The organism is Methylobacterium sp. J-026 (assembly GCF_022829585.1).
In the GTDB taxonomy this organism is placed as follows: domain Bacteria; phylum Pseudomonadota; class Alphaproteobacteria; order Rhizobiales; family Beijerinckiaceae; genus Methylobacterium.
Genome location: NZ_JAKSYC010000117.1, coordinates 56215 through 112941, shown reverse-complemented (window position 1 = coordinate 112941; position 56727 = coordinate 56215). Strand labels below are relative to the sequence as shown.

General features: G+C 71.5%; 48 protein-coding genes, 1 other RNA gene and 1 pseudogene (2 of these 50 cut by a window edge). 27 read left to right on the top strand and 23 right to left on the bottom strand.

Annotation, left to right across the window (positions count from 1 at the left end; all coding sequences use genetic code 11):
• The 5 genes from rfbA to MKK69_RS11775 all read left to right on the top strand — a co-directional run.
• A protein-coding gene (gene rfbA / locus MKK69_RS11795) for a glucose-1-phosphate thymidylyltransferase RfbA (protein ID WP_243968033.1) crosses the window boundary here: on the top strand, positions 1–763 show its 3' portion. 128 nt of this gene lie to the left of the window's left edge; the window shows 763 of its 891 coding nt (coding positions 129–891); its start codon lies off the left edge, out of view; it ends in the stop codon at positions 761–763.
• A gap of 290 nt (positions 764–1053) precedes the next feature.
• Positions 1054–2151, top strand: a complete 1098-nt coding sequence (locus MKK69_RS11790; protein WP_243968031.1) for an OpgC family protein — start codon at positions 1054–1056, stop codon at positions 2149–2151.
• Positions 2112–2996, top strand: coding sequence for an SGNH/GDSL hydrolase family protein (locus tag MKK69_RS11785; protein ID WP_243968030.1), 885 nt, complete (start codon positions 2112–2114; stop codon positions 2994–2996). The genes MKK69_RS11790 and MKK69_RS11785 overlap by 40 nt, the downstream gene beginning before the upstream one ends.
• Before the next feature lie 54 nt (positions 2997–3050).
• Complete coding sequence (locus MKK69_RS11780; RefSeq protein ID WP_243968029.1) at positions 3051–4391, top strand: lipopolysaccharide biosynthesis protein; 1341 nt, start codon at positions 3051–3053, stop codon at positions 4389–4391.
• On the top strand, positions 4388–5524 hold the full coding sequence (locus MKK69_RS11775; protein WP_243968028.1) for a GNAT family N-acetyltransferase: 1137 nt from the start codon (positions 4388–4390) through the stop codon (positions 5522–5524). The genes MKK69_RS11780 and MKK69_RS11775 overlap by 4 nt, the downstream gene beginning before the upstream one ends.
• A gap of 67 nt (positions 5525–5591) precedes the next feature.
• Here MKK69_RS11775 and MKK69_RS11770 read toward each other — a convergent pair whose 3' ends face one another.
• A complete protein-coding gene (locus MKK69_RS11770) occupies positions 5592–5870 on the bottom strand; it encodes a hypothetical protein (RefSeq protein ID WP_243968027.1) in 279 nt (92 codons plus the stop codon).
• A gap of 110 nt (positions 5871–5980) precedes the next feature.
• On the opposite strand from MKK69_RS11770, the gene MKK69_RS11765 reads away from it, so the two are divergent.
• The gene (locus MKK69_RS11765; protein ID WP_243968026.1) at positions 5981–6235 is read left to right on the top strand and encodes a hypothetical protein; all 255 of its coding nucleotides are present in this window, start codon (positions 5981–5983) and stop codon (positions 6233–6235) included.
• Positions 6236–6294: 59 nt separating this feature from the next.
• On the opposite strand, the gene MKK69_RS11760 is transcribed toward MKK69_RS11765, so the two are convergent.
• Positions 6295–8640, bottom strand: a complete 2346-nt coding sequence (locus tag MKK69_RS11760) for a PAS domain-containing sensor histidine kinase (protein WP_243968025.1) — start codon at positions 8638–8640, stop codon at positions 6295–6297.
• Positions 8641–8815: 175 nt separating this feature from the next.
• Positions 8816–11428, bottom strand: coding sequence for an aminopeptidase N (gene pepN, locus MKK69_RS11755; RefSeq protein WP_243968024.1), 2613 nt, complete (start codon positions 11426–11428; stop codon positions 8816–8818).
• A 240-nt stretch (positions 11429–11668) separates the two neighbouring features.
• Here pepN and MKK69_RS11750 point away from each other — a divergent pair, with 240 nt between their 5' ends.
• The 9 genes from MKK69_RS11750 (at position 11669) to murD (ending at position 21973) form a co-directional block, all read left to right on the top strand.
• On the top strand, positions 11669–12109 hold the full coding sequence (locus tag MKK69_RS11750; protein WP_243968021.1) for a VOC family protein: 441 nt from the start codon (positions 11669–11671) through the stop codon (positions 12107–12109).
• Positions 12110–12153: 44 nt separating this feature from the next.
• Positions 12154–12552: RNase P RNA component class A (rnpB, locus tag MKK69_RS11745), an RNA gene on the top strand.
• 431 nt (positions 12553–12983) lie between these two features.
• Positions 12984–14060, top strand: a complete 1077-nt coding sequence (rsmH, locus tag MKK69_RS11740) for a 16S rRNA (cytosine(1402)-N(4))-methyltransferase RsmH (RefSeq protein ID WP_243968020.1) — start codon at positions 12984–12986, stop codon at positions 14058–14060.
• Positions 14057–14470, top strand: coding sequence for a hypothetical protein (locus tag MKK69_RS11735; protein WP_243968019.1), 414 nt, complete (start codon positions 14057–14059; stop codon positions 14468–14470). The genes rsmH and MKK69_RS11735 overlap by 4 nt, the downstream gene beginning before the upstream one ends.
• Before the next feature lie 66 nt (positions 14471–14536).
• Positions 14537–16357, top strand: coding sequence for a penicillin-binding protein 2 (locus tag MKK69_RS11730; RefSeq protein ID WP_279598332.1), 1821 nt, complete (start codon positions 14537–14539; stop codon positions 16355–16357).
• A gap of 10 nt (positions 16358–16367) precedes the next feature.
• A complete protein-coding gene (locus MKK69_RS11725) occupies positions 16368–17828 on the top strand; it encodes a UDP-N-acetylmuramoyl-L-alanyl-D-glutamate--2,6-diaminopimelate ligase (RefSeq protein ID WP_243968018.1) in 1461 nt (486 codons plus the stop codon).
• A gap of 16 nt (positions 17829–17844) precedes the next feature.
• Positions 17845–19311: a UDP-N-acetylmuramoylalanyl-D-glutamyl-2,6-diaminopimelate--D-alanyl-D-alanine ligase gene (locus tag MKK69_RS11720; protein ID WP_243968017.1), complete on the top strand. Its 1467-nt coding sequence runs from the start codon at positions 17845–17847 to the stop codon at positions 19309–19311.
• Between the two features lie 77 nt (positions 19312–19388).
• Positions 19389–20474, top strand: a complete 1086-nt coding sequence (mraY, locus tag MKK69_RS11715) for a phospho-N-acetylmuramoyl-pentapeptide-transferase (protein ID WP_243968016.1) — start codon at positions 19389–19391, stop codon at positions 20472–20474.
• 134 nt (positions 20475–20608) lie between these two features.
• Complete coding sequence (gene murD / locus MKK69_RS11710) at positions 20609–21973, top strand: UDP-N-acetylmuramoyl-L-alanine--D-glutamate ligase (RefSeq protein ID WP_243968015.1); 1365 nt, start codon at positions 20609–20611, stop codon at positions 21971–21973.
• 22 nt (positions 21974–21995) lie between these two features.
• Here the strand turns inward: murD and MKK69_RS11705 are convergent, their stop codons facing one another.
• Positions 21996–23594, bottom strand: a complete 1599-nt coding sequence (locus tag MKK69_RS11705; protein ID WP_243968014.1) for a gamma-glutamyltransferase family protein — start codon at positions 23592–23594, stop codon at positions 21996–21998.
• Positions 23595–23764: 170 nt separating this feature from the next.
• Between MKK69_RS11705 and MKK69_RS11700 the strand changes: the two genes are divergently transcribed.
• Entirely contained in the window at positions 23765–25300 is a 1536-nt protein-coding gene (locus MKK69_RS11700; protein ID WP_243968013.1) for a cation:proton antiporter, read from the top strand.
• Positions 25301–25877: 577 nt separating this feature from the next.
• Here the strand turns inward: MKK69_RS11700 and gshB are convergent.
• Positions 25878–26834, bottom strand: coding sequence for a glutathione synthase (gene gshB / locus MKK69_RS11695; protein WP_243968012.1), 957 nt, complete (start codon positions 26832–26834; stop codon positions 25878–25880).
• Positions 26835–26880: 46 nt separating this feature from the next.
• Entirely contained in the window at positions 26881–27168 is a 288-nt protein-coding gene (locus MKK69_RS11690; RefSeq protein WP_243968011.1) for a hypothetical protein, read from the bottom strand.
• A 442-nt stretch (positions 27169–27610) separates the two neighbouring features.
• Here MKK69_RS11690 and MKK69_RS11685 point away from each other — a divergent pair, with 442 nt between their 5' ends.
• The 3 genes from MKK69_RS11685 (at position 27611) to MKK69_RS11675 (ending at position 30723) form a co-directional block, all read left to right on the top strand.
• The gene (locus tag MKK69_RS11685) at positions 27611–27820 is read left to right on the top strand and encodes a hypothetical protein (RefSeq protein ID WP_243968010.1); all 210 of its coding nucleotides are present in this window, start codon (positions 27611–27613) and stop codon (positions 27818–27820) included.
• 91 nt (positions 27821–27911) lie between these two features.
• Complete coding sequence (locus MKK69_RS11680) at positions 27912–28688, top strand: hypothetical protein (protein ID WP_243968009.1); 777 nt, start codon at positions 27912–27914, stop codon at positions 28686–28688.
• A 1075-nt stretch (positions 28689–29763) separates the two neighbouring features.
• Positions 29764–30723, top strand: coding sequence for a helix-turn-helix domain-containing protein (locus MKK69_RS11675; RefSeq protein WP_243968008.1), 960 nt, complete (start codon positions 29764–29766; stop codon positions 30721–30723).
• A gap of 243 nt (positions 30724–30966) precedes the next feature.
• Here MKK69_RS11675 and MKK69_RS11670 read toward each other — a convergent pair whose 3' ends face one another.
• The 3 genes from MKK69_RS11670 to MKK69_RS11660 are packed head-to-tail and all read right to left on the bottom strand — an operon-like array spanning position 30967 to position 34566.
• On the bottom strand, positions 30967–31593 hold the full coding sequence (locus MKK69_RS11670) for a hypothetical protein (protein WP_243968006.1): 627 nt from the start codon (positions 31591–31593) through the stop codon (positions 30967–30969).
• Positions 31581–32264, bottom strand: a complete 684-nt coding sequence (locus MKK69_RS11665; protein ID WP_243968004.1) for a DUF1214 domain-containing protein — start codon at positions 32262–32264, stop codon at positions 31581–31583. Before MKK69_RS11665 ends, MKK69_RS11670 begins: the two co-directional genes overlap by 13 nt.
• 4 nt (positions 32265–32268) lie before the next feature.
• Complete coding sequence (locus MKK69_RS11660) at positions 32269–34566, bottom strand: transglycosylase domain-containing protein (RefSeq protein WP_243968002.1); 2298 nt, start codon at positions 34564–34566, stop codon at positions 32269–32271.
• Positions 34567–34814: 248 nt separating this feature from the next.
• Between MKK69_RS11660 and MKK69_RS11655 the strand changes: the two genes are divergently transcribed.
• Entirely contained in the window at positions 34815–35306 is a 492-nt protein-coding gene (locus MKK69_RS11655; RefSeq protein WP_243968055.1) for a YcgN family cysteine cluster protein, read from the top strand.
• Between the two features lie 13 nt (positions 35307–35319).
• Here MKK69_RS11655 and MKK69_RS11650 read toward each other — a convergent pair whose 3' ends face one another.
• The 6 genes from MKK69_RS11650 to MKK69_RS11625 form a co-directional block, all read right to left on the bottom strand.
• Entirely contained in the window at positions 35320–35997 is a 678-nt protein-coding gene (locus MKK69_RS11650) for an NrsF family protein (protein ID WP_243968001.1), read from the bottom strand.
• Positions 35997–36554 (bottom strand): sigma-70 family RNA polymerase sigma factor, encoded by a 558-nt coding sequence (locus tag MKK69_RS11645; RefSeq protein WP_243968054.1) that lies wholly within the window; start codon positions 36552–36554, stop codon positions 35997–35999. The genes MKK69_RS11650 and MKK69_RS11645 overlap by 1 nt, the downstream gene beginning before the upstream one ends.
• Before the next feature lie 110 nt (positions 36555–36664).
• Positions 36665–37384, bottom strand: a complete 720-nt coding sequence (locus MKK69_RS11640) for a DUF1223 domain-containing protein (protein WP_243968000.1) — start codon at positions 37382–37384, stop codon at positions 36665–36667.
• Positions 37385–37452: 68 nt separating this feature from the next.
• Positions 37453–38247 (bottom strand): creatininase family protein, encoded by a 795-nt coding sequence (locus MKK69_RS11635; RefSeq protein WP_243967999.1) that lies wholly within the window; start codon positions 38245–38247, stop codon positions 37453–37455.
• Between the two features lie 105 nt (positions 38248–38352).
• The gene (locus MKK69_RS11630; protein ID WP_243967998.1) at positions 38353–38886 is read right to left on the bottom strand and encodes a protein phosphatase CheZ; all 534 of its coding nucleotides are present in this window, start codon (positions 38884–38886) and stop codon (positions 38353–38355) included.
• Positions 38887–38997: 111 nt separating this feature from the next.
• Positions 38998–39381: a response regulator gene (locus MKK69_RS11625; protein ID WP_091719055.1), complete on the bottom strand. Its 384-nt coding sequence runs from the start codon at positions 39379–39381 to the stop codon at positions 38998–39000.
• Positions 39382–39681: 300 nt separating this feature from the next.
• On the opposite strand from MKK69_RS11625, the gene MKK69_RS11620 reads away from it, so the two are divergent.
• The gene (locus MKK69_RS11620) at positions 39682–40668 is read left to right on the top strand and encodes a bifunctional riboflavin kinase/FAD synthetase (protein WP_243967997.1); all 987 of its coding nucleotides are present in this window, start codon (positions 39682–39684) and stop codon (positions 40666–40668) included.
• Positions 40669–40731: 63 nt separating this feature from the next.
• A complete protein-coding gene (locus MKK69_RS11615; protein WP_161393655.1) occupies positions 40732–40950 on the top strand; it encodes a DUF2093 domain-containing protein in 219 nt (72 codons plus the stop codon).
• A gap of 3 nt (positions 40951–40953) precedes the next feature.
• On the opposite strand, the gene lpxK is transcribed toward MKK69_RS11615, so the two are convergent.
• The 3 genes from lpxK to MKK69_RS11600 are packed head-to-tail and all read right to left on the bottom strand — an operon-like array spanning position 40954 to position 44050.
• Positions 40954–41937: a tetraacyldisaccharide 4'-kinase gene (gene lpxK, locus MKK69_RS11610; RefSeq protein WP_243967996.1), complete on the bottom strand. Its 984-nt coding sequence runs from the start codon at positions 41935–41937 to the stop codon at positions 40954–40956.
• Positions 41937–43268 carry a 3-deoxy-D-manno-octulosonic acid transferase gene (locus MKK69_RS11605; protein WP_243967994.1) on the bottom strand — a complete coding sequence of 444 codons (1332 nt, stop codon included), beginning with the start codon at positions 43266–43268 and terminating at the stop codon, positions 41937–41939. Before MKK69_RS11605 ends, lpxK begins: the two co-directional genes overlap by 1 nt.
• Entirely contained in the window at positions 43265–44050 is a 786-nt protein-coding gene (locus MKK69_RS11600; protein ID WP_243967993.1) for a lysophospholipid acyltransferase family protein, read from the bottom strand. The genes MKK69_RS11605 and MKK69_RS11600 overlap by 4 nt, the downstream gene beginning before the upstream one ends.
• A 292-nt stretch (positions 44051–44342) precedes the next feature.
• Between MKK69_RS11600 and MKK69_RS11595 the strand changes: the two are divergent.
• Positions 44343–44837: pseudogene (locus MKK69_RS11595) on the top strand (VIT family protein); the annotation flags it as partial.
• Positions 44838–44914: 77 nt separating this feature from the next.
• Positions 44915–45823 (top strand): metallophosphoesterase family protein, encoded by a 909-nt coding sequence (locus tag MKK69_RS11590; protein WP_243967992.1) that lies wholly within the window; start codon positions 44915–44917, stop codon positions 45821–45823.
• Positions 45824–45874: 51 nt separating this feature from the next.
• On the opposite strand, the gene MKK69_RS11585 is transcribed toward MKK69_RS11590, so the two are convergent.
• Positions 45875–46036 (bottom strand): hypothetical protein, encoded by a 162-nt coding sequence (locus MKK69_RS11585; protein WP_243967991.1) that lies wholly within the window; start codon positions 46034–46036, stop codon positions 45875–45877.
• Between the two features lie 308 nt (positions 46037–46344).
• Here MKK69_RS11585 and MKK69_RS11580 point away from each other — a divergent pair, with 308 nt between their 5' ends.
• Positions 46345–47739, top strand: a complete 1395-nt coding sequence (locus tag MKK69_RS11580) for an amidase family protein (RefSeq protein WP_243967990.1) — start codon at positions 46345–46347, stop codon at positions 47737–47739.
• Between the two features lie 22 nt (positions 47740–47761).
• Here MKK69_RS11580 and MKK69_RS11575 read toward each other — a convergent pair whose 3' ends face one another.
• From MKK69_RS11575 to MKK69_RS11560, 4 genes are read right to left on the bottom strand one after another with little or no spacing between them, the layout of a single operon-like run.
• Positions 47762–48904 (bottom strand): M20/M25/M40 family metallo-hydrolase, encoded by a 1143-nt coding sequence (locus MKK69_RS11575; RefSeq protein WP_243967989.1) that lies wholly within the window; start codon positions 48902–48904, stop codon positions 47762–47764.
• On the bottom strand, positions 48901–50373 hold the full coding sequence (locus MKK69_RS11570) for a M81 family metallopeptidase (RefSeq protein ID WP_243967988.1): 1473 nt from the start codon (positions 50371–50373) through the stop codon (positions 48901–48903). Before MKK69_RS11570 ends, MKK69_RS11575 begins: the two co-directional genes overlap by 4 nt.
• Positions 50374–50404: 31 nt before the next feature.
• Positions 50405–52996 (bottom strand): penicillin acylase family protein, encoded by a 2592-nt coding sequence (locus tag MKK69_RS11565; protein WP_243967987.1) that lies wholly within the window; start codon positions 52994–52996, stop codon positions 50405–50407.
• On the bottom strand, positions 52993–54537 hold the full coding sequence (locus MKK69_RS11560) for an acetolactate synthase large subunit (protein ID WP_243967986.1): 1545 nt from the start codon (positions 54535–54537) through the stop codon (positions 52993–52995). The genes MKK69_RS11565 and MKK69_RS11560 overlap by 4 nt, the downstream gene beginning before the upstream one ends.
• 207 nt (positions 54538–54744) lie before the next feature.
• Here MKK69_RS11560 and MKK69_RS11555 point away from each other — a divergent pair, with 207 nt between their 5' ends.
• Positions 54745–56346 carry an ABC transporter substrate-binding protein gene (locus MKK69_RS11555; RefSeq protein ID WP_243967985.1) on the top strand — a complete coding sequence of 534 codons (1602 nt, stop codon included), beginning with the start codon at positions 54745–54747 and terminating at the stop codon, positions 56344–56346.
• 5 nt (positions 56347–56351) lie between these two features.
• Positions 56352–56727: the start of an amidase gene (locus MKK69_RS11550; protein ID WP_243967984.1), read on the top strand. It continues 1016 nt past the right edge of the window; only the first 376 of its 1392 coding nucleotides appear in the window; it begins with the start codon at positions 56352–56354; its stop codon lies beyond the right edge, outside the window.

Sequence of the window (56727 nt, the reverse complement as noted above, 5' to 3'; positions counted from 1 at the left end):
CGCCGGCATCCGCGAGATCCTGATCATCTCGTCGCCGGAACACCTCGACAATTACAAGCGCCTGTTCGGCACCGGCGAGCAGTTCGGCCTGCGATTCTCCTATGCCCTGCAGCCCCGGCCGGAGGGCCTCGCCCAGGCCTTCGTGATCGGCCGCGAGTTCGTCGGCACCGACGACGTGGCGCTGATCCTCGGCGACAACCTGTTCTTCGGCGCCGGCATGGGCGCGTTGCTGGCGCGGGCCGCGGCGCGCAAGCAGGGGGCCACGGTCTTCGCCTACCACGTGGACAATCCCCAGGCCTACGGCGTGGTCAGCCTCGACAAGACCGGGCGCCCGACCCGGATCGTCGAGAAGCCGCAGAACCCGGATTCGACCTGGGCGGTGACCGGCCTGTATTTCTACGACAACCAGGTCCTCGACATTGCCGCCGACGTGAAGCCCTCGCCCCGCGGCGAGCTGGAGATCACCAGCGTCAACGAGGTCTATCTCGAGCGCGGGCAGCTGCACGTGGAGCGCATGTCCCGCGGCTATGCCTGGCTCGACACGGGGACCCACGACAGCCTCCTGGAGGCGAGCGAGTTCGTCCGCACCCTCCAGCACCGCCAGGGGCTCCAGGTCGCCTGCCTGGAGGAGATCGCCTATCTCCAGAACTTCATCACCCGCGAGCAGCTGGTGGCCCGCGGCGAGATGTTCGCCAAGACCAATTACGGCCAGAACCTGCTGCGCCTCGCCCGGGAGAGCGACGACGAGCGCGCCCTGCGCTGATCCCGCCCGTCCGGTCGGCACAACCCGCGGGCGCGCGTTGTGACATGGGGAAGGGACGTCTGACCCGGCGCCCGGCGAGCGGGCCTGTCGTGAGAGCGACCCCCGCACCGTGACCCGGCGGACCCTTTGTCCCCGATGGCGGCGCGTCACGCGGGTGTGACCGCCCCGCTTGGACCCGCCGCGCGGTCTCCCGCTTTGTTCGCCTTTGCAGACCCGACGCGGCGCCGTATCAGGGGCCGCGAACCCGCCGCCGCCGCGCGGACGCGTCGAACCCCGGAGCCGCCGCCCCGATGCGGGACCCCAACGCGATCGACTTCTGGCGCGGTTTCGCCCTGGTGACGATCTTCATCAACCACATCCCGGGCAACACCTTCGAGCGCTACACCTTCTCACAATACGGCATCTCGGACGCCGCCGAGCTGTTCGTGTTCCTGGCGGGCTGGTCGATCGGCATCGCCACCCGGGGCCGCGACGGGGTTCCGGAGCCCCCCGGCAAGAGCGTGGTGCGGCTGCTGGCCCGGACCGTCGAGGTCTACCGGGCGCAGCTCACCGTCATGCTCCTGGCGCTGGCCATCATCGCGGGGGCAGCCCTCCTGCTCGACAATCCGCTGATCCTCGAATGGCACAATGCCGGCGGCTTCTTCGCGGATCCGATCCAGTCGGTCTGCGGCATGGCGCTGCTGACCTACCAGCTCGGTTTTTTCAACATCCTGCCGCTCTACGTGCTGCTGATCGGCGTCGCGCCGGTCTTCGTGCTGGTCGGCCGCGTCAGCCTCGTCGCGGCCCTGGTCCTGTCCGGGGGACTCTACGCCGCCAGCCTCGTCTTCGAGTGGAACCTGCCCTCCTGGCCCGGGGAGGGGGACTGGTTCTTCGATCCCCTCTGCTGGCAGGTGCTTCTGGTGCTGGGCTTCGTGCTGCAGCGCTGGAACCTCCGCTCCGACGTGCTGCGCCGCTGGTCGCGCCGCTTGTTCCCGGCCGGCATCGCCATCGTCGTCGCGGGGATTGTGCTTTCCGTGGCGGAGATTCGGCCGGATCCGATGCTGGTGCCGTCGCCGCGCCTGCTGTTCACCTTCGAGAAAACCTACCTGACCCCGGCGCGGCTGGTGCATTTCCTGGGGGTATTGTTGGCGTTTGCCCCCCTGTACGCATTGCTCGCCCCCCGCCTTGGCCACATCGTGGGCTATCTCACGCAGCTGGGACGAAACTCCCTGGCTGTCTTCTCAATGGGCTCGATCCTGAGTCTGATCGGACAGCTCGTGCGTTTTCAGACCGGCGGCGGCCTGCTGATCGACATGCTGGTCGCCGGCACGGGCGTGATCGGGCTGGGTTTCACGGCATGGTTCGTCGAATGGCGTACCCGCAACAGGTCTCCGAGGCCGCGCCCGTGAGCCCGGCCGCGCGCGCCGGGCGCGCCGCCCGTCCGAGGCTGTCCCTGATCCTAAGCCTGCTCCTCGCCGGCCCGGTGCAGGCGGAGCAGGTCGCCGATCCCGGGGCGGGCGAGCCCGGACTGTCCCAGGAATGCCGGGTGCCGGGCGCGCAGCTCTACGCGGCGGCGCAACTGGGGGCCGTCAAGGCGGCCCTGGCCGAGAACCGGCCCCTGAAGCTGCTGGCGATCGGCGGCTCCGCGGCACCGGGAGCGTCGGCCTCCTATCCGGCCAAGCTGGAGGCTGCCCTGGAACGGGCGCTGCCGAAGGTCGACGTGGTGATCGATCATCGCGGCCTCCCGGGCGAGGTCGCCTCCGGGGCCGCCGAGCGCCTGCGCACCATGGTGGTCGAGGCCGAGCCCGATCTCGTGATCTGGCAGGTGGGCACCCACGACGCCATCGCCCGCGTCGATGCCGAGGCCTTCGAGGGGGCGCTCACCGAAGCCGTCGCCTGGATCCGGTCCCACGGGATCGACGTGGTCCTGGTCGACCCGATCTACACCGCCAGCATGGCCGCGGACGTGGATTACAACCGGATCGTCGAGGCGGTGCGGACTGTGGCGACCCAGCAGCAGGTGCCCCTGGTGCGGCGCTACGAGGCGCTGCACTACCTGTCGAGCCGCAGCGACCGGGGCGAGGGCCACATGCTCGGTCGCCAGTTCCGGCTCAACGATCTCGGCCTGCGCTGCATGGCCGAGCACGTGGCCCTGACCATCGTCACCTCGCTGGCGCGGACCGAGGCGCCCCCGGAGCCCAAGCCCGATCCGGCCGCACCGCCCTTAACCGGGCCGCAAGGCGCGCCGGGCTAGACCGACAACCAGAGGTCGGCCTCCCGCCGTCCGAGGCCCGGCGCGGAGCGCGTAGTGTCAGCCATGGCTCTCCCCGCCCGCGCGGTCCGGCGCCTGCGGGCCCTGCGCGGCGGCCCGCAGCGGATGGCGCTCACGGTTTTCGCGATCCGGGTCGGTTCGGCCGGCTTCGCCTACGTCTCCCAGGTCCTGGCGGCGCGGCTGATGGGCTGGGAAGCCTACGGCATCTTCGCCTCCGTGTGGGTCTGGACCGCGATGCTCGGCCACACCCTGACCCTCGGCCTGTCGCAGGGCGCCTGCCGATTCGTGCCGGCCGACCAGGCGCAGGGGGATCTCGACCTCGCCCGCGGCTACATCCGCGCCGGCGCGCTGGTGACCGGCGGGGCGGCGCTGGCCGTCGCCGGGCTGGGTGCGGCACTCCTCCTGCTCGAACCGGGCCTGTTCGCGCCGGCCTATCGCGCCCCGATCGCGGTCGCCGTCTGCGTGATGCCGCTCTTCGCGCTCCAGGATTATCTGGAGGGCGTGGCGCGCAGCCAGAACTGGATCGGCCTCGCCATCGCGCCCCCCTATCTCCTACGCCAAACCCTGATGATGGCCGGCATGATCGCGGCGATCCTCCTCGGAGCGCCGCCGCGCGCCGAGGTGGCGATGGCCTGCATGCTCGCCGCCGCCGCTGCCGCGACCGCCCTTCAGGCCGGCCTGCTCGCGGCGCGGCTGCGCCGGGACTTGTCGTCCGGACCGCACCGCTATCGCTGGCGCTCCTGGCTCGGCACGAGCCTGCCGATCGCCGCCATCGATCTGGCCAATGCCGGCTTCACCTTCGTCGACGTGATCGTGCTGGGCGCCCTAGTGAGCCCGGCCGAGGTCGGGATCTACTTCGCGGCGACGCGGATCCAGCAATTCGTGGTGTTCGTGCATTTCGCGGTCAGCGCCGCCACGCTCCAGCGCTACAGCGCGGCGCAGGCTGGGGCGAACCGCCCCCTCCTCGCCGAACTCGTGCGGCGGCAAGCGCGGGTGACCGCGGCCGCGACCGTGGCGGTCGGCGGCGCGATCCTGGCCGCCAGCCCGCTTCTGCTGGCGCTGTTCGGCGCGGGGCTCGGGGGCAGCGTCCCGATCCTGTGCGTCCTCGTGGCCGGCAGCGTCGCGGCGAGCCTGTTCGGGCCCGGCGAGGACCTGCTCACCATGCTGGGCGGCGAGCGGCTCTGTGCCGGGATCACCGCGGCGTCCCTCATCGCCGCCGCGGGCCTGTGCCTGATCCTGGTGCCGCCCCTCGGGGCGCTCGGCGCCGCCGTGGCGGTGGCGCTCGCCTCCGTCGTGCGGTCCGGCCTGCTGGCCCGCGCCGCCGGGCGGATCCACGGCCTTCCGACGCCGGTCTGGGTCGCGGGAGCCGTCCGATGAACCGGACCAGCGCCGTTCCCGCGACGTCCGACCTGTCGATCACCTGCTCGACGGCGCCCGAGGCCGAGGCCTGGGACGCGCTGTTCGAGGCCGCCGCCGCCCCACATCCGCATTTCTCGCGGCACGTCATGGCGGCCCACGCGGCCGCCGGCCTGCTGCCGGCTGCTCTGCGCTACGTCACCGTTCGGCGGGCAAACCGCCTCGTCGCGCTCCTGCCCTGCGTGCCGACCCGCGACCTCTCCGGTCTCGGCGGCCGGGTGCTGCGGCCGTTCCTCTCGCCCTTCGTCACCGCCACGGCACCCCTGGTGGCCGACGGGCCCGGGCGGGCCGCCGACGTCGATGCCCTGGTGACCGGCCTCGCGGCGGCCTCCGGCGGACGGGCCTGGCGCTGGCCGCTGTTGCCGACCGGGGAGGGCGCGGTGCCGGAGCTGCTGGCGGCCATGCGCGGGCGCGGTTGGGCGATCGGCACGGTGGCGGCCTTCGAGCGCCCGGTCATGGATCGCCGGGCCGATCACGACGCCTTCCTGGCAGGCCATCCGAACCGGTCCCGGTTCAAGGATCTGCGCCGCCGCGCCCGGCGGCTCGCCGAGGCCGGCGCCGTCGCTTATGAGAGCGCGACGGCCGGCGCCGACCTGGACCGCCTCCGCGCGGCGTTCCTCGACCTCGAACGCGATGGCTGGAAGGGTCGGGCCGGCACCGCCATGGCCTGCCGCCCCGAGACCGCCGCGCTGGCCCACGCCCTGTTCGCGGACGCGGCGGGCCCGGTCGGCATCCGGGCCGACGCGCTGACCCTCGACGGGCGTCCCGTGGCGGTCAGCCTCGCCCTGACCGGCAAGGGGACCGCGACCCTGCTGAAGACCGCCTACGACGAGGCCCTGCGCAGTCACGCCCCGGGGCTGCTCCTGGAGGACGAGATCGTGCGCGCCTGCCACGCGACCGGCTTCGCCGACCGCCTGGATTCGGCGACCCTGGACGGATCGGCGCTGGAGAGCCTCTATCGCGATCGGACCCCGGTGGCCGAGATCATCGCGCTCCCGCCGGGCAACCACGCGCTCTCCCTGGAGCGACGCCTGCGCCTGGCCCGGTTCGAGCAGGACGCACGCGCCGCCGCCAAGCGGGCCCTGAAGCGCTGAGCGGCGGTACCGCACCGTCCGCCGCGGTCGTCGCCAGTCCGCCCGAAAGCCCCACGCGGATCTGCGCCTACCAGGCCCTGTTGGGACCCTCGACCCGGTCGTACACCCCATGGCCGGTCCGGGCGCGGTAGGCGCGGCCGGCGATCTCACCGGGGGTCGGCGGCGTGCCGGGCTGGGCGAAGCTCGTCTCCGGCCGGTAGGCCGGCCCCCAGCCGATCTCCTCGTCGCCCGCCGGATCCTTGCCGGGGAACCCGGTCACGTAGCCGGTGCTCTGCGCGAGCGCCGGGGCAGCCGCGAGGGCGAGCAGGGTCGCGAGGGTGAAGCGCAGCGCTGTCCTGGATCGCATCGATCGACATCTCCGTGCATGATCCGCGGAACGGATCGTCTGCGGGGTCAACCCCGCGCCGACGCGCGGGTTGTCGAGGCGCGCAGTCATGTCGCGGAGGCGCGGGCGTCATGGAAGACTGGAAGGCGGGGCTCAGGGCCGAATTGCGGGCCATGGAGATCGCCACCGGCGAGGCCGCTTCGGCCCAACTTCCGGAGCTGCTCCGTCGCCTGCGCCGGCATCAGGCGGGGCTCGACGGCAATCCGATCCTCGCCCTGTACAGGCGCTGGCGCATCCGGCGGCTCGCCCGCGCCGTGGCCGATGCGCGCTGGCACATGGAGCAGGGGCGCGCCGCGCGCCTCGGAGGCCTCGATCCGCGGCCCTGAATCGGCGTCCCGAATGGTCCGCGCGGCGCTTGCGAAGACGCGAGGCGCGGGCCCCGGCATTACGCCGCGACGGGCGATCCCGCGCGCCGGCCCGTCCGCGGCGTCTCGGGTGCGCGCGCGCTCGGCCTGGTCGATGCCGTTCGATCGGCGATCACGGCGGGCAGGCGCACGAGGACGATGGTGCCGACCGTTTCCTCGGAGCGGATGCGGAGCGATCCGCCATGCAGCTCGACCATCGAGCGCGTGATGGCGAGCCCCAGGCCCGATCCCTTGTGGCTCCGGGTCATCTGCGCCTCGACCTGCGTGAACGGCCGGCCGAGCCGGGCGAGGTCCGAGCGCGGGATGCCGATGCCGTTATCCTCGATGAACAGATGCGTGCTGGCGCCCGCACGCCGTACGCGCAGGGCGACGCGGCCCCCGATCGGGGTGAACTTCACGGCGTTCTGGACGAGGTTGACGAGGATCTGCTGCATGGCGCTCGGATCGGCCAGCAGGTCGAGCCCGGGCGGCACGTCCACGCTCACGGTGATCGCCTTCTCCCGGGCGGCCGCCGCCATCGGCGCCAGGGCGGACGACACCGCATCCTCGGCCGAGATCGCCCGGGGGCTCAGCCGCACGCGGCGCGCCTCCAGTCGGGCCATGTCGAGGATGTCGTCGATCATCGAGAGGAGATGCGATCCGCTCTCGCGGATATCCCGGCAATATTCGGTGTAGCGGGGGGTGCCGAGCGGGCCGAGCACCGCGTTCTCCATCACGTCGGCGAAGCCGATGATGGCGTTGAGCGGCGTACGCAGCTCGTGGCTCATATTGGCCAGGAACTCGGACTTGGCCTGGTTCGCCGCCTCGGCGACGGCCTTCTGGTCGAGGTAGCGCTCGGCGAGGTCGGCGAGCTGCTGGGTCTGGAGTTCCAGCGTCCGGCGGGAGCGCTTCAGGTCCTTCACGGTCTCGATCAGCTCGCGCTCGGAGGCCTGAAGCTGCTCCTGGTGGCGCTTCAGGCTGGTGATGTCGGTGCCGACCGAGACGTAGCCGCCGTCCTTGGTGCGCCGCTCGCTGATCTGGAGCCAGCGGCCATCCGCCAGCTCGGCCTCGAAGGTCCGGGCCGCCATGCCGCCGAGCGCCATGCCGACCTCCGGCGATTCGCGCCGGACCTGGGGCAGCACGCCCCGCCCCATCACATCCGTGTAGCTCTGGCCGGACCTGGCATCCTCCGGGCTCAGAGCGTGCAGGTGACGAAATTTCGAATTGCACAGGACCAGCCGGTTGCCGGTATCCCAGAGGACGAAGGCCTCCGAGATGGCCTCGACGGCATCGCGCAGGCGCATGTCGGCCGCCGCGTTCGTCTCCTCCAGGGCCCGCTGCTCGCTGATGTCGGTGGTAATGCCCACCAAGTGCTGGCTGCCGTCGGCGGCGTTGACCACGACCTCGGCGCGGGCGCGGAACCAGACATAGGCCCCGTCGGCGCCGCGCATGCGGAACGCGTGGTCAATATGGGTCTGGTTGGCCGCGACGCCCCGGGCGAGGCTGTAGAGATCCCCGTCGTCGGGATGGACCAAGCCGTTGACGTCGCCGAAGGAGAGGTACTTGTTCTGCCGCTGGTAGCCGAGCAGGCCGTACATCGAATCGGACCAGTAGATCCGGCCCCGGGCCACGTCCCAATCCCAGAGGCCGCAGGCGCCGCGGCGCAGGGCCGTCTCGAGGCGGCCGTGAATCTTCTCCCGGGCGCGGTCGGCCCGGGTCGCCTGCCGGGTCTGCAATCCGTAGGCGAGGCTGACGCCGAGGATCACGAGGGCCGCCGCGGCGATCAGGACGATCTGATCGCGGGTGCGGGCGCTCCAGCCGCGCAGGAGCGGCTCGATCGGCTGGACCACGGCCACCTGTCCGAGACCGCCGGGCAGGCTGTGCATGGCGGCCAGCACGGTCTCGCCCCCCGGGAGGTCCAGGGCGATGGTCCCGGCGCGCTCGCCGAGCCCGGACAGGGGCTCGCTCGCGCCGAGCACCTGGGACAGCGTCTGAAGGTCGGCTGGGAGGGGCGGATGGGACGCGACGATGCGGGTATCGGGCCGAACCAGCAGGAGGCGCCGCCCGGAATGCCGCGCGCTCTCCGGCATCAGACCGCGCAGGTCCGTCGCGAGGATCCCCGCGGGACCGACGGCCCGGGCGGCCAGGCGCGCGAATTCCTCGACCTCGACCTTGGCGACCGCCAGGATCTCGGCACGCTGGCCGCGGATGTGCAGCGCCGCCAGCCCGATCAGGCAGGCCAGGAACACCGCCAGCGTCCCCGGCACGGCGAAGCGCAACCAGCGCTCGGCCTGACCGAACCGCGACTCCGGTGCGCGGGCCGGCCAGGAGACGGCCAGAGTCGAGTCCGCACGCGCGGAGAAGGAAGCGGAAGCCGCCTCCGGCATGGCCGAACCTCGTCCGTGGGAACAACGACCCGAGCGGAGCCCCGCTCCCCGAATCTATGTGAATACAATCACCCTGGGGGGCGGTTTGTCCACGGCTTTTTTACCATACGGCCTTGACGAACACCCCGTGTTGCAGCCGTGCCGGAGAATCGATTTCTACCGCAGGTTCAAGTGCTTAGCCACCTTCCAGGCTACGCGCGAGGATGTCGGCGCTGTCCCGGGACAGGCCGGGGATCGCCTTGATCCCGTTGAGCATTTCGACGGCTTTGGCGGCGCGCGATTTTTCCAGCCGGCGCCACGATCCGAAGGCCGTGAGCAGGCGCGCGGCAACCTGTGGGTTGGTGGAATCGAGTGCCGCGACGGTCCGGGTTACGCAGGAAAATCCCGCTCCGTCGCGCCGCGCGAACTGCGTTGGGTTGCCGAACGCGAAGCTGCCGATCAGGGCGCGCACCCGATTCGGGTTGGTTAGGGTGAAGGCCGGGTGGTCCTGCAGCCGGATCATTCGGTCCAGCGTCCCGGCTTCGGGGATCTGGGCCTGGATGGCGAACCACTTGTCGAGGACGAGGGGCTCGTCGGCGTAGCGCGCGGCGAAATCCGCCAGCGCCGCCTCGCGCTCCGCCCCGGGGATCAGCGCCAGGGTCGCGAGGGCGGCGAGGCGGTCGGTCATGTTGGTGGCGCTCGCCAAGCGGTCCGCGGCGCGCGCGGCGCCCGCCGGCGGATCGCCCGCCGCGATCAGGTCGAGGGCGGCGTTGCCGAGCGAGCGGCGCCCCGCCGAAGCGGCGTCGGGGCTGTAGGGCTCACCCGCGACCGGCGCCAGGGCGGCGTCGATCCGTTCGAGGCGGGGTCGAAGCGTCCGGCCGAGATACGCCCGCAGGTCGGTGCGGGCCCGGTGGATCGCGTCGGGGTCGACATCGGCCGGGAGGGCGTCGGCAGCCTCGCCCTCGCTCGGCAAGGCCAGGACGAGGGCCGCGAAGGCCGGATCGGCCAGGGCCTCGCCGTCGAGGAAGCGGCCCAGGGCCTCCGCGAAGGCCTCCATCCGGCCGGTGTCGGCGTCGAGGATCAGGCGCAGGGCGACATCCTGCGCCGCCTGCCAGCGGTTGAACGGGTCGCTGTCCTGCGCCAGCAGCCGCATGCGCTGCGCGTCGGTGAGGGCGAGATCGAGGCGCACCGGCGCCGAGAAGTCCCGCAGCACCGACGGCACCGGCTCCTCGGTGACGGCCTCGTAGACGATCTCAACCTCCGGGCGGTCGAAGACGTAGACGCCGTCCTGCACCTGCGCGCAGGTGGCGCCGGACAGCGGCCCGGCCGCGCCGACGAGGCCGAGCGCCACCGGGATCACCAGGGGCGGTCCGTCCGCGCCGGGCAGGCTCTGCGCCAGCCGCAGGGTGTAGCGCGCCGCCTCCGGATCATACCGGCCGGAGACCGACAGGCGGGGCGTGCCGGGGCGCTCGTACCAGCGGGCGAAGGCCGCGAGATCGCGCCCGGTCACCGACGCGAAGGCGGCCAGAAAGTCCTCGACGGTGGCGGCGCGCCCGTCATTGTCGGCGAAGTAGCGGTCCATGCCGGCCCGGAACGCCGCCGGGCCGATCAGGGTGCGCAGCATCCGGACGATTTCCGCGCCCTTGTCGTAGACGGTTGCCGTGTAGAAGTTGTTGATCTCCGCGTAGGCCCGCGGCCGTACCGGGTGGCGCAGCGGCCCGGCATCCTCGGGGAACTGGCGCGCGCGCAGGGACCGGACCTCGGCGATCCGGTGCACCGGCCGGGACCGCATGTCGGAGGAGAATTCCTGGTCGCGAAAGACCGTCAGGCCCTCCTTCAGGCAGAGCTGGAACCAGTCCCGGCAGGTGACGCGGTTGCCCGACCAGTTGTGGAAATACTCGTGGGCGATGATCGCCTCGATGGCCGCGTAATCCCCGTCGGTCGCCGTCTCGGGGCTCGCCAGAACGTATTTGTCGTTGAAGATGTTCAGGCCCTTGTTCTCCATCGCGCCCATGTTGAAGTCGGACACGGCGACGACGTTGAACAGGTCGAGGTCGTAGGCGCGGCCGAAGGCGGTCTCGTCCCAGGCCATGGAGCGGATCACGGCATCGAGGGCGTAGTCCGCCCGGGGCTCCTTGCCGGGCTCGACATAGACCGCGCAGGTGACGGCGCGTCCCTCGGCCGTGGTGAACCGGGTCTCGACCATCCCGAGCCGGCCGCCGACCAGGGCGAACAGGTAGGCGGGCTTCGGGTGCGGGTCGTGCCAGACGGCGAAGTGCCGGTCGGCGCCGACCGGGCCGGCGTCGATCCGGTTGCCGTTGCCCAGCAGCACCGGCGCCTCGGCCCGGTCCGCCTCGATCCGCGTGGTGTAGACCGCCATGACGTCGGGGCGATCGAGGAAGTAGGTGATGCGGCGGAAGCCGTCGGCCTCGCATTGCGTGCAATAGACGCCGTTCGAGCGGTAGAGGCCCATCAGCCGGGTGTTGGCCGTGGGGTCGACCTCGGTGACGAGGCGCAGGGTGAAGGGCCGCCGGGGCGGAGCGAGCAGGCTGAGGCCCGACGGGGATACCGTGTAGGCGTCGCTCGCGGGTTCCGCCCCGTCCAGGGCAAGGGACACCAGCCGCAGGTCATCGCCGTCGAGGATCAACGGCGCCCCCGGGATGCCATCCGGGTTCGGGCGCAGCGCCAGGGTCGCGTCGATCCGGGTGGCGTGCGGGTCGAGGCGGATGTCGAGGTCGACCCGGTCGATCAGGTAGTCGCTCGGCCGGTATTCCTCGAGGCGGATCAGCGGCGGCGTCTCGGTGCGCATGCGTCTCTCACTCCGGGTCTGGATCGGGTCCGTTCTGGTCCCTCGCGGCGCCCGGCGCAACGCGGTCGCGCGGGCGTCCACCCGGCGCCTCCGGTCACGGCGGGCTGCGGGCCCGGTCTACCCGTGCGCCGGCCCGCGCTCTAGCTAGGAGCGCGACCGGCCGCCGCGGGCGGGCCCGGTCGTGTCCGTTTCTCGGGGGGCGTCGCGACGGCCCCCGCCGCAACAGAGGCAGTGCCGCCGATGGAATACCTGCACACCATGGTCCGGGTGGCCGATCTCGACCGGGCGCTCGCCTTCTACGTGGATACGTTCGGCCTCCAGGAGGTGCGCCGGATCGACAACGAGAAGGGCCGCTTCACCCTCATTTTCCTGGCAGCGCCGGGGGATGCCGCCCGGGCGACGGAGACGAAGTCGCCGCTCGTCGAACTCACCTACAATTGGGATCCGGAGACCTACTCGGGCGGGCGCAATTTCGGGCACCTCGCCTATCAGGTCGACGATATCTACGCCTTCTGCGCGCGGCTCCGGGACAAGGGCGTGACCATCAACCGGCCCCCGCGCGACGGCCACATGGCCTTCGTGAAGTCGCCGGACGGCATCTCCATCGAGATCCTCCAGAAGGGCGGCGCGAAGGAGCCGCAGGAGCCCTGGGCCTCCATGGAGAACACCGGCTCCTGGTAACCGACCTTGACCCGGGCGGCGGCGCGGGCGCATCTGCCCGCGGATCAGCCGGCCGGGCGGCCGCTCCGGACGCTTCGGCGTCCGGGGAGGAAAGTCCGGGCTCCATGGAGAGACGGTGCCGGATAACGTCCGGCGGGGGCGACCCCAGGGACAGTGCCACAGAGAGCAGACCGCCCCGGACGCGTCTGGGGTCAGGGTGAAAGGGTGCGGTAAGAGCGCACCGCGGACGCGGCAACGCGGACGGCATGGCAAACCCCACCGGGAGCAAGACCGAATAGGGGCGGCGCGCCCTTCGCGAGATGGGCAGGCCCGCTCTCCAGGCCAGTCGCCCGGGTTGGTTGCTCGAGGCGGTCGGCGACGACCGTCCCAGAGGAATGGCCGCCACGTCGGGGCGCTCCGGCGCTCCGGCCCTACAGAACCCGGCTTATAGGCCGGCTGATCCACCACCGACAAAAAGCGACGCGGCTGCAAGGCCTTGTCGCGGGTCGGCGGCCCGGCGGCGGGACCGACCGGACCGGATGGCGCGGAGGCCGAATTTCCCGCGCGGCAAAAACCTTCGGTTAACCTTGGCGGGGTCAGATCGGTCCGCGCGGCAGCGCCAAGCGCGTGCGTTGACGATCCTCCGAGGCCCATGATACCCGGCATCCTCCCGTCAACGGCGCGTATCGGATCGCCGGGCGCAACTTGCCTTCGAGCAGGTCCCGTCCGTGCGCGGCGTTTTGCGCATGTCGCATCCGGTGCCGTTCCCGTCACGCGCGCCGCCCTCGGGCGGCCCGGTACAGGGCACCATGAGACGCACGAGCCGCATCAGCGCCCGGAGTTCCGGAGCGCTCCGCCATCCCGCCCCCGATCGCGCCGCCGCGCCGAGGCGCCCATGAACCGGCGACGTCCCTCGACCGCTTTGCTGACCGCGGCGCGCCAGGGCTGCGCGGAGCGGGAACCCACAGCCCCGCCGCACATCCCGGTCCTGCTCGACGCGGTGACGGACGCCCTGCGGACCGAGGGCGGCCTCGCGGTCGACGGCACCTTCGGAGCCGGCGGCTATACCCGCGCGCTGCTGGAGCGCGATCCGGCCCTGCAGATCCTCGCCATCGACCGCGACCCGACCGCGATCGCGGCAGGCCAGGCGATGGCCGCCGCGTTCCCCGGACGTCTCCGGCTGATGAACGGGCGCTTCGGCGATCTCGACGCCCTCCTGGTCGAGGGGGGCGAGGCGCGGGCGGATCACGTCGTGCTCGACATCGGCGTCTCGTCGATGCAGCTCGACCTGCCCGAGCGCGGTTTCTCGTTCCGCCACGACGGCCCCCTCGACATGCGCATGGGCGGCGATGGCCCGAGCGCCGCGGACCTCGTCAATGAGGCCGAGGAGGTGGTTCTGGCCGACATCATCTATCATTACGGCGAGGAGCGGCGCTCGCGGGCCGTGGCGCGGGCAATCCACGAGGCCCGCCGCCGCGGCCGGATCGAGACGACCGCGCAGCTCGCCGAGTTGGTCGCCGGCGTCGTCCGGGTCGAGCCCGGGAGCCACATCCATCCGGCGACGCGGACCTTCCAGGGCCTCAGGATCGCCGTGAACGACGAACTCGGCGAACTGGTGCGCGCGCTGCATGCGGCGGAGCGGGTGCTCAGGCCCGGCGGGCGGCTCGCCGTCGTGACGTTCCATTCCCTAGAGGATCGGATCGTCAAGCAATTCTTCGCCGCCCGCAGCGGTCGCGCCGGACAGGGCTCGCGGCACCTGCCGGGCACGCCCGTGGAGACGGTGCGCAGTTTCGATCTCGTGACCAAGGGTCCGGTCCTGCCGGGCGAGGCCGAGACCGCGCGCAATCCGCGCGCCCGCTCGGCCAAGCTCCGTGCCGCCGCGCGCACGGAATCCGAGGTGCCGGAGCCGCTCGCGGCCCTGACCGCCCTGGCGAGCCTTCCCGAAGCCGCCCGCGGGGGCCACCGTCGATGATCCGCCTCCTGAACCTCCTGGCGGTGGCCGGGCTCGTCGCCTCGGCGATCTACGCCTACTCGATCAAGTACGACACGCTCTACCAGGGCGCCCAGGTCTCGAAGCTGCAGAGCGCGCTGCATTCCGAGCGCCAGGCGATCGCGGTGCTGCGCGCCGAGTGGCAGCTCCTGACCCGGCCGGACCGGCTTCAGGCGGCCGTCGACAAGCATCTCGATCTCGTGCCGATCGGCACGAGCCACCTGGCGCGCCTAGCGGACCTGCCCGCCCGGCAGGAGCGGGGCGACGAGATCGGCCGGCTGCTCGCGGCGACGGCGACGCCCAAGGACAAGGGTGCCGTCGAGCCGCGCACCACCGGTGCGATCACCCGCACCGTCACCACGACCCGCACCCCGACGACGGCTTCGAGGTAGACTCCCGTGTCCGATGACGCCGACCTGATTCCCGACGAGGCCGCCGTGTCGACGCACGAGGCCGCCTTGCTCGAGGCCGCCGCCCTCGCGCTCGCCGCCACCGCCCCGCGCGCGCTCCCCGAGGAGGCGCTCGCCCCGGAGCCGCGCGCCGACCGCACGAAGGCCTTCGTGCGCAGCATGTTCCGGCTGGCCATCGAGCGGTCGCACATGCGCGTGGCCCTGGTCGGGCTGGTCTTCGTCGCCGTGTTCGGGACGATCTCGGCCAAGCTCCTGATGATGGCGATCTTCGGGGATCCGCCGAGCCAGGAGCACCGGGTCGCGGCGGCGTCGTCCACGGCCTTCCGGCCCGACATCGTCGACCGCAACGGCGAGATCCTGGCCACCGACATCCGCACGGTCTCGGTCTTCGCCGAGCCCGGCAACATCTACGACAAGGACGAGGCGGTGGAGCTCCTCACCGCCGTGCTGCCGGAGCTCAACGCCTCCGAGCTGCGCGCGAAACTGTCCTCGCGGAAAGGCCGCAGCGGCGCCGGCTTCGTCTGGGTGAAGCGCGAGCTGACGCCGAAGCAGCAGGCCGAAGTCCACCGGCTCGGGATTCCCGGCATCGGCTTCCTACCCGACCACAAGCGCGTCTACCCGAACGGTGTCGCCGCCGCCCATATCCTGGGCGCGACCAACCTCGACGGCATCGGCATCGCCGGCATGGAGAAGTACATCGACTCCACCGGCCTCCAGGCGCTCAACAGCTTCGGTCTGGTGAGCAAGCAGGCCGACCTGAAGCCGGTGCAGCTCTCCCTCGACCTGCGCGCCCAGTTCGCGGTGCGCGACGAGCTCGCCTGGGGCATCGACCACTTCAAGGCGAAGGCCGGCGCCTCGATGATCCTCGACGTGAAGACCGGCGAGGTCATCGCCCTGGTCTCGATGCCGGATTTCGACCCGAACGACCCGAAGGACGCGCTCTCCCCCGACCGGATCAACCGCATGAATGTCGGCGTCTACGAGATGGGCTCGACCTTCAAGGCGATGACCCTCGCCATGGCGCTGGATTCCGGCAAGTACAACGTCAACTCGACCTTCGACACCCGCGGCGGCGTGCTGAACTGGGGCCGCCAGAAGATCCACGAGTATCACGGCACCAACCGGCTGATCACGATGCCGGAGGTGTTCACCCACTCGTCGAACATCGGCTCGGCCAAGATGGCGCTCGGCGTCGGCGTGCCCGGCCACAAGGCGTTCCTGAAGAAGATGGGCCTGCTCGACCGGCTGCGCACCGAATTGCCCGAGAGCGCGGCCCCGATCGTCCCGTCGCGCTGGAGCGAGATCAACACGATCACCATCGCCTTCGGCCACGGCATCGCGGTGGCGCCGATCCAGGCCGCGGCGGCGGTGGCGGCGATCGCCAACGGCGGCGACCTGATCACCCCGACCTTCCTGAAGGCGAACCCCGACGACAAGGCGCGGTCCACGCACGTGCTCTCGAGCCAGACCTCCGAGGCTATGCGCTACATCATGCGGCTGAACGCCTCCGAGGGCTCGGCCAAGAAGGCCGCGATCCCGTACTACTTCGTCGGCGGCAAAACCGGCACGGCCGAGAAGGTGATCGGCGGCCGCTACATCCACAACCGCCTCTTCACCACCTTCATGGCGGCGGCGCCGATGAACGACCCGAAATACCTGTTCGTCACGATCATGGACGAGCCGCAGGGTCTGCCCGAATCCGGCGGCTACGCCACCGCGGCCTGGAACGCGGGCGTCGTCACCGGCAAGGTGATCGAGCGCGTGGCGCCGATCCTCGGCCTGCCGCCGCAATTCGAGCCGCCGGTGAGACCGTTCCCGCAGATGGTCAAGCTCAACGCCTACCACGTCAACCAGCTCGGCGGCCCGTGATGGTGGTGTCGTGAGCGCCCGGCTCGCCGAGCTCTTCCCGGAAGCCTCCGGCGCCGCAAGCGACCTGGCCGTGTCGGGACTGACCGCCGACAGCCGGCAGGTCGCCTCCGGCACGGTGTTCGTCGCCGTGCCGGGCACCAAGGCCGATGGGCGCCGCTTCGCCGCGCAGGCGGCCAATCGCGGCGCGATGGCGGTGGTCGGGGAGGGCGGACGCCCCGCGGATCTACCTGATTCAGTCGCCTGGGTCGCCGTATCGGATGCGCGACGGGCGCTCGCGCTCGCCGCCGCGCGGCTGGCCGGGGTGCAGCCGGAGACCGTGGTGGCGGTCACCGGCACCGCGGGGAAGAGTTCGGTCGCCGATTTCGTGCGCCAGATCCAGGCGCGGCTCGGCCGCGACGCGGCGAGCCTGGGCACCGTCGGGATCGTCACCAACCGCGGCGCGCACTACGGCTCGCTGACCACCCCGGACCCGGTGACCCTGCACGAGACCCTGGCGCGCCTGGCCCGCGAGGGCGTCACCGACCTCGCCATGGAGGCCTCCTCGCACGGGATCGAGCAGCGCCGCCTGGACGGCGTGCGGCTCGCGGCGGCGGGATTCACCAATCTCGGCCGCGACCACCTGGACTATCACGCGAGCATCGAGGAGTATCTTGCTGCGAAGATACGGCTTTTCACCGATCTTCTGCCCCCGGGCCGTCCGGTGGTGGTCAATGCCGACGGGGCCTATGCCGACCGGGTGATCGCCGCCGCGCAGCGCGCCGGGCGGCCCGTCCGCACGGTCGGCCGCAACGGTCTAGACTTGCGGGTGGAATCGGTCCGGACGGAGGGATTCGCCCAGACGGTCCGCATCGCCTTCGACGGCCGCGACCACACCCTCCGGCTACCGCTCGTCGGCGAGTTCCAGGTCGAGAACGCCCTGGTGGCGGCTGGCCTCGCGCTGGCCACCCCGGCGGGCGCGGCCGATCCCGCCGGCGTCTTCGCGGCCCTGGACCATCTCACCGGCGTGCCCGGCCGCATGGAACGGATTGGGGAGGCGCGGGGCGGCCTGTGTCTCGTGGATTACGCCCACAAGCCCGAGGCCCTGGAAAGCGTGCTGACGGCCCTGCGTCCCTTCGCGTCCGGCCGACTGGTTGTGGTATTCGGCTGCGGCGGCGACCGCGACCGCGGCAAGCGCCCGCTCATGGGCGCCATCGCCCATCGGCTGGCCGACACGGTCATCGTCACCGACGACAACCCGCGCACCGAGGAGCCCGCTTCGATCCGCCAGGCGATCCTGGCGGCGGCCCCGGGCGCCGAGGAGATCGGCGACCGGGCCGAGGCGATCCGGAATGCCGTTCGCCGGCTCGGACCCGGCGACGTGCTGGTCGTCGCCGGCAAGGGTCATGAAACCGGCCAGATCGTGGGGGATCGCACCCTGCCGTTCTCGGATCACGCGGTCCTGCGCGCCGCCATCGCCGACGCGGCCGCTTGACGGCGACGGGGGGATCATGACCGCACTCTGGACCTGCGAGGAGCTGGAAGCCGCCACCGGCGGGCGCCTGATGGGCGCGGTCCGGCCGATCGGCGGCGCGTCGATCGATACCCGGACGCTCCAGCCCGGCGACCTGTTCTTCGCCATCCGGGGCGAAGCGCGCGACGGCCACGACTTCGTCGCCGGAGCAATCGGGCGCGGCGCCGGCGCCGCGGTGGTGCGCGCGGATCGCGCCGCGGATCTCGCGACGCACGGCCCCCTGCTGGCGGTGCCGGAGGCGGGCGACGATCCGGTCCTGACGGCGATGACCCGCCTCGGAGCCGCGGCCCGCGCCCGGACGAGCGCGCAGGTGGTCGCGGTGACCGGCTCCGTCGGCAAGACCGGCACCAAGGAGGCCCTGCGCCACGTCCTGGCCGAGCAGGGCGAGACCCACGCCTCGGCGGCGTCCTACAACAACCACTGGGGCGTGCCGCTGACGCTCGCCCGGATGCCGGCCTCCACGCGCTACGGCGTGTTCGAGATCGGGATGAACCACGCGGCCGAGATCGTGCCGCTCGCCGCCCAGGTCCGGCCCGACATCGCGCTGATCACCACGATCGAGCCGGTGCATATCGAGCATTTCGCCTCGCTCGCCGCCATCGCGGACGCCAAGGGCGAGATCTTCTCCGGGCTCCGGCCGGGCGGCGTGGCGATCATCAACCGCGATGCCCAGCATTTCGAGCGGCTCGTGGCACACGCGCTTGCCTCCCGGGCCGGCCGGGTGATCAGCTTCGGCGAGCACGCGCAGGCCGATGTCCGGGCCCAGCGGATCGTGCTCCGCCCCGACCTGTCGGTGGTGGACGCGGTGGTGATGGGCCAACCGGTCACCTACAGGCTCGGCACCGCGGGCCGGCACACGGCGCTGAATTCGCTGGGCGTCATGGCGGTGATCCACGCGCTGGGCGCCGATCTCGCCCGGGCCGCCCTCGCCCTCGGGGCGCTGACGCCGCCGGTCGGGCGCGGCGAGCGCACCGCGCTGGCGATCGGCGGCGGCACCGCCTACCTGGTCGACGAGAGCTACAACGCCAACCCCGCCTCGGTGCGGGCGGCGCTGGCGACGCTCGCCGGCATCGAGACCGGCCCGCGCGGGCGCCGCATCGCGGTGCTCGGCGACATGCTGGAACTCGGGCCCGCCACCCCCGACCTCCATCGCGGCCTGGCGGAGGCGATCGAGGCGGCACGCATCGACCTCGTCTTCGCGGCCGGTCCGCTGATGCGCCACCTGTTCGAGGCCCTGCCGGTGAGCCGGCGCGGCGGCGTGGCCGACGCCGCCATCGACCTGATCGAGCCCCTCGCCGGGGTCCTGCGCCCCGGTGACGCCGTCATGGTCAAGGGATCGAACGGCAGCCGCATGGGCCGGATTGTCGAGGCGCTGAAAGCCCGCTACGCGGTCGATCCGACGCGGCGCGCCGATGTCGAGATCCGCACGGCCGCCGCCCCATGATCGGCACGCCCGAGCGTCCGGGACGTTCGGTGCCGCCTCCCGAAACCCGCGACTGAACAGAGGGGCCGAGCGCCCGGATGCTGTACCTCCTCTCGGAACTGAGCGGCACCTTCACGCCGTTCAACGTGTTCCGCTACATCACCTTCCGCACCGGCGGCGCGCTGTTCACGGCGGGGCTGTTCGTGTTCTGGTTCGGGCCCTGGATCATCTCGCTCCTGCGCCTGCGCCAGGGCAAGGGCCAGCCGATCCGCGAGGACGGGCCGCAGACCCACCTGCTGACCAAGCGCGGCACGCCGACCATGGGCGGCCTGATGATCCTGGCGGGCGCGGTGGTGGCGATCCTGCTCTGGGCGAACCCCCGCAACCACTACGTCTGGGTGACGCTCACCGTCACCCTCGGGTTCGGCGCAATCGGCTTCTACGACGATTACCTCAAGGTCACGAAGCAGTCGCACAAGGGTTTCTCGGGCAAGTTCCGGCTGGCGCTCGAGGCGCTGATCGCCATCGCGGCCTGCACGATCATCTCGATCTACTCGCCTGCAGCCCTCCAGAACCAGTTGGCCTTCCCGGTGTTCAAGGACGCGCTGTTGAACCTCGGCTGGTTCTACGCCCTGTTCGGGGCCTTCGTGATCGTCGGCGCGGGCAATTCCGTGAACATGACCGACGGGCTCGACGGGCTCGCGATCGTGCCGGTGATGATCGCCTGCGGCACTTTCGGGTTCATCGCCTACCTCGTCGGCAACTCCTTCACGGCGAGCTACCTGCAGGTGAACTACGTCCGCGACTCCGGCGAACTGGCCGTGGTCTGCGGCGCGGTGATCGGGGCCGGCCTCGGCTTCCTCTGGTTCAACGCGCCCCCGGCCCAGATCTTCATGGGCGACACCGGCTCCCTGGCGCTCGGCGGCCTGCTCGGCACCATCGCGGTGGCGACCAAGCACGAGATCGTCCTGGCGATCGTCGGCGGCCTGTTCGTCCTGGAGATGATGTCGGTGATCATCCAGGTCGCCTCGTTCAAGCTCACGGGCAAACGGGTCTTCCGCATGGCACCGATCCACCACCATTTCGAGCAGAAGGGCTGGAAGGAACCGCAGGTCGTGATCCGCTTCTGGATCATCGCGGTGATCCTGGCGCTCGCCGGGTTGGCAACACTGAAGCTGCGCTGAGATTGTGTGCTATTCGACCGGCGGAGATCGTTGATCCCACTCAGGTCCTCATCCTGAGGTGCAGCCGCGAAGCGGGTGCCTCGGGATGAGGGATGGGATCGGCCAGATGCCGTCATCGCGTTCCGAGCTTCACCATGATTCCCATCACCGTTTTCGAAGGCAAGACCATCGCCCTGTTCGGGCTGGGCGGCTCGGGGCTGGCCACGGCCCATGCGCTGAGGGCCGGCGGCGCCGAAGTGATCGCCTGGGACGACAATGCCGACAGCCTCGCCCGCGCCCGGGACGCGGGGATCGAGACCCGGGACCTGCGCGAGGCCGACTGGTCCGGCCTCGCCGCCCTCGTGCTCAGCCCCGGCGTGCCGCTGACCCATCCCGAGCCGCACTGGACCGTCCGGCTGGCCCGCGACGCGGGGGTGGAGATCGTCGGCGACATCGAGCTGTTCTGCCGCGAGCGCCGGGTGACCGCGCCGGGGGCCCCGTTCGTGGCGATCACCGGGACCAACGGCAAATCGACCACCACGGCCCTCGTCGCCCATGTCCTCGCCCAGGCCGGCCGCGACGTCCAGGTGGGCGGCAATATCGGCACCGCGATCCTGTCGCTGGCGCCGCCCGATGCGGGACGCGTCCACGTGATCGAGATGTCGTCGTTCCAGATCGACCTGACGCCGGGCCTCGATCCGAGCGTCGGCGTGCTGATGAACATCACCCCGGACCATCTCGACCGCCACGGCACCATGGAGCAGTACGCGGCCATCAAGGAGCGCCTGATCCGCGGCGCGGGTCTGGCGGTGGTCGGCATCGACGATGCCCCCAGCCGGGCCATCGCCGACCGGCGCGGCACCGATCTCGTGCGCGTGCACGTGCCCCATGGCGACGTGCTCTGCGCCGACGCCCTGACCGTGCGCGACGGCATCGTCCGCGAGCCGGACGGCACGGCGCTCGCCGACGTGAACGGGATCGGATCGCTCCGGGGCGCGCACAATTGGCAGAACGCCGCGGTGGCGGTCGCCGTGGCGCGGGCGCTGGGCCTGCCACTCGACGCGATCCAGGCCGGGCTGAGCTCGTTCCCCGGCCTGCCGCACCGGATGGAGGAGGTCGGACGGCGCGGGCCCGTCCTGTTCGTCAACGATTCCAAGGCGACCAACGCGGATTCCACCGAGAAGGCGCTGACCGCCTTCCGGGACATCCACTGGATCCTCGGCGGCAAGCCGAAGGACGGCGGCATCTTCCCCCTGGTCCCGTATTTCGAGCGGGTCGCCCACGCCTACCTGATCGGCGCGGCCTCCGATGCCTTCGCGGCGACCCTGGAGGGGGCCGTGCCCTATACCCGCTGCGAGACGCTGGACGTGGCGGTCCCGAAGGCCGCCGAGAACGCCGCCGCTTCGGGCGCCCCCGAGCCGGTGGTGCTGCTCTCGCCGGCCTGTGCCTCCTACGATCAGTTCCCGAACTTCGAGATCCGCGGCGACAAGTTCCGCGAGCTGGTGCGGGCTCTGCCCTGAGGGCAGCCCGCCCCAGGCCGGCTCAGAGGCCCAGCGCCCCACCGTCCGAACGCGGATCGTGGATGGCCTCGATCCGCCCGTTCCGCGCGTGGCGGACCAGCATGCCGGCATGGCCCAGGGAGTCGATGTAGGAGCCGCCAAGCTCCTCGATCTCGTGGCCCAGGCGCCCGAGGGCCGCGATGCAGGCCGGGTCGAATCGGTCCTCCACCTTCACGCTGAGCGAGGGCGCTCCCCAGGTCCGGCCGTAGAGCAGGCGCGGGGCGTCGACGGCGTCGGCCACTGACATCCCGTAATCGGCGTAGCGGCTGAAGATCTGCGCCTGGAATTGCGGCTGGCCGTCGCCGCCCATGCTGCCGTAGCTCATCACCCGGCCGTCATCGAAGCAGGCCAGCGCTGGGATCAGGGTGTGGAACGGCCGCCGACCGGGCTCCAGCGGGTTCACCGCCTCCGGGTCGAGGGAGAACGACATGCCCCGGTTCTGCCAGCAGATGCCGGTGGCCGGCAGCACCGTGCCGGAGCCGTATTCCCAGTAGACCGACTGGATGTAGGAGACGGCGAGCCCGTCCTTGTCGATCGCCCCCATCCACACCGTGTCGCCGTGGCCCGGATCGGGGAGGGGCACCCGGGCGGCGCGGCCCATATCGATCTGGGCCGCCTCGCGGGCCAGGCGCTCGGGCGTCAGGAAGGCGGCGGGGTCGTGCCGCAGGCGGCCGAAATCCGTCACCACCCGGTCGCGGATCGCGAAGGCCCGCTTCGTCGCCTCGATCAGCCCGTGGTACTGGGCCGTGCTCTCCGCCTCGGCGATGGTCAGGCGGTCGAAGATCCCGAGGATCAGGAGCGCGGCCAGCCCCTGGGTCGGGGGCGGGAAGTTGTAAAGCGTCGCGTCGCGGCGCCGGATCGAGAGGGGCGCCCGCTCGACGGCCGCGTAGGCTTCGAGGTCCGCCCGGGTCACCGGCGCGCGGAGGCGTTCCAGGTCGGCGCCGATCTCCCGGGCCACGTCACCGCGGTAGAAATCGCCCAGCCCCGCATGGGCGAGCTGCTCCAGGGTCGCGGCGAGGCGCGGCAACGCCCGGGTCTCGCCCGCCGGATAAGGCTTCCCGTCCTTCAGGAAGGTCGGGGCAAAATTCGGGGCGTCGTGGAGCGTGTCGAGTTCCTGGGGCACGTAGCGCGCCTCGGAGGGCGAGACCGGGACGCCGTTGCGCGCCTGCCCGATCGCGTCAGCGAGCAGCGTCTCCAGGGGCAGCCGGCCGCCGAGCGCCCGCGCCAGCTCCAGGGCGAGGCGCCAGCCGCCGACCGCCCCGGCCACCGTCACCATCGCGTCGGGGCCGCGGGCGGGGATCGCGTCGTAGTCCTTCTCGCGGTAGCGCTGGATCGTGGCGAGGCGCCCGGCCGGGCCGCAGGCCTCGATGCCGCGCACCCGGCCACCGCGCTCCCGCACCAGCCAGAACCCGTCGCCGCCGATCCCGTTCATGTGCGGGTAGACGACCGCGATCGAGGCCGCCATCGCCACCATCGCCTCGATGGCGTTGCCGCCCTGGGCGAGAACGGTCTGGCCGGCCTGCGCGGCGAGGCCGTGGGGGGCGGCAACGGCCGCGGAGGTGAAGACGGGGGTCTCGGGCATCGGCGGTCCTGTGGTGTCCCAGGCCAAGGGTTAGGCGAGCGCGCGGGTCCTGCAAAGACCGTCGTGGTGGCCCGCGCCCCGGTCCGGGCGGTCGCCGCAGGCGCAACGCCGCCCTACGCGGCCCGCCGGCGAAATCGGGAACGGTCTCGCGCGTCGCCTCTTTCAGCAGCATGCTGATCTTCGAGTGGGTCGTCGGCGTTCTGTTCGGCGCCGTCCTGTTGGCTGGCCTCGCGCGCCGGCTCGGTGCGCCCTATCCGGCCTTCCTGGCCCTGGGCGGCGTCGGCCTCGCCTTCGTCCCGGGGGTGCCGAATCTGCGCCTCGATCCCGAACTCGCCCTCGCCCTGTTCCTGGCGCCGGTGCTGCTCGATGCCGGGTTCGACGCCTCCATCCGGGACCTGAAGGAGAATTGGCGCGCCGTGTTCGGGCTGGCGGTCGGCGCCGTCGCGGTCACGACCGTCGCGGTCGCGGTGGTGGCGAAGCTGATCGTGCCGGACATGCCGCTCGCCGCCTGCCTCGTGCTCGGCGCCGTGGTCGCCCCGCCCGACGCGGTGGCGGCCTTGGCGGTGCTCAAGAACGCGCCGATGCCGCACCGCCTCGCCACGATCCTGCGCGGCGAGAGCCTGCTCAACGACGCCGCCTCGCTGCTGATCTACCGCCTCGCCGTCGCGGCCGCGATGGCCGGCACCTTCCACCCGATCGAGGTGGCGCCGGCGTTTCTCCTGGGCGTGGTGGCGAGCCTCGCCGTCGGGCCCGTCCTCGGCGTGATCTTCGTCGCCCTCACGCGGCGCATCACCGACCCGGCGAGCGCGATCGTGATGCAGTTCGTCGCCGCCTTCGGAATCTGGCTCGCGGCGGAGCGGCTGGACCTCTCCGGCGTGCTCACCATCGTCACCTTCGCGGTGACGGTCGCCCGCCGCGCGCCCGGCGTGACCGCGCCGCGGGCCCGGGTGATCTCCTACGCGGTGTGGGACACGGCGGTGTTCGTGCTCAACGTCCTGGCCTTCGTGCTGATCGGCATCCAGATCGATCCGATCCGGGACCGGCTGACCGGCGCGGATGCCTTGCAGGCCCTGATCCTCGCCGGTGCGACCTTCGCCACCGTGGTGGTGACCCGCCTCGCCTGGGTCCTGCCGACCACCGGGATGCGCGGCCTCGGTCTCCGGCAGGCGGGCGCGCCGGCGCGTCTCGGCCCCGGCCTCGCCCTGTCCTGGGCGGGCATGCGCGGGATCGTCACGGTGGCGGCCGCCCTGGCGCTGCCCGCCGCCTTCCCGCACCGGGACCTCGTGGTGTTCACCGCCTTCTTCACCGTGCTGGGCACCCTGATCGTCCAGGGCCTGACGCTGCGCCCGCTACTCGCGTACCTGAAGCTGGAGGACGACGACCCCGTGGGACGCGAGACGGGGCGCGCCCGGGCCGCAGCCTATAAGGCCGCCCTCGACTCACTCGCCGGAGCCGAGGACGAGCCGGCCACCGACGCCCTGCGCGCCGAATTCCGCGCGGCCCTGGCGGAGGCCGAGGAGCACGAGGAGGGCCGTGCTCCGGAGAGCCTGCCGGCCGACGCCGCGCGGCGCCACGCCGTCGAGGCGGCCCGCGACGCGGTGCTGGCCCTGCGCCGCCGCGGCCGCATCGGCGACGACGCCTATTACCTGCTGGAGGAGGAGTTCGACTGGGCCGAGCTCAGTGCGACGCCGAAGGCGGAGACGTGAGCGCGGCGGACGGATCACAGTGTTTGGACATCCTCGCTGAGGAACGGGCATGAACGGCCCCGCTTCTCTCCCCCCTCTGCGGGCTACCGGATCCACACGTCGGGTTTTGTATCGCTCCGGCTGGACTTCAGACCAAACTCCAGAGACGACACGCGCCCTCCCTCCTCCCTCTGCGGGGGAGGGGTTGGCCCCTGCATCAGCAGGGGTCGGGCCGGGACGAAGTCCCGCAAGAGGGGAGCGCGGCTTCAGGACAGGGCGCGAACCGTCATGACGCGCGCAGCCTCATTCTGCACCGTCTTTCCCCTCTCCCGACCCCCTTCGGGGGCCACCCTTCCCCGCAGAGGGGGGAGGGAGATGCGATTGTGTCCGACCGCAGCCCTCTAGCGTCGAAGATGTGTGCATCCGGTAGCCCGCATGGGAGAAGGACGCATCGCGGTCTGCGACAGCACCTGTTGCTCAAACCTGTGTAGCCCGTAGCCGCAAGGGGGAGGAGAGAACGTCTCGGCCAGCGATGTGTGACCATCGCAGCTCCGCGGGGGAGGGGGTGCGCCGAGACGTCTCCGGGAAGGCGCTTCGATCACACGCCCTTGCGCGCCGTGATCCGGGATTCGATCGCGTCCCAGACCGCAACCGAAAGGTCGGGGCCGCCGAGACGCTGGATCGCCCGGATGCCGGTGGGGGAGGTGACGTTGATTTCGGTGAGATGGCCGTCGATCACGTCGATCCCGACCAGGATCAGGCCGCGGCGCGCCAGTTCCGGACCGATCGCGGCGCAGATCTCGCGCTCGCGCTCCGTCAGCTCCGAGGCGGAAGCGGCACCGCCGCGGACCATGTTGGAGCGGATGTCGTTGGCCGCCGGCACCCGGTTGACCGCGCCCATGGGGACGCCGTCGACCAGTATGATGCGCTTGTCGCCCTCTGTCACCCGGTCGAGATAACGCTGCACCACCCAGGCCTCTCGGAAGGTCGTGGCGAACAGGTCGAACATGGAGCCGAAATTCGGGTCCTTCTCGGTGACCTTGAACACCGCCGCGCCGCCGTGCCCGTGCAGCGGCTTCATCGCCACGGTGCCGTGCTCCAGCCGAAACGCTTCGATCTCCGCCTTGTCGCGGCTGATCAGGGTCGGCGGCATCAATTCGGGGAAGTCGAGGACGAACAGCTTCTCGGGGGCGTTGCGCACCTCGAAGGGATCGTTGACGACCAGCGTCTCCGGGTGGATCCGCTCCAGCATGTGGGTGGCCGTGATGTAGGCCATGTCGAAGGGCGGATCCTGGCGCATCAGCACCACATCCGCCTCGGCGAGGTCGATCCGCTCCGGGGGCGCCAGGGTGAAATGCGCGCCCTCGACATCCTGGACGGTCAGCCGCTCGACCCGGGCGGTGACGCGCCGGCCCTGCATCGAGAGCCGGTCCGGCGTGTAGTGCATGAGGGAATGGCCCCGCCGCTGGGCTTCCAGCAGCAGGGCGAAGGTGGTGTCACCCGCGATCCGGATGTTCTGGATCGGGTCCATCTGAACCGCGACGGTCAGGCTCATCGATAACGCCCCTCGCCGGCCGCGATCGTCTCGATCGGATCCGCGCTCAATCGTCGGACAGCGACTTGCTGCCGGTACGCTTGTCGTAATCCCCGATGGCCGAACGGCACTCGGGCGACAGGCGCTTGCGGTTGCGCGTCATGCACTTCTCCGCGTCCGGGCTGTTCGGGTCGACGCCGGCGCAGAGGCGGAAATAGTCGTTCGCACAGCCGAGCTGTAGACCCTGGTCCTCGCGTTGGGCGTGGGCCGGGCCGGCGGCGAGCGCGAGCAGCGCCAACGCGGCCAGCCCGCGGCGGCGGACAGCGCGCAGGGATCGTTCCGGAACCAGTCGCATTCAGCGGTGTCCTCAAATTTCGTTCGGGCGGAGGACCGACGCGGCGATCCCCTCCACAGGCATCCGGCATATCGGTCGCGCCGGGCGGTAGGCAAGCGTCGGAGGTTCACGGGGGTTCCGCGCGCCGACGTCGCGGCCACGCTTCGCCGGAGTGTTGCCGCCGGGCCGCATCGCCCGAGCGTCGCTCCGGACGAAGGCATCCTCACAAGAAACGGCCCCGCCCGGGATCGGGCAGGGCCTCAAGTCGAAGGGAGGAAACGCCCGCCATGGGCAAATCCATCTGTGCAATTCGCGCGCCAACCCGTCCGGAGGGTCGAATTCCGGTGCATTCGCCGGAAAGAGTCCGTTAACCACCCCGTGTTGGATTGCCCTCGTAGCCCTTGCCGACGCCCTCCGCAGGGCCCGGGCCGGACGCTCGGACCGCCGACAGGAGCCGGAGACCATGAGCCTTTTCAAGCCGCAGGAGACCGACGACAGCCCGTGCGTCGCCATGACGGGCCGGACGCGCGAGGCCGCCCCGGCCGCGGACACGATCGTGATTCCCTTCCCCGGCCCGGAGGCGCGGAAAGCCTTCCGGATCCCGCGCTCGGACGAGCGGCGCGGCGAAATCCTGCTGTTCCTCGGCGTGCGCTACGAGCGCCTCGCCTCCTGACGGCATCCCGGCGATGCCCGAGCGGCGACGCGCCGTGTCCGCCAACGCCCCGAGGCCGGTCCGTCAGGGCCGCGTCCGCCGCGCATCCGCAGTGGCCCGGCTTGTGCCCGCCGGCGTGACGCTGGCGCTCCTCGCCGCCTGCACGCAGGGCGGCGATTTCGGCCGGCCGCGGACGGGGGTCTGGAACGGGCTCATCGACACGACCGGCAGCTTCAGCACCCATGACCGCGGTCGGCTCCTGCTGTATTCCGGGCTCACCGACGACGAGCAGGCTTTGCGCGACCGCGCCTGGCGGTTCGTGCAGCCGGCAAGTTCCTTCTCGGCTTTCCAGGACCTGCTGCTCGGCCTCGCCAGCGCCCACGCGATGCCGCCGGCCTGGCGCTTCGAGGAAGTCGGCGCCTATTACGACGCGCTGACCGCCGAGCCGTCGCGCTCACCGGTGTCCCGCTACCGCCAGCTCGGCGACGATGCCACGGCGGATGCCCGCCTGATCCCGCTGTTCACGGCGCTGGCCGCCCGGGTGATCGACGCGGACGCCGCGCGCCTGCGCAGCCTGCCCTTCGCCAAGACCCTCGAGGCCGCAGACGTGCGGGACGCCGCCCAGCGCGTCGCCGAGAACCGCTGCCTGATCGCCTGGGTGCGGCTCGAGGCCGGCCTGCGGCTCGCCCGCTACCGCTTCGCTCTGGAGCACCTGTTCGCCGCGGCGCCGGCCCCGGACTCGGTCTCGGCGGAACGGTCCATCCTGATGCTGGCCGCGCGCCGGAACCTCCTCGATCCGCTCCTCCCGGCCGACGCGGCCGCGCGCTGCGGGCTCGGACCGGTGCCGTTGCCGGTCGCACAGGCGGGGCCGCTGGTGGTGAAGGACTGAGCGGCTGCGGGCGGCGTTGCCGGTGTGGCCGCGAAACGAAGGTCAAGCGTCTCGCGTCTCTGGACGCCGTCACCGGCAGGCCTGCCGCTTCGGCTGGATTTCAGCGGGTCGACGCCCGAGCGAAACGGCAGCGCGGCGGACGTTGCCGCTCCGCCCGCTCGCGACCCCCTGCGGCATCCGCGAGCGTGCGCATGCCGGCCGCCCGATGAAACGGAGACTTACGACCGGAACGGCTTGTTTCACGGACGGATAATCTATCGGACCCTGAGGACGAAAGCGCGGATCACGGCCGCCATCGACCAGGATCCCGCGCTGAAGAAAGGTGAAAAACGACAGGCAGGAGATACAGGCGATCGAGCCCGAATACTCCGAGCGTCTCGCTGGCGCTAATAGACGTTGAATAAATTGCGCCCGGACAAGGCTGATTGTTAATATGATAATTAGATACTAACATCGATTAACTTGAGGCTACTACGCAGCAGCATCGATATTACTTGATGATATCCGCAAGACATTATTGCATGTAATATCGGATACGAACAATCGATTACCCGGCTGAATCGGCATCGATGCCATAAACTTTGCCATTTTGATTTCACGGCTCGGCGGATTGCTTTTGACGCCTTTCCGACTCATCGTCGTTCATGCCCCCTTATTGCAATACAGTTCGCTTCAAAGAAAGCACTCTCATTTTTGGCTATCGGCTGCCGAGTTCATTGAAGTCCGAATGGCGCGGTGCGCTCGACCTGACGTCGAGTGGAGTTGTCGTGTCTGAACCGAGAGGTCTTGAGATCCTATGCTCTGGGTGTATACGCTGATCTGCCGAGGGCGGATTGCTCTTAACACTTCGCGATGGACACTCTTCAGGTTGCGACCGACCGCCCAACACCAAACCTGAACGAGCCAACTGGTATCTGGCATCTCTCACAATGGTGCGAGTCCGACGACGTCACCTGTGCTTACGCGCATGAAATCTGACCTGAAAACTTCTGCAAGCAAGGGTCCTAGGCGCATACTTGCTGACATCGTGTCATTCTCCAGCTGTAAGTATATCTTCGAATAAAAATATCTACCTATGAAAACAGTGTTTTCCACCGAGGGGCTTCATCCCCGGAACGCCTTCAAAGCCTGGAAAGACAAGATTTCCGAGCTTGGCGCGACGGTGGAGCAGCAGCGCCTCGACGACAGCGTGTTCGAAGCCAAAATGGCGGTCGCCCGCGTCGGATCCATCGCGATGAACCGCAGCACGATGGGCGCCGTGCGAAACGAGGCGACGACGTGCCTGATTCCGCGTCACGGCGACGACGGACTTGTCATGGCGACCTTCACGTATGCCGGCCGGGCGACATCGTGCCAGGATGATCGGAGTTCGGTGCAACGGAAGGGTGATCTGGTGGTGATCGACCACCGGCCAACGGTGCTGACCACGAGCAGAAGCTCAGACTGCCTCGTTCTTCAGATACCACGCGCGCGCCTGGAGAGCGTCCTCGGTCCGACCCGGCTCTACACATCGTTGACCGTGGGGTCTGAGTTCGCCTCCACGAGCCTAGCCTTGACCTTTCTGAACGAGTTGATCCAGGTGGGGCATCAGATGACGCCTGACGCGGCCGACCGCATGGCGTCGATCGGCGTGGACCTGATCGTCGCCAGCATCGCCGAGCGGATAGCGCGGGAGGTGCCCCAGCCACTCTACGGCACTGTCGTTGTCCAGCGGGCCAAGGCCTATATCGAAGCGCACTTGAGCGATCCGACCATCGACCCACCGCAGCTGGCCGCTGCGGTCGGTGTGTCGCTGCGTCGGCTGCAGCAATTGTTCCACGAGCGCGGGCAACACATCTACGACTGGATCTGGAAGCGCCGGCTGGAGGTCGCGGCCGCGCGCTTGGCGGACCCGGGCTGCGCTCATCTGCCGATCGGAATGCTGGCCTACGCAAGCGGTTTCACCACCCGGGCCCATTTCTCCCGCCGCTTCAAGGACCAGTTCGGTGTGTCGCCCAGCGACTTCCGGCTTGCGAAACGTTTGGACGGCGCGTAGATCGCCGCGCCGCCCGGTACGCGAGCATCGTCCCGACAGGTGGCCTCCGGCTTTCGAAGAAAAACGATGCGGAAGCAAGGACCTCCGGCATCGTGCCGATTCCGGTATCCGACAGGATGCGGCGGGTCCGTTTCCGCCGCGCGCGCCCGAAGGTCCGGTTCGAGGACGCTCTGACGGTCAACAACAGGCACGACACGGGGCGACCATAGCCGGTCAACACGACGAACCCGTGCCGCGGTCCCGCTACCGCCCCGCACCCTTGCCGGACGAATCCTTCCCCGCCGGCTCGTCCGTCGGCGTGTCGGTGGTACACGACACGCCCTGCACCGCGGCGTTCGCGGCGGGCCGCTGGCTCGGCAGGCCGGCGATCACCCTCACCACCACGAAGCCGCGCGTGTCCGGCGCGACGATGCGCACGTCGCGGCTCGGATCGTTCTCGTCGTCGTCGGCCAAGGCCTCGTCGTACTGGGCGCGGGTGAGGATCACCAGGTCCAGGGCACCGCGGACCGCCGCCTGGTCGGTCACCGCGTAGAAGGCGCCGCGGCGGGCATGGGCGGCGAGCGACAGGGACAGCGACCCGGTCCGCGCCGAGACGCGCATCGGCCCATCGGACAGGTCGTAGGCGCAGACGCCCACCGCTACGGCGGGATCCGGGATCGGCAGCCACGCCTCGGGCGGGGAGGGGTCGTCGCCGGTGGCCACCGTGTAGATCGACTGGGGGTGATCCAGGCTCTCGCTGGTCCCGGCGCGCGAGATGGCATCCTTCTCCGACAGGACCGGGATCGCCAGGATCGCCGCGATGTGGACGATCCCGGCCAGCACGAGGCCGAGCAGCGTGGCGTAGACGACGCGCAGGCTCACGACGCGCATCCCAGGCGGGTGATGGCCGGCACCGCGTTCCGGTCGAGGGATCCGACGCTGGCGGCCGCCGGCGTGTCGTAGAGGCGCAGGGCCAGCCGGACCGGACCGCGCGCCCGGGGGCTCGGGAGCCAGTTGCCGGGCTGGACGTCCGGCGCCAGCACCACTGCGAACCGCCCGTCGGCCGTGCGCAGCACCTCCGTGGAGGTGAAGCCCTCGCGCAGGGCCGGGCGGCCGGGCTCGCGCGAGCCGCGGCCGGCGACCGTGATGGTCCAGGCCCGGGCGGGGGGCGTTCCGCCGCCGATCCGATAGGTGCAGGTGGCGTCGAGCGCCTGGCCGGCATCGTCCACCGACGCGGTCATGAGGAGCCCTTCGCCCACCGCCAGGGGGATCTCGCCCCGGCGGGCATTGACCGCGCGGGTATAGGGATCGGCGGAGGCGGCGCCGGCCCGCGGCCACGCCGTCCAGGCGCCGACCTGGACCCCGCCGAACGGATAGCCGCCGCGCGTCGCCCAGTCGGCGCTGGCGAGCCCGAGCACGCCGCCGAGCCCCAGGGCATAGACGGCGAGCCCGGCCACCGAGCTCTTGCGCCACAGGGTCCTGACGAACCGGATCGCACCGCCCTGCGGCGCCCCGTCGGACGCAGCGGCGCGGCCGACCGGCGCAGAAATCGCGCGCCTCATGCCGTCACCGGACCTCGACGAAGCCGGCGGGCGCGCGGACGCCCTCGGCCACGGCCCGGGGCCGGGCCGACGGGATGCCCGAGGCGCGGTCGTCGGGCTTGCGGCCGCCCTTCGGCGCGTCGCCGGTCCCGGATCGCGGCGCCGGCTCCGCGCCCGGGACGCGCTCCACCGTGCGGAACAGCCCGTTCAGACCGTTGATCACCTCGAAGGAGCGGCGCGACAGCTTGCCGTAGGCGCTGGCATTGGGGTCGATCGGGGCGGTCGGCCCGCCGGAGGCCTGCTGCTGGGCGGCCCGGGGGCTCTCCTTCAGCCCGGGCAGGGGCTTGATCTCGATGCCCTGGTGGGCGGGCTCCATCACGTCGTGCCAGGTCTGGGCCGGGAGCGAGCCGCCGGTCAGCTTGTTGGTCGAGGTGTGGTCGTCGTTGCCGAACCAGACCGCCCCGACGTAATTGCCCGTGTAGCCCACGAACCACGCGTCCCGGTAGGCGTTCGTGGTGCCGGACTTGCCGGCGACCTTCACGCCCTCGAGCTGCGCCCGCTTGCCGGTGCCCTCCTCGACCACCTTGTTGAGCATGAAGTTCATGTCGGCCACCACCTGGGGCGACAGCACCCGCTCGGGCGCCTCGTCGGCGTGGCGGTAGATCACCTCGCCCGAGGAGTTCTTGACCTCCATGGCGGCGTAGGGCTTGGCCTTGAAACCGCCGTTGGCGAACACCGCGTAGCCGGCCGCCTGGTCGATCACCGTGACCTCGTCCGAGCCGATCGGCATCGAGACCGTGTCGATCAGGTTCGTGGTTATGCCCATGCGATGGGCGGTCTCGATGATCTTGGCGCGGCCGGCCTTGGCGGCGCGGGCCTCGTGGGTTATCCCCATGCCCTTGCCCAGCGCGATCGAGATCTTGATCGGGATCGTGTTGATCGACTTCGCCACGGCGAGCCACATCGGCACCCGGCCGGAATAGGAGCGGCCGTAATTCTGCGGGCACCAGTTGCCGATGCAGACCGGGCTGTCGACCACGACGGTATCGGGCTTGAACAGGCCCGAGGCCAGGGCGGCGGAGTAGACGTAGGGCTTGAACGAGGAGCCCGGCTGGCGGAGCGCGTCGGTGGCGCGGTTGAACTGGCTCTCGCCGTAATCCGCGCCGCCCACCATGGCGCGCAGCGCCCCGTCCGGATCGAGGATGACCATGGCGGCCTCGTCGACGTCCAGGGCGTCGCCGGACTTGCGCAGCGTGTCGGCCACGACCTCGTCGGCCCGCTTCTGGATGGCGAGGTCCAGCGGCGTCTTGACCGTGAGGACGCGGTCGCTGCGCAGCTTGCCGGCATCGGCCATGGCCTTGATCTCGCCGAAGGCCCAGTCGAGGTAATAATCGGCGGTGATGTCGCGGGTGCGGGTGACCGGCGTCGCCGGGTTGCGGAGCGCCGTCTGGATCTGGCCCTCCGTGACGAAGCCGGCCTCCACCATGTTGTGCAGCACGTCGGCGGCGCGGGCGCGGGCCGCGGGCAGGTTGACGTGCGGGGCGTATTTGGTCGGCGCCTTGAACAGGCCCGCCAGCATGGCGGCCTCCGCGAGGCTGATGTCCTTGAGCGGCTTGCCGAAATAGTAATCCGCCGCCGCCACCGCGCCGAAGGTGCCGCCGCCCATATAGGCCCGGTCGAGGTAGAGCTTCAGGATCTCGTTCTTGGTGAGGTGGCTCTCCAGCCAGAGGGCCAGGAACGCCTCGTTGATCTTCCGCTCCAGCGACCGCTCGTTGGTCAGGAAGAGATTCTTGGCGAGCTGCTGGGTGATCGAGGAGCCGCCCTGCGTGCCGTTGCCGCCCTTCGAATTGTTGACCAGCGCCCGCAGGGTGCCGATCGGGTCGATGCCCCAATGCTCGTAGAAGCGCCGGTCCTCCGTGGAGACCAGCGCCTTGATCATGATGTCGGGAAACTCGTCGAGCTTGAGCGAGTCGTCGTGCTTGATGCCGCGCCGGCCGACCTCGGTGCCGTAGCGGTCGAGGAAGGTGACGGCGAGGTCCTGCTGCTTCAGCCAGTTCTCGCTGGTCAGCTGGAAGGCGGGCTGCGCGAAGGCCAGCAGCAGCACCGCGCCGCCGGTCCCGATGGTGACGCCCTCGCTGGTCAGATCGAGGAGGACGCGCTTCCAGCCGCGCACGGCGAAGCGGCCCGTGAAGCGCCGGAAGCGCTCGTAGGCCTCGCCGGTGGACTGGCCGCCATCGTACAGGCTGGCATTGACCCAGGCATCGAACGCGAGGGCGGCGCGTTCGAGGCGGACCTTGATCTCGGTGAGCGTCGGCAGGCGCACGATGTCGGACCCGGCTTGTCGAGAGCCTTCGCGGCGGATGGTCGAGCGTCCGCACCGCAGGCGTGGATCCCGCGGCCGGGGCACCGCACGGCATCGACCTCCATAGCAGGATCCGCAACCGCGGGCGAGGCTCTGTGCAGGCTCGCGAATCGCCGCGGCGGACACGCGGGGCGATCCGGCCGGCCCCGCTTGCCCCGCTGGTCCGGCTCGGGCAGAGAGACGCGCCTCCCGATCGAGAGACGATGACCATGCCGAAGCCCGAGGCGGCGCGCCGCGGGGCAGCCGAGCCGTTCTGGCGGACCAAGACGCTCGAAGCTATGACCCCATCGGAGTGGGAAAGTCTGTGCGACGGCTGCGGCCGGTGCTGCCTCCTGAAGCTCGAGGACGACGATACCGGCGAGGTTCACCACACCGATATCGGCTGCACGTTGCTCGACGGCCTCACCTGCCGGTGCCGGGATTATCTCCACCGCCAGAAGCGGGTGCCCGACTGCGTCCGGTTGACGCCGGAGGCGGTGCGGACGATCCCCTGGCTGCCGCCAACCTGCGCCTACCGGCTCGTGCGGGACGGCGAACCGCTCTATCCCTGGCATCCCCTGGTCTCGGGCCGGGCGTCGAGCGTGCACGAGGCCGGGATCTCGATCCGCGGCCGCCTCGCCGGCCACGAGGAGGAGTTCACCGAGGACGAGTTGCCGGATCGGATCGTCGACTGGCCGGCGGCCGATCCGACGGCCGACTGACGCCTATCGCTGCTCAGTCGAGGCCGGCACCGCGGCCGAGCAGCCGCCCGCCGGCGAGCCCGTTCAGGGCGATGACGATGGCGACCGCGGCGGCGTGGATCAGCAGATCCGTCGCGGTGGCATCATGCGGGTGCACCGGCATCAGCAGCGCCGCCGCCGCGGCCGCCACCGCGAGCCCCCCGAGCGCCGCCGTCAGGTTCGGCCGCAGCGGGCAGGCGCGGCGCAGCATCACAACGATCAGCACCGATAGCGGCACCGAGACGCAGATCAGGAAGCTGAAGCAGCCCGCGACCGTGTGGGCGCCCGGGATGTCGGCCCCGGGGGCGATCCAGTCGCGGAGGCACCCCATCCCGCTGGCACCGATCCAGAGAGCCAGCGGCGGCAGCGGCAGCAGCGCCCATCGTCCGGAGCGGCCCGGCACGCTCGTCGCGAAGGCCGCGTAGGCGGCGGTGACCGCCGTGGCGACGGCGCCGAGGGCCGCCAGGGCGAGATCCGGCACGTGCATGCGCAGCACGAAACTCGCCGTGTCGACCTCCGCGGCCAGGAGCAGCCCGACCAGCAGGGCCGCGGCGAGCCACAGTGTCGCGCGGATCGCCGGCGCGGGCAGGGGCCGGACTGGTTCCAGGCGGCCGGCGAGCGCTTCGACGAGCCGTTCGTGACGGGAGGGGTCGTAGCCGGCGCGATCGGCCATCACTCCGTCTCCCGCGTCAGGCTGATCCGGAGCGCCTTCAGCGCCCGATGCAGATTCACCTTCAGCGCCCCCTTGGTGCGGCCGGTCAGCGCCGCGGCCTCGTCGAGCGACAATTCGCGCAGGCCGAGATGTTCCACCGCCTGCCGCTGCCCCTCGGGCAGGGCCGCCACCGCGCGGGCCAGGGCGGCGGCGCGGTCCCGCGCCTCCAACCCCTGTCCCGGAGGCGGGCCTGGATCGACCTCCGCCTCGTAGGACAGGGGGTCGTTGACCTCCCGCGGCCGCCGGCCGGCCCGGCGCAGCCGGTCGATCGCGCGGCGCTGGGTGATGGCCCGCAGCCAGGGCATGAACGGGCGGCCGGGATCGTAGCTCGCCCGCGCCCGGTGGACGGTCATCAACGCATCCTGCACGACATCGTCCACCGCCTCGCCGCGCACGCCCTGCGCCCGGGCGATCGCCGACACCACGGGCAGGCAGGCTTTCAGCAGCGCGCGATAGGCGGCGGTATCGCCGCCCTGTGCCGCGGCCATCAGCGCCGAGAGTTCGTCTTCGAGCACCATCCGGGCTCCGCCGCCGTTCCGTTCCCCGGCTCGCGCCGCATCTTGCGCCTGCTCGGTGCCCAACGCCAGCGACCAGCCGCGCGGAGCGGGTCCGGCCGGCAGGGTGAGGATCACCGCAGGGCCTCCCGCTCGGCCCCGGTGCCGGGGGTGCCGAGGCGCGCCGCACCGAGGATACGGCCGTCCTCCGCCTGCAGAAGCACGGCGGCATTCTCGCCCTCGGGACGCGCCGCCGGGAAGGTCGCGGCGCCCCCCGACCAGCGGCCGAGATCGTGCAGAGAGCGGACGACGTTGGTCTGCGCGATGGTCTGCCCGGCATTCTCGCCACGGAGCACCTGGGTGGTGTGGCTCGGATCGAACCCAATCAGCAGGACATGCGCCGTGCCGCTCCCGGGGCCGACCCGCGCGACGATCCGGTCGCCGTCCCAGGCCAGCGCCACCGGGATGCCGGGCCCGGCCCCGCGGGCCCGGGCGATCGCGCCGCGTAGCGCCGCCTCATCGGATCCGACGAGGCCCACCTGCCCGTCGATCACGGCCTGCGGGGTGTAGCTGGAGCCGCCGAAGCGGGCGGCGTAGGCGTCCTGGCGCGCGGTCGCGGCCTGCAGGGCGTAGGGGTCGCGCCAGTTCAGATGGTTCCAGTAGGTGACGTGGAACGCGAGCGGCAGAACGCCGGCGCGCTCCTCGGCGAGCCGGCCGATCAGCGCCTCGGCGGGCGGGCAGGACGAGCAACTTTGCGAGGTGAAGAGCTCGACGATCACGGGCCGCTCCGCCGCCGCGGCCGGGCGGAGGGCGACGCACAGCAGGGCGACGGCGAGCGAGGCGAAAGGGCGCATGGCCTGAACTCCCATACGCCGACGGGTCGAGCCGGCGCATCGGTCCTTTCGGCCCGCGGCGGCGGCGGTTACGCGGACCCGGGCCCGCCGAGTTCGAACGCGTTCACGTCGCGCAGCAGCGCCACGAAGGCCTGCGCCCCGTGCGCCAGGGCCGCGTGCCCAGCCTCGGCGGTTCCGAGCCGCGCGTCGCCCATCGCGCCGGAGGGATGGAGATCGCCGGCCTTCCAGGCGAAGGCGGCGGGGCGGCCGGCGCGCAGGTGGGTGAAGTCGCGGACCATCGCCAGCGACCGCGGCGGAAAATCGGCGATCCGGTCGGCCCGCACGAGGTCGGGCCGCAGGGCCAGCATCAGCGCGGTCTCGACGCCGCCGGCATGGATGCCGTGTGCGATCTCCCCCTCCGGAAACAGGCCTTCCGGATAGCCGAACCGCGCCCAGGCGGTCGTCACCGCCACCATGCCGCAGCGCGCTCGCAATGCCGCCGCCACGAGGTCGATGATCGCGCTGTTGCCGCCGTGGCTCGTGACGATCACGAGCTTGCGACAGCCGGCCCGGTGGAGCGCAACGCCGATCCCTGTCCAGGCGGCCAGCGCCGTCCCGGTGTCGAGGGAGAGCGTTCCCGGGAAGGCATCGTGCTCGTCGGACTTGCCCACGGCCTGCACCGGCAGGAGCAGCACGTCGAGATCTGCGGGAACGAGGTCGCGAACGGCGGCGAGGTAGCCCTCCGCGATGACAGTGTCGGTTGCGAGCGGCAGGTGCGGCCCGTGCTGCTCGATGGCGGCCACGGGCAGCACCGCGACCGCGCGCCGCATATCCCGGCGCGCCAGTTCCTCGGTGGTGAAGTCGGACCAGAACCGCGCCGCCATGCTTGTCGGGACCTCCTCCCCGCCGCCAGGGGGCGGCAGGTCACCGGAGAGGCTCTACCCGGCCCTGGGCCGCCGAGTCGACGGACATGCGTTCGGCGAGTCGGGTCAGCCGAAGAGCGCGTCGATGTCGTCCTGGGACGGCACCTGCTGATCGGCCTGGGGGCCGTGGAGCATCAGATCCTCCGCCCGGGCGCGGCGGGCACGCTCGGTCGGGTCCATGGAGGCAGTATCGCGCGCCTTCACGGCGCCCACGAACCGGGCGAGCCGCTGCTCGAACAGCCGCAGCGATTCGACCACCTTGGCGATCCGCTGCCCGGTGATGTCCTGGAACGCGCAGGCCTCGAAGATCGTGTTGATGCGTTCCTCGACGGCGTCGCGGTAGCCCGGCCCGTCGGGCAGCCCGAGCATCGCCTCGGCGGCTTCCATGATCGTGTTGGTGGCACCGGCCGTCGCCGCGACGACGCTGCCGAGCTCCTCATGCGCCATGGGGATCCGGTCTTGGCTCATCTCGTTCGCCCGCAGCGCACCGATCTCCTCGCGCAGGTGGGCGATGTAGTCGGCGATCTCGCTCAACTCGGCGATCACGGCCTGCGGCTCCCGGAGCCGCGATTCGGCCGGCCGCGCGACGGCTAACGACATGCTGTTCTCCTCAGAGCGGAAACCGTCCTGCCGGGCCTCGCCGCGCTTGGTTGTCTTCCGAGACATCGACGAGCCGGCCGGACGGGGCGGGGAGCGTTGCATCGGTCCCGATCAGCTGCCGCAAACCGCCTCGATCTTCGACTTCAGCGTCGCGGCGTTGAACGGCTTGACGATGTAGTTGTTCACGCCGGCCTTCTTGGCGGCGATGACGTTCTCGGTCTTCGATTCGGCCGTCACCATGATGAACGGCGTCGTCCGAAGGTTTTCGTCGGCGCGCACATGCCGGAGCAGCTCGTACCCCGTCATCGGCTCCATGTTCCAATCGGAGATCACGAGACCGTACTTGCGGTCCTTGAGACGGGCGAGCGCCTCCGTGCCATCGGAAGCGTCATCGACCTCCTCGAATCCGAGCTGCTTCAGAAGATTACGAATGATGCGAACCATCGTCTGATAATCGTCAACAACGAGGATCGGCATGCTCAAGTCGAGAGCCATCGAACAACTACTCCGTATTGCCCGGCGGGAAGCCGCGGCGGCTCCCGGAAAGTTTAACGCTTCGCTAAGGCTGCAATTTAGCTGCGCTGCACGGCATTTTAAATAGCGCGTGCGCATTGCGAAGCCGTTAATCGACACCGCCGACGCATGACCCGGCTCGGTGTTGAGTTGCGGCACCCCCTCGCTTGACCCTCCGGGCACCTTTCGGCAGGGTCCCGGCCGCGTCGGGCCCCTCGCGGGCATGGCAGGCGACCTCACCCGACCCCACCCCGACCCTTCCCAGCATCCGACTCCCAAACGATGGCCCCAGGCGACGACACGGCGGCGCGGTCCTTCACCATCTGCCGCCCCGACGTGCCGGTGCCGCCGGCCCTGACGGGGGCCGTGGCGGCGATCGGCAATTTCGACGGCGTCCATCTCGGCCACCGCGTGCTCGTCGAGAGCGTGCGGGCAGCGGCCCGCGAGGCCGGCCGGCCCGCCGTGGTCCTGACCTTCGAACCGCATCCGCGGGCCTATTTCACCCCGGACGCGCCGATGTTCCGCCTCACCAGCCTCGCCGCCAAGGAGATCGTGTTCGCGCGCCTCGGGCTCGACGGCCTGATCGTGCGCCGGTTCGACGGGGCGCTGGCCGCCACCGGCGCGCGCGCCTTCGTGCTCGATTTCCTGGGGGGGTCGCTCGGCCTGTCCGGGGTGGTCGTCGGCCACGATTTTCATTTCGGCCGTGGCCGCGAAGGCACGCCCGCGATCCTGGCCACGCTGTGCCGGGAGGCGGGCATGAGCTGCCACATCGTGGCGCCGGTCGCCCTCGGAAGCGAGGCCGAGCCGGTCTCGTCGAGCGCGATCCGCGCAGCCCTCGCCTCCGGGGACGTCGCCCGCGCCAACAGCCTCCTCGGCTATCGCTGGTTCGTCCTCGGCCCCGTCCGCCACGGCGACAAGCGCGGCCGGCAACTCGGCTTCCCCACCGCCAACGTGATGCTGCCCGATTGCGGCCTGGGCCACGGGATCTACGCGGTGCGGGTGCGCCTGGAATCGGGACGGTTCCGCGACGGCGTCGCCAGCTACGGCCGCCGCCCGACCTTCGACGACGGCGCGCCGCTCCTGGAGACCTACCTGTTCGACTTCTCCGGCGATCTCTACGGCCAGGAGATCGCCGTGGAATTCGTCGGGTACATCCGCGGGGAGGAACGGTTCGCGAGCGCCGACGCCCTGGTGGAGCGCATGCATGTCGACGCTGCGGCGGCTCGGGCCGTTCTGGCGGGCGACCAGACCCGGTCCATGCTGGGCTGAGCCCCCGGGGGCATCGCGGCCGGCGCCGATCGTGTAGAAGGCCGCAACGAGCAGGAGGCGGACGTGCTGGGTCGTTACGAGCGGGCGAACAACGGCGAAGCGGTGGTCGAGTATGGCGACGGGACCATGCGGGTGGTCAAGCCCGGCAGCTTCGTGCGCTGCGCCGTGACCGGCGAGCCGATCCCCCTCGACGCCCTGCGCTACTGGAGCGCCCTGCGCCAGGAGGCCTATGCCTCCCCCGAGGCGATCCTGAAGCGCCTCAAGGAGACCGGCCGGCCCTGACCGTCACGGGGCGGGTTCGAGCGCGCGCCGCAGCAGCCGGCGCAGGGTCTCCGGGTCGTCGAGGACGAGGCGCACGCGCAGCACGCGCACCCGGGCCGCGAAGCTCGGGGGCAGGCGCGCGGCGTCCTTCTCGGTGGTGACGAGATCGGCCCCGAGCCGGAGCGCCTCCCCGGCCAGGGCCGTGAGCTCCGCATCCCGATAGGGGTGATGATCCGGGAAGGCACGGCGCCCGGCGATCACCGCGCCCGCTTCGGCCAGCGTCGCGAAGAACTTGTCCGGGCGCCCGATCCCCGCGAAGGCGAGGCAGCGCCGCCCCGCTAGCGCCTCCGATTCCCGGACCAGGCGCGCCCGGAGGACCGGCAGGCCCCGGCTCTCCGCCGCCCGGGCGATCCCGTCGCCCCGCGCGCCGTCGCCGATCACGATCAGACCGCCGACATGCGGCCATTGCCGGGCCAGCGGCGCGCGCAGCGGGCCCGCCGGGATGGGCAGCCCGTTGCCGAGGCCGACGGCCGCGTCGATGACGGCCAGGCTGAGATCCTTGGCGAGGGACGGGTTTTGCAGCCCGTCATCCATCACGATGGCATCGGCGCCGAGGTGGCGGCACAGGGCGGCCCCCGCCGGGCGGTGGCGCGACACCACCGTCGGCGCCCGGCGGGCGAGGAGCAACGGCTCGTCGCCGACCTCCGCGGCGGCGTGCCGGTCGGGGTCGACCCGCACCGGACCGGCCGTCCGGCCGCCGTAGCCGCGGGACAGGAAGGCCGGGCTGCGGCCGAGTTCGGCGAGCAGCGCCGCGACCGCCAGCGCCGCGGGGGTCTTGCCGGCGCCCCCCAGGGTGAAGTTGCCCAGGCACAGGACCGGACACCCCGCCGATACCCCCACCCGATCCATGCGCCGGGCCGTGAGCGCCCCGTAGGCCGCCCCGACCGGGGCTAGGACGCGCGCCCACGGGTGATCCGGCCCCGCCTGCCAGAAGCCCGGGGGCCGCATCAGGCCCGCGCGAGCGGGCGCACGCGGCCGCCACGGTCGAGGCGCTGCAGCTTCATCTGGGCGACGAACGGATCGAGCACCGCGAGGGTGCGGGCCACCGCCCCCTCGAACGGCCGCAGGGCGTCCTGCCCGGCCCGCGCCATGCCGGCGAGCCGGGCCCGATCCCCGAGGAGTTCACCCACGATCGCCGCGAGCTCGACGCCGTCCTGCACCGCCACGGCCCCCCCGGCACGGTCGAGGGCCTCATAGACCGCCCCGAAATTCTCGATATGCGGGCCGTGCAGCACCGCCGTATCGAGGCGCACCGGCTCGATCGGGTTCTGGCCGCCCCGCGGGACCAGCGATCCGCCGAGGAACCCCAGGGGCGCGAGCCGGTAGAACAGGCCCAGCTCGCCGATCGTGTCGGCGACGTAGATGTCCACGGAGGGATGGGGCCGCCCCCCGGCCGAGCGCCGGGCGCTGCGCAGGCCCAGCGTGGTCGCGCACGCGACGACCTCCTCCCCCCGGACCGGGTGCCGCGGGGCGATCAGGGTCAGAAGCTGCGGGAACCGCTCCTTCAGGAGCGCGTGCGCGTAGGCGATCATGGCCTCCTCGCCGGAATGGGTGCTCGCCGCGATCCAGATCGGCCGCCCGGCCACCATGGCGCCGAGATAGGCCAGCTGCTGCGGATCGGCCGGCGGCACCGGCGCGTCGAACTTCAGGTTCCCGGCGATGCTCACCCGCGGCGCGCCCAGCTTGGCGAAGCGTTCCCCGTCCTCCTGGGTCTGGGCGAGGCAGATGGCGATCCGCGACAGCAGCGCCTTGGCGGTGCGCGGGCAGCGCTCCCAGCCGCGGAACGAGCGCGCCGACATGCGGCCGTTGACCAGGATCAGCGGGATCTCGCGCTCGTCCAGCGCCAGGATCGTGTTGGGCCAGATCTCCGATTCGGCGATGACCGCGAGGTTCGGCTGCCAATGGTCCAGGAAGCGCCCCATCCAGCGCGGCGCATCGAGGGGCATGTATTGATGGACCGCGCCGACCGGCAGGCGGGCGCCGATCAGCTCGGCGGCCGCCCGCGTGCCCGTGGTCACCAGCACGGAGAAGCCGCGGCCGATCATGCCCTCCACGAGCCCGATCAGCGACAGCGATTCGCCGACGCTCGCGCCGTGCATCCAGGCCAACGGCCCGACCGGGCGGGCCCGGCCGGGCAGGCCGCGCCGCTCGGAGAGGCGCAACGGATCCTCCTTGCCGCGCTGGGCCCGCCACGCCAGCAGCCCGGTCAGCGCCGGCTCGCCGATCCGCAGCCCGGCCCGGTAGACCTGCAGGGGCAGGGTCACGGACGGGCGCCTCACGCGGCGTCTCCCACCGGCGCCGACGCGGCGGCCGGTGACGCCGCGCGGTAGAGCGCCGCCCGGTCGGCGCGTCCGACCATCGCGTAGGCGCGCGCATGGACCCGATCCATCTCGGATTCGACGAAGCGCCGGAGGCTCTCGAAGGCCTCCCCGGCGCTGTCGCGCGGGACATAGATCGGGTCGCCCAGGACGATCGCGCCGCGTCCGAAGGGCAGGCCGAGGCAGGCGCGGTCCCACGATCGGAAGCGCAGATGCCGGCTCGTCACGACGGCGGCCGGGACGATGGGCCGGCCGGAGAGGCGCGCCAGGGTCAGGATCCCGGCATCGCACCGGCGCGAGAGCTTCGGCACGTCCGCGCTGAAGGCCACCGATTCGCCGTCCCTGAGCGCCCGCAGCATGGCCCGGAGCCCCTCGGCCCCGCCCTTGGCGCGAACGTCAGTCGCCCGGCTCCGGCCTCGGGCGCCGGAGGCCCGGATCACGCGCACGCCGAGCCGTTCCAGCGCGATGGTGTTGATGTTGCCGTCCGCATTCCGCGAGATGATCGTGGCGACCCGGTCGCTCGGTCGGCGCATGAACGGCATCATGATGTGCTGGCCGTGCCACATGCCGGCGATGAGCGGCGTGCGCGCGTCCATCCAGGCGTCGACCCGCCCGGTCGGCGTGCCGCCGGCCTGGATCGCGAAGCGGTTGGTCCGCTGCACCAGCCGCAGATAGGACGCCGCGAGGCGACCGAGCGCGCGCTGCACGACGGGGTGACGCAGGAAACGTTTGCCGAGGCTCATGTCATGCCCGGGATGGCCGAACCGCCATCGCCCGATCGGTTCCGGATCGCAATCGATCGCCCATGATCTAGCCCCCGCGCCTGAGACGAAACAATCGGCCTGGATCACAACCTGTGAGAGCGGCTTGCCTGGGTCGCCGGTCGCTCGGGCGCCGCCGATGCTCCCGTCGCGCGGCGAAAACACGGCGAGACGCCTTGTTTAGATTTATTCCAGCCTATAGATTGGAATCAGTCTAGAGAGGAATTCCGGGATGGCAGCCGTTTTCGAGGATACCGCCACGTTGGCCGCGGATGCGCGTCGCGCCTTCGTCCTGCGCTACGTGCAACCCGGCCTAGCCGGCCTGATCGACGGCTCGGTCTCGACCCTCGCGCCGATCTTCGCGGCGGCCTTCGCCACGGGACACAACGGCGCGACCTTCCTCGTCGGTCTCGCGGCTTCCGTGGGCGCCGGGATCAGCATGGGCTTCACCGAGGCCCTCTCGGACGACGGCAGCGTCACCGGCCGCGGCGACCCGTGGATCCACGGCCTCGTCTGCGGCGTGATGACGACGCTCGGGGGCCTCGGCCACACGCTGCCCTACGCGATCCCCGACACGCTGCCCGCGGGCTGGCCGAATCCCTTCGTCCTGGCCACGACCCTCGCGGTGCTCGTCGTGGTGGTCGAACTCATCGCCATCGCGGCGATCCGCACGCGGTTCATGGCGACGCCGTTCTGGCGGGCGGCCATGCAGGTGATGCTCGGCGGCGCCCTGGTGCTCGCGACGGGGATCCTCATCGGGAGCGCTTGACGGCGCTGCCCGCGCCCGCGATGCCGGGGCCGTATTTTCAGGGCCGCTCCCGGCCGACTCGCGCGTGACCTCCGGCGTTGACCTTCCGCCTCGCCCACCTCAGCGACCCGCATGTCGGCCCCCTCGGCCGGGTGCGCCTGCATCAGCTCATCGGCAAGCGGGCCACCGGCTATGCCAACTGGCGGCGCGGCCGCTCGCGCAGCCACGACATGGCCGTGCTTGAGGCCCTCGTGGCCGACCTGAAGACGCAGGGGGCCGGGCACGTCGCCTGCACCGGGGACCTGTGCAACATCGGCCTGCCGAGCGAGTGGGAGACGGCGCGCACCTTCCTGGAGGCGCTGGGCACGCCCGACGCGGTGAGCTTCGTGCCGGGCAATCACGACGCCTATGTCCGCGGCTCCCTGGAAGGACTGCTCGCCGCCTGCAGCCGCTTCACCAGCGACGATTCGGGGTCGTGGGGCCGCTTCCCCTATCTCAGGCGGCGGGGGCCGCTCGCGCTGGTCGGTCTCTCCAGCGCGATCCCGACGAAACCGTTCGTGGCCACCGGACGCCTCGGCGCGCCGCAACTGGCCGCGGCCGAGGTCCTGCTCCGGGCACTCGCCACTGAGCCGGGCCGGCCGTTCCGCGTGGTCATGATCCATCACCCGCCGCAGCCGGGGGGCGCCGCGCCGGGGCGCGAGCTGAAGGACGCGGCGGCCTTCACGGCGATGATCGGGCGCGCCGGCGCCGACCTGATCCTGCACGGCCACAACCACGTCATCAGCACGGCCGCCATCCCGGGTCCGGACGGCCGCGCCGTGCCGATCGTCGGGGTCCCCTCGGCCTCGGCCCGGGCGGACGGGCACGGGGCACTCGCCGCGCGCCGGGCCTCCTACGTCCTGTACGACATCGACCGGGCCGGGGACGGCTATACGCTGGCGGCCCGGCGCCGGGGCCTCGGCGCGGAGGGGGCGATCTGCGATCTCGGCCCCGTCGATCTGACCTGATTCGTCCGACCGGCGCATCGGTCGCGCCGGCCCGTCGATCGGCAGCCCCGATCAGGCGCCGGCGGCCGTCATATTGGTGCGCTGCTGCCGGGTGAGGCTGGCCTCGTAGCGCTCGGCCTGGAGCCGGGTCAGACCGCAGATCAACGCGAGTGTCCCGCGATAGACCGTATAGGTGCCGTCGTGCGTCGGCTTGACGCGAATCACCTGTGCCATGGGTCTCTGCCTTCGCTGGAGGTTGGTTGCCGTGGACTGAGGAGAGCGATCCTTTTTTCCGGATTGATCGGTCGAACGCGCGAACAGACGGCAGGTTAGCTATCGTCGTCGCGGTAGCAAGGGCTCGATACGGATGAATGCTTAGGTAATTCTGCTGCAATGCGGCAAACCCTTGCCGATACTGGCGATCCGCGGTTGCGCAAAAATGCGGCCGCTGGCCTGCATATTGAATAAGGTGGCCACACCCCGCGTTCGCCCCGAATCGCAGGTCGGACCCGGCCCTTCCGGGACGTTCCAAAGGATACCCCATGCAGCTCTGGCGTCTGACGGCGACCGACCTCGCGGCCCTGATCCGGACCGGCCAGGTCTCGGCCCGGGAGGTCGCGCAGGCGGCCCTCGATCGCCTGAATGCCGTCAACGGCCGGATCAACGCCGTGGTCGAGCACCGTCCGGAGGAGGTGCTGGCGCAGGCCGACGCAATCGATGCCGTCCGGACCCGGGGCGAAATCCTGGGGCCGCTGGCGGGCGTGCCGGTGACCGTGAAGGTGAATGTCGACCAGCGCGGCTTCGCCACGACGAACGGACTGCGCCTCCAGCGCGACCTCGTCGCCGCGGAGGACAACCCGGTCGTGGGAAATCTCCGTCGCGCCGGGGCGGTGCTGCTCGGGCGCACCAACACGCCCGCCTTCTCGCTGCGCTGGTTCACCACCAACCAGCTGCACGGCGCCACGAAGAACCCGCGCGATCCGGCGCTGACCCCGGGGGGCTCGTCGGGGGGCGCCGGGGCGGCGGTGGCGGCCGGGATCGGCGCGCTGGCCCACGGCACCGACATCGCCGGGTCCGTGCGCTACCCGGCCTATGCGTGCGGGGTCCACGGGCTGCGTCCGAGCCTCGGCCGGATCCCGGCCTGGAACCCGACCGCGCCGGAGCGCGGGATCGGGCCGCAGCTGATGGCGGTGTCGGGGCCGCTCGCCCGCAGCATCGCGGATCTGCGCCTCGCGCTGGAGGTCATGGCGGCCCCGGATCCGCGCGACCCGTGGTTGGTGCCCGCGCCCCTCGGCGGTCCGACCGTCCCGCACCGGGTCGCCCTGTGCGTGCGGCCCGGGGGCCTCGCGGTCGTTCCGGAGGTGGAGACGGCTTTGCGGGAGTCGGCGCGGCGGCTGGCCGAGGCCGGCTGGGCGGTCACGGAGATCGACGACACGCCGCCGATCCGGGAGGCGAGCGCGCTGCAGCTCCAGCTCTGGCTGGGCGACGGCTTCGCGGCCCTGCGTGCCGCGGCGGAGCGGGAGGGCGATCCCGCCGCGATCGGCCTGCTGGACAGCTTCCGGCCGCAGGCCGAGGCGATGACCCCCGACGCGATCGCGGCGGCGCTCACCCGGCGAGCCACCTTGGCCCGGGCCTGGTCGCTGTTCCTCGCCGAGAACCCGGTCCTGCTGGTACCGGTCTCGGCCGAGCTCCCGTTCCCGGACGGGCTCGACTGCACGGGCGATGCCGGAATCGCCCGGGCCTTCGAGGCGAACCTCCTCCAGGTCGGGCTGGCGCCCCTCGGCATCCCGGCGCTCACCGTCACCACCGGTCTCGTCGGCCGGACTCCCGTGGGCGTGCAACTCGTGGCAGCCCGCTACCGGGAGGACCTGTGCCTTGCCGCCGGCGCGGCCATCGAGGCGGCCGGCGTGCCCGAGATGCCGGTCGATCCGGCCTGACGCCGGGACATAGGTGCAGGGCTCAGGCCTGCCCGCCCGCGCCGAGATCGGCCAGCAGAGCCGCGAACAGCCGTGCCCGCTGCGGTAGGGTCTCGATCAGGACGTGCTCCTCCAGGGTGTGGTAGCCCTGGCCGAGGGGCCCGAGACCGTCGAGGGTCGGGATGCCGTTGGCGCCGGTGAAATTTCCGTCCGAGCCGCCGCCGGCGCTGCGGTGGGGCAGGGGCTGGCCCAACGCCTCGCTCAAGGCCCGGGCCCGGGCGTAGAGGGCCAGGCAGCCGGCATCGGGCTCCCAGACCGGGCGGGTCACGCCCCGGGTCACCGTGAAGCGGACCCCGTCCGCCTCCCCCGACAGGGCCAGCATCCGCGCGACGCCGCGGTCGAGATCGGCCTGGCGCTTGGCCATGCTCAGCGCCTGCCCGCGGCAGAGCGTCGGGACGCAGTTCACCCACTGGCCGCCGGAGACGATGCCGGTGGAGACGGTGCAGTCGCCATCCGACAGGGCGTCGATGGCGAGGATCATGCGCGCCATCGCGCGGATCGCCGAGCGCCCCTCATGGGGCGAGGATCCGGCATGGCTCGGGCGGCCTCGGGCCTCCAGGTCGAAGCGCGCGATGGCGTAGCGGCCGGTGACCACGCCGTTCTCCGGCTGGCCGGGCTCGGGGACCAGCACGAAGGCGTGGCGGGCGGCCTCGGCCTCGATCAGATCGCGGGTCGAGGGGCTGCCGACCTCCTCGTCGCCGGTGAACAGCACGGTCACGGGCAGCGGCGTCTCGATTCCCGCCGCCGCGAGCGCGCGGATCGCCGCGAGCGCGATGACGTTGCCACCCTTCATGTCGAGGATGCCCGGCCCGTAGGCGCGATTGCCCTCGATCCGCCACGGCAGGCTCCCGAGGGTGCCCACCGGATGCACCGTGTCGAGATGGCCGAGCACCAGGATGCCGGGCACGTCCCGCCGCGGGTGCGGGAAGCGGGCGCGGACGCAGTCGCTCAGGCCCATCCGGCCGGGAATCGTCTCGACCTGGGCCCCCGCGACGGCGAGGTCGCGGGCGGCGAGGCCCATCATCCGGTTGACCGCGGCCGCGTCGTGGGTCGGGCTCTCGCATTCGACCCAGGGGCGCAGGGTCGCCAGGATGTCCTGGGCCTCGACGTGCAGATCCGGGATCATCGGGCGGCCTCCGCGGCGAAGGGATCGGCGACCCGCGGCCAGTAGGCGCCGGATCGCTTGGTGTAGGGGATCGCGCCGTAATCCGGCGGGACGGCTCCGGGGGCCGCCACGTAGCGCACCGCGCTCGCGATGGGCGCGAAGGCGGCGTAGAAATGCTGCATCGACTTCACCACGACGATCCGCTTGTCGGCGAGGGTCAGCCCGAGCCCCGTGAAGGCGTCCGGCGCGAAGGCCTGCTGGCGCCTGTGGGTCAGCACCACGTGGATCCCGTCCGCCTCGACCCAGGCGGCGGGGCCGAGATGGGCCCGGCCGCCGCTGAGGCCGGTCTGGCTGTGGTCCTCCGAGAGGCCGCGCACGGTGATCCGCAGGTCGACGGGATCGCCCGAGGTCACGCCGCACTTGCCGCCGATCCGCAACATGAAGGTCGCCCCGAGCCCGGCCTCGTGGCAGATGCCGACCGCGCCGGGATCCCAGATCAGGCCGAGCGCCACGTCCTTGACGGCGCGCTCCGCGAGGCGGCCCAGGATCGCGGTGTTGTCCGAGGGCGCGCCCGCGCCGGCATTGTCGGCGAAGTCGGCGAGCACCATCGGGCGCGGGTCGATGGAGGCCAGCGCAGCGTCGATGGCCGCATCGATGCTGTCGCACCGGCTGGCCGCCGCCTCTCGCATCGCCCAGACGGCGGCGGCGAGGTCGTCAGCCAGGGCCTGGGCCTTGGCGGCATCGCCGTCGGCGACGACGAGCATCTTGGCGCCGACATCGGGCACGTCGCCCCACGGGAAGCCGTGCCCGAAAGAGACCGAGAGGATGCCATCCCTCCCTTCCAGCGATTCCATCCGGCGGACGAAGCCCGCGACCGGCTCGCGGCTGGTGCGCCACATGTTGATGATCCGGCAATCGGCATAGGCCATCACGGGCCGGATTTCCTTTGAGACGGTCCGGATCACCAGCGGATAGAGATCGCGGGCGCGGTCGACGATGTCGGTGTGGGGGTATTCCTTGTAGATCACGATGACGTCGGCGTTTCGCCGCATCGTCTCGGTGAGGTGGCAGTGCAGGTCGAGTTCGACGCCGATCGTGGTGTCCGGCCCGACGAGGGCGCGAGCCCGCTCCAGGGTGTCGCCCTCGCAATCGTCGTAGCCCTCGGCCACCATGGCGCCGTGCATGAACAGCAGCACCGCGTCCACCGGCATCGCCGCCTTGAGGTCCGCCAGCAGGGCGTCGCGCAACTCTTCATAGACGTCCCGAAGCGTGATCCCGCCGGGCTGGGCGAAGGTCGAGAGGCTCTCGATCACGCTGTGCCCGTCGGCCTCGGCCATCGTGCGCCAGGCCTTGAGGCCGATATTGCTGAGGCTCGGCGGGTTCCGCGTCCCGTCCCGGCGGGCGTAGTCGGCGCGGAAGGCGGCACGGCCGGTGGGCAGCGGCGCGAAGGTGTTGGTCTCTGTGGCGAGGCCTGCGATGAAGATCTTCAAGGTCCTGTCCCGTTCGGTCCCGGCCGCCGGGTCAGGGGGAGCCCGGCGTCAGGGTGATGATGGTCTCGGTCGCCGCGTCCACGGCCGCGCGGCCGTAGAGCATCGGCACATGGTCCTGACGCCCCCAGATCAGGGCGAGGTCGGCGTAGTGCGGGCTCTCCGGATTCCCCGACTGGCCCGGCACGTTGATGAAGACCGAGCGGTCCCAGTCACCCACATCCACGACCATGCGGAACGAAGCGCCGTGGGTGAGCCGGAACGTGTCGGTCCGGTACTCCGCGTGCATGACCGATGCCGCGGACCCGCCCACGGGCAACGGACCGACATCCCAGGCCGGATCGGGCCTCACGGCGGTGAGGGGATGGGCGAACAGGGCGTGATGCAGGCGGCCCCAGGACCAGCCGGCATCGCGGGCGGTTGTCTCCACGGATTTCCCTCCCCCCTCTGCGGGGGAGGGAGGCCCGCCAAGCGGGTCGGGAGAGGGGCGCGACGGCGCAGAACAGGGCTGCGCCCTACCCGCCGCGTGCGCCTCTTCCGGAAGCCGGGTTCCCCTCTCCCGACCCTCGCTGACGCGAGGGCCACCCTCCCCCGCAGAGGGGGGAGGGTGGGTGGCTACTGCATCCGGCGTGAACCGCCCCATCGGATCCGGCCCCAGCCGGTCCAGGCAGTCCCGGAACGCGGCCCCGAGGGCGTCCGCCAGCAGCGCATCGCGGGTCACGGGGTCGAGGCCGGTTTCCAGCCGCTCGATCAGGCTCTGGGTGTCGCCGGGCGGCAGCAGGCGGCGTGTCCCGGCATCGGGCGCGAGCGTCTCGAGCAGGGCCGGGCGCAGGTGATGCACCCAAAACACCTCCACGAGGGCGGCCGCGGTGGAATCCGGGTGCAGCCCACCGTCGAACGGGGCCAGCAGGGCTCGGGCCGCGGCGACCTCCGGATCGGTTCCCGCCGGCAGCGCCCGGATGAGATCGGCGAGGCGCAGGGCCGGTTCGGAGAAGGCGTCGCCCTGGAGGGCCTGCGAATCCGCGAGGCTGTGGCGCGTCTGGCAGCCGAGCACTGCGCGGATGCGGCGGGCGCGCCAGGGCTCGGCCCATTCGAACCCGACCTTCCGGGCCTCGGCCGGAAAATCCGGCGGCAGGTTCATCTCGTTGGCGGTGGCGAGCCAGCCCGCCTCCGGGTCGATGCTCCGGGGCAGGGTGCCCGGATCGTGGAACCCGGCCCAGTCGTAGCGGCCGTCGCCCGGGACCGGCAGCAGCCCGTCATGGGCCGGGCGGACCGGTGCCCTGCCGGCCATGAACCACGCGATTCGGCCCGTAGCGTCGGCATAAAGCTGGTTCACCGACGGCGCCGCCCAGTGGCGCAGGGCCGTGCCGAAGGCCTCGGGGCTGGTGGCGCCGAGATAGGCGAGGCTGCCGAGATAGGCGGCAGCGCCGGGCTCGGACCAGACGGTCCGCAGGGCGAAGGCCAGGCCCGGTGTTTCGCGGATGACCGGCCCGTGCCGGGTGAAGCTCAGCACCACGGTCTCGTCCGGCCCGCCGCGCACCAGGATCGTGTCCATGCTGCGCGCGATCCGCTCCCAGCCGCCGGCGTACCGGTAGCGGTCCGGATCCGCCGGATCGGTCTCGCAGACAAAAAGATCCTCCTGGTCCATCGGCGCGATGGTGAGGCTGAAGGCGGCCTGCCCATTATGGCCGATGGAGATGCCGGGGAGCGCCGGCTCGCCGGCCCCGATCACGTCGAGCCCCGGGGCGGTGAGATGGACCGCGTAGCGCAGGGAGGGCTGCAGGTAGACCCGGTGCGGGTCGCTCGCCAGGATCGGGCGGCCGGTCTCGGTGCGGGCGGGTCCGACCACCCAATTGTTCGAGCCCTCGGCCGGCTCCTCCGGGACGGCGCGCTTCCCCCGCGTGACGGCGCCGTGGGCGTCGACCTTCGACCAGTCCCAGGCCGCGTCGCGGGAGGCCGCCATCCGCTCGGGTGAGAACCCCACCGTTGCCGTGGCCAGACGAAACGCGTCCAGGAGATCGTCCGGCCAGTCCGCGGCGTCGATCCCGCCCGGCATCACCGGATCGTGCGGCGGGCTGATCCGCTTGCGCAGGTCGTCTGCGGCGAGACCGGCCTCCCGGGATTCCGCGCGGGCCAGCACCTTGGCGCGGGCAATCTCGGAGAGGACGTTGCGCACCAGCCCGTGGCTGCGGATGCGCACCACGTCCTCCGGTTGCCAGCGGGCGGGGCGCGTATCCGTCAGGGCGAATTCCGGCGGCCGCAATTCCGGCCGGGCCTCGGTGAGCGCCACGTAGGCGTTGAGCCCGTCCACGAAGGCCGTGACGATGGCGCGCGTATCCTGTGGCCCGTAGGCGGCCCATTCGGCGGCCATGTCGCCCCGGTAGAGGAACAGCCGGGCGGCGCGATCCTGGGCGAGGTAGCCGGGCCCGAAATCCGCCGCCAGCAGGCCGAGGCCGCGCTTGCGCCAGAGGTCGAGCTGCCAGAGCCGGTCCCGCGCCGCGTTGAAGCCCTGAGCCCGGAAGGCGTCGAGGGCGGTCCCCGCCCGGATATGCGCCAGCCCCCAGCGGTCGACGCGGATCTCGACCGGGCCTTCGAGCCCGGGGAGGGCGTACGTGGCCCCGCTCACAGGGCCACTTCGATCAGGTGCGGGCCGCTTTTGGCCAGCGCGTGCTGGAACGCCTCGATGAAGTCGGGCCGCGTCTCGACGCGTCGCGCCTCGACCCCGAAGCCCTTGGCGAGGCTGACCCAATCCACCGCCGGATCGTCGAGGCTCAGCATGCCCAGCGCCTTCGGGCCGGGATTGTGGGCGCCGACATTGGCGAGTTCCGCCCGCAGGATCGCGTAGGAGCGGTTCGACCAGACCAGCGTCACCACGTCGAGGCGCTCGCGCGCCTGGGTCCAGAGCGCCTGCACGGTGTAGAGGCCGCTGCCGTCGGCCTGGAGATTGATGACCTTGCGGTCCGGGCAGGCGATGGCGGCGCCCGTGGCCATCGGGATGCCGAGCCCGATCGAGCCGCCGCTGAGCTGGAGCCAGGTATGGGGCGCGGCATCCCGGGTGAGGGCGAAGAAGTTGCGGCCCGTGGTGATCGACTCGTCGCAGATCACCGCGCCCTCCGGGATCAGCGCGCCGAGCACCTGCCCGATCGTGTCCTGGTCGAGGTCCCCGGAGGCCGGGAGCTTCGGCCGCGGCGCCACCGGGACGGGCTCCGCGGGCGGAGCCGCGACGGCCTCGGCCAGCCGCTCCAGGGCGTCGATCTGGTCCTCCTCTGGGGTGGCCAGGGTGATCGTCGTGCAGCCCTCGGGGGCGAGCAAGCTCGGCTTGCCGGGATAGGCGAAGAAGCCGACCGGGGGCGTCGCGCCGATCAGGATGATGTGCCGAAACTCCTTCAGGGCCGCGATGCCCTGGTCGATCGGGTAGGGCAGGCGCTCGATCGGCACGGTGCCGGCACCGCGGTCGATCCGGGAGTTCGAGGTCATCGCCATCAGCGTCGCGCCGGTCTTGCGGGCGATCCGGTCGGCGATCACCCGGCCCTCCCCACGCACCGCCCGGTCGCCGAGATGCAGCAGCACCGGCTCGCCGCTCCGGAGCGCCGCGACGGCCGCCGCGACCGCGTCGTCGCCGGCCTTCGCCCGCTCGGGGACCGGCGGCACGGGGGCGGGGCCGGTGCCGGGATCCCAGGCGGTGTTGGCCGGGAGGATCAGGGTCGCGACCTGCCCCGGGGCGGTGCGGGCGGCCGCGATGGCGGCGGCGCCGTCCGGGCCAATCTCGGCGGCGCTCATCCCGGTCCGCACCCAGGACGACATCGGCCGGGCCAGCCCCTCGATGTCCGAGGTCAGCGGCGCGTTGTACTCCCGGTGATAGGTCGCGTGCTCGCCGACGATGTTGACGACCGGGGTGCGCGCCTTCTTGGCGTTGTGGAGGTTGGCGAGGCCGTTGGCGAGGCCAGGCCCAAGGTGGAGCAGGGTCGAGGCCGGCGTGTCGGTCATGCGGGCGTAGCCGTCGGCCGCGCCGGTGGCACCGCCCTCGAACAGGAACAACACGCAGCGCATGCCCTCGACCCGGTCGAGGGCGGCGACGAAATGCATCTCGGAGGTGCCGGGATTGGTGAAGCAGACCTCGACCCCGCCGGCCACGAGGGTCCGGACCAGGCTCTCGGCCCCGTTCATCGCGCTTGGAATCCCATCGGTCACGGGCGGCTCCCTCTCGGTCCGGCCGGCGCGGCCGGCGACACGCATTTTTTATTATCGTGGCGCAGCCGACGCGCCGCGCAAGGGGCGAGGCCTGACACCTCCTCTTCGCCCGACGCGGGGACTATGCCGGGGGCTGGCGCGGGATTTGCGGTTGGCGCGCCGCGACTTCGACGATGGGATCCGATGACATTTCGCCACCTGATTGCAGCCGCCCTGGTCGGTCCCGTAGCCCTGGCCGGCCCGGCCAGCGCCGAGAGCGTGCTGCGCATCGCCATGACCGCCACGGACATCCCGACGACGACGGGCATGCCCAATAACGGCTTCGAGGGCATGCGCTTCCTCGGCTACCCGATCTTCGAGGGGCTGGTGCAGTGGGACCTGACCAGCACGACCAAGCTCGCGGGCATCGTTCCGGCGCTCGCCGAACGCTGGGAGCAGGACCCGACCGACAGGACGATCTGGACCTTCCACCTGCGCCAGGGCGTCAAGTTCCATGACGGCACGCCGTTCAACGCCGACGCGGTGATCTGGAACCTCGACCGCTACTTCAAGAACGACAGCCCGCAATTCGAGGCACAGGGTGCCGGCATCTCCCGGGCCCGGGCGCCGCTGGTCGGCAGCTACAAGAAGATCGACGACGCGACCGTCCAGATCACCACGACGCAGGTCGCGTCCTACTTCCCCTACATGGTGGTCTACCTGCTGTTCACCGCGCCGGCCTCCTTCGAGAAGGCGGGCCGCGACTGGAGCAAGGTGGCCGCACTTCCGGCGGCCGGAACCGGGCCGTTCAAGATCACCCGCGTCGCCCCGCGGGAGGCGGTCGACCTCGCCAAGTACGACGGCTACTGGGATCCGAACCGGATGGCCAAGGTCGACCGGGTCCGGCTGCTGCCGATCCCCGAGGCCAACGCCCGGGTCGCCGCCCTGCGTTCGGGTCAGGTCGACTGGATCGAGGTGCCGGCCCCCGACGCCATCCCGTCCCTCAAGCAGGCGGGCTTCACCATCACGACGGGCTCGTACCCGCATGTGTGGCCCTACATCTACAACATCGGCGCCAAGGACAGCCCGCTCAAGGACGTGCGCGTCCGGCAGGCCCTGAACTACTGCGTCGACCGGGCCGGCATCGTCGAGCTCCTGAACGGCACGGCGGAGCCGGCCGCGGGATGGCTCAACGACAAGGATCCGAATTTCGGCTCGCCGAAGAATCGCTACACGTTCGACGCCGCCAAGGGGAAGGCTCTGCTGGCCGAAGCCGGCTACACCGACAAGAAGCCCCTGAGCCTCAAGGTGATGATCTCGTCCTCCGGCTCGGGCCAGATGCTGCCGATGCCGATGAATGAGTATCTGCAGGAGAACCTGAAGCAGGCTTGCAACGTGGAACTCAGCTTCAACGTGGTCGAGTGGCAGGTACTGCTCAATTCGAGCCGGGCGCTACCGGATGCGCAGAGCCTCCAGGGCTCGATGGCGCTCAACGTCTCCTCGCCCTCCTCCGATGCCAGCGTGATGGCGCGCTACTTCGCGGGTGACCGCTTTCCGCCGAACGGCTTCAACTTCCCCACCTGGAAGGACGATGCGTTCGACGCCGCCCTCAAGGCGCTCGCCGAGACCACCGACGCGAAGGTAATCGACGCGCAGACCACGATCGCCCACGAGCGGCTGGTGGACAATCCGCCCTGGCTGTTCGTCGTCCACGACCTCAACCCCCGCGGGATGTCCAAGAAGATCCACGGCTTCGTCTCGCCGCAATCCTGGTTCGTCGATCTCACCCGCGTCAGCGTCCAGTGAGTCCGATGTCCGATCTCGATCCCGTCCACGCCTCCGCGTCCGAACTCGCCGGGGCGATCCGGTCCCGAGCCCTGTCGCCGGTCGATGCGGTCGACGCTTTGCTGGGCCGGATCACGCAGCTGGAGCCGAAGCTCCAGGCCTTCACGGAGATCTTCTCCGCGGATGCCCGCCTCGCCGCCGAGGGGGCGGACCGGGCGATCCGGTCGGGCCACGCGGTGGGGCCGCTCCACGGCGTGCCGGTGGTGCTGAAGGACCTGATCGACCTGGAGGGTCGGATCACCATGGGCGGGTCGGCCGCCCACCGCGCCCGCCGGGCCGAACGCACCGCCACCGTCGCCCGGCGGCTGATCGCGCAGGGGATGATCGTGCTGGGCAAGACCC

Excerpts from the sequence above, each read along its gene's own strand:
- MKK69_RS11790 (WP_243968031.1), top strand. The coding sequence starts at position 1,054 with ATGCGGGACCCCAACGCGATCGACTTCTGGCGCGGTTTCGCCCTGGTG.
- MKK69_RS11785 (WP_243968030.1), top strand. The coding sequence starts at position 2,112 with ATGGCGTACCCGCAACAGGTCTCCGAGGCCGCGCCCGTGAGCCCGGCC.
- MKK69_RS11775 (WP_243968028.1), top strand. The coding sequence starts at position 4,388 with ATGAACCGGACCAGCGCCGTTCCCGCGACGTCCGACCTGTCGATCACC.
- MKK69_RS11770 (WP_243968027.1), bottom strand. The coding sequence starts at position 5,870 with ATGCGATCCAGGACAGCGCTGCGCTTCACCCTCGCGACCCTGCTCGCC.
- MKK69_RS11765 (WP_243968026.1), top strand. The coding sequence starts at position 5,981 with ATGGAAGACTGGAAGGCGGGGCTCAGGGCCGAATTGCGGGCCATGGAG.
- MKK69_RS11760 (WP_243968025.1), bottom strand. The coding sequence starts at position 8,640 with ATGCCGGAGGCGGCTTCCGCTTCCTTCTCCGCGCGTGCGGACTCGACT.
- pepN (WP_243968024.1), bottom strand. The coding sequence starts at position 11,428 with ATGCGCACCGAGACGCCGCCGCTGATCCGCCTCGAGGAATACCGGCCG.
- MKK69_RS11750 (WP_243968021.1), top strand. The coding sequence starts at position 11,669 with ATGGAATACCTGCACACCATGGTCCGGGTGGCCGATCTCGACCGGGCG.
- rsmH (WP_243968020.1), top strand. The coding sequence starts at position 12,984 with ATGAACCGGCGACGTCCCTCGACCGCTTTGCTGACCGCGGCGCGCCAG.
- MKK69_RS11735 (WP_243968019.1), top strand. The coding sequence starts at position 14,057 with ATGATCCGCCTCCTGAACCTCCTGGCGGTGGCCGGGCTCGTCGCCTCG.
- MKK69_RS11720 (WP_243968017.1), top strand. The coding sequence starts at position 17,845 with ATGACCGCACTCTGGACCTGCGAGGAGCTGGAAGCCGCCACCGGCGGG.
- mraY (WP_243968016.1), top strand. The coding sequence starts at position 19,389 with ATGCTGTACCTCCTCTCGGAACTGAGCGGCACCTTCACGCCGTTCAAC.
- murD (WP_243968015.1), top strand. The coding sequence starts at position 20,609 with ATGATTCCCATCACCGTTTTCGAAGGCAAGACCATCGCCCTGTTCGGG.
- MKK69_RS11705 (WP_243968014.1), bottom strand. The coding sequence starts at position 23,594 with ATGCCCGAGACCCCCGTCTTCACCTCCGCGGCCGTTGCCGCCCCCCAC.
- MKK69_RS11700 (WP_243968013.1), top strand. The coding sequence starts at position 23,765 with ATGCTGATCTTCGAGTGGGTCGTCGGCGTTCTGTTCGGCGCCGTCCTG.
- gshB (WP_243968012.1), bottom strand. The coding sequence starts at position 26,834 with ATGAGCCTGACCGTCGCGGTTCAGATGGACCCGATCCAGAACATCCGG.
- MKK69_RS11690 (WP_243968011.1), bottom strand. The coding sequence starts at position 27,168 with ATGCGACTGGTTCCGGAACGATCCCTGCGCGCTGTCCGCCGCCGCGGG.
- MKK69_RS11685 (WP_243968010.1), top strand. The coding sequence starts at position 27,611 with ATGAGCCTTTTCAAGCCGCAGGAGACCGACGACAGCCCGTGCGTCGCC.
- MKK69_RS11675 (WP_243968008.1), top strand. The coding sequence starts at position 29,764 with ATGAAAACAGTGTTTTCCACCGAGGGGCTTCATCCCCGGAACGCCTTC.
- MKK69_RS11670 (WP_243968006.1), bottom strand. The coding sequence starts at position 31,593 with ATGCGCGTCGTGAGCCTGCGCGTCGTCTACGCCACGCTGCTCGGCCTC.
- MKK69_RS11665 (WP_243968004.1), bottom strand. The coding sequence starts at position 32,264 with ATGAGGCGCGCGATTTCTGCGCCGGTCGGCCGCGCCGCTGCGTCCGAC.
- MKK69_RS11655 (WP_243968055.1), top strand. The coding sequence starts at position 34,815 with ATGCCGAAGCCCGAGGCGGCGCGCCGCGGGGCAGCCGAGCCGTTCTGG.
- MKK69_RS11650 (WP_243968001.1), bottom strand. The coding sequence starts at position 35,997 with ATGGCCGATCGCGCCGGCTACGACCCCTCCCGTCACGAACGGCTCGTC.
- MKK69_RS11645 (WP_243968054.1), bottom strand. The coding sequence starts at position 36,554 with ATGGTGCTCGAAGACGAACTCTCGGCGCTGATGGCCGCGGCACAGGGC.
- MKK69_RS11640 (WP_243968000.1), bottom strand. The coding sequence starts at position 37,384 with ATGCGCCCTTTCGCCTCGCTCGCCGTCGCCCTGCTGTGCGTCGCCCTC.
- MKK69_RS11635 (WP_243967999.1), bottom strand. The coding sequence starts at position 38,247 with ATGGCGGCGCGGTTCTGGTCCGACTTCACCACCGAGGAACTGGCGCGC.
- MKK69_RS11630 (WP_243967998.1), bottom strand. The coding sequence starts at position 38,886 with ATGTCGTTAGCCGTCGCGCGGCCGGCCGAATCGCGGCTCCGGGAGCCG.
- MKK69_RS11625 (WP_091719055.1), bottom strand. The coding sequence starts at position 39,381 with ATGGCTCTCGACTTGAGCATGCCGATCCTCGTTGTTGACGATTATCAG.
- MKK69_RS11620 (WP_243967997.1), top strand. The coding sequence starts at position 39,682 with ATGGCCCCAGGCGACGACACGGCGGCGCGGTCCTTCACCATCTGCCGC.
- lpxK (WP_243967996.1), bottom strand. The coding sequence starts at position 41,937 with ATGCGGCCCCCGGGCTTCTGGCAGGCGGGGCCGGATCACCCGTGGGCG.
- MKK69_RS11600 (WP_243967993.1), bottom strand. The coding sequence starts at position 44,050 with ATGAGCCTCGGCAAACGTTTCCTGCGTCACCCCGTCGTGCAGCGCGCG.
- MKK69_RS11585 (WP_243967991.1), bottom strand. The coding sequence starts at position 46,036 with ATGGCACAGGTGATTCGCGTCAAGCCGACGCACGACGGCACCTATACG.
- MKK69_RS11580 (WP_243967990.1), top strand. The coding sequence starts at position 46,345 with ATGCAGCTCTGGCGTCTGACGGCGACCGACCTCGCGGCCCTGATCCGG.
- MKK69_RS11575 (WP_243967989.1), bottom strand. The coding sequence starts at position 48,904 with ATGATCCCGGATCTGCACGTCGAGGCCCAGGACATCCTGGCGACCCTG.
- MKK69_RS11560 (WP_243967986.1), bottom strand. The coding sequence starts at position 54,537 with ATGAACGGGGCCGAGAGCCTGGTCCGGACCCTCGTGGCCGGCGGGGTC.
- MKK69_RS11555 (WP_243967985.1), top strand. The coding sequence starts at position 54,745 with ATGACATTTCGCCACCTGATTGCAGCCGCCCTGGTCGGTCCCGTAGCC.